The following is a 55,926-nucleotide window of genomic DNA, read 5'->3' on the forward strand; positions in this document are numbered from 1 at the left end:
CCAGTCGTAGACGACCGGATCCTGGTAGAGCATCTGGCTGATGATCGCCTGCACCATGGCGAGGCGCGGAAAGTCGGAGCTGAGGGTCCATGACGAGCGGATGCGGGTGTAGAGCTCGAACTGGTCGTTCCAGGCCGACGGGTCGTGCCCGACGTACCGGCTGAGGCTCCGGCGCGTGCTCTGGTAGTCGGTCTGGAGGATCCGCTCGTAGATCTGATCGACCGGCGTCATCGGGCGATTGAACCGGTTGTCGGAGAGGCCGATGGGGTTGTAGATGACCAGCCGCTCGACCGAATCGGGATACTGCGTGGTGAACCGCGTGGCGAGCATGCCGCCCATCGAATGGCCGACGGCCATGACCTTGTCGATCCCCTCGTGCTCGAGGATGAGCTGCGTGTTGCGCGCCTGCGTGTTGAAGTTGTAGGGCGCGATCGGCTTCGACGACTTGCCGTACCCGATCTGGTCCGGAACGAGGACGCGGAATCCGGCGTCGGTCAGCCCGTCGATGATGTCGCCGAAATAGAAGCCGCCGAAGTTGTTGCCGTGCATCAGCAGGACCACGTGGCCGTTGGCCGCGCTCGTCGGCGCGATGTCCATGTAGGAGATGCGCACGTCCTGGCTGTAGACACTGATGTTGAGATACTTGCTCGGGGCCGGATACGGGCATTCGTCGCAGGTGATGCTGCCCGGCTTGATGTCCGTCGGCGTCGGTACCGGCGGCAGAATGTCGCGACCCTGGGCGCCGGCGGCGGCCGCCACACCGAGAATCACGAGCACCGAGGCGAGTGTTCTGACATAAACGGGCATGAGTCCTTCTCCGTGGTCTAGAGGTGTCCGTAAATGTACCATCCGGGGGCACGGGGACGGAAGTCCGCGGAAGACAGATCCCGCGAAGCAGCCGCGCGCGACTCGTTCACGCTCCATAGCGTGCCGGGAATCGGCACCCTCGGGAGCTACGACGAGCGTTGCGCGACCATCAACCCTGCCATGGCCTCGCTGCCGCACGTTCGGGGTGGACTCCGGGCGTCGGGCGTGAAGCCCGGTTTGCTGGCCGAGAGTGGGATTGTTCTGTAGACAAGTTACTCAATACTTAGTAGACTGTCTATACAACATGGAAACCGCGGACACCCGCGTCGACTTGCTCTACGGGACGCTGGACCTGCTCATCCTGCGGACGCTCGTTTACGGCCCGTCCCACGGCCACGCGATCGCCAAGCACATCCTGCGGGTGTCGGAAGACTCCCTCCGCGTGGAAACCGGCTCGCTGTACCCCGCCTTGCACCGGCTGGAGGGACGAGGCTGGATCGCGGCCGAATGGAAGAAGTCCGACAAGGGTAAGCGGGCTAGGTACTACCGGCTCACTCCTTCCGGACGGCGACAGCTCCTGGTAGAGCAGTCACGGTGGGAGCAGTTGACCGTCGCCATGGCGCGCGTGCTGCGCCCCGCGGACTAGGAGTACACACCATGCTGCGGCACCTGTACGTCCGCCTGCGCTCTCTCTGCACCTGGCGCCGGCAAGAAGCGGAACTCGATGAGGAGATTCGGTTCCATCTCGCCGAGGAAACAGAGGAACGGATTGCGGGGGGAATGTCTCCCGCGGAGGCGCATGCGGCCGCGCGACGCGACTTCGGCAACGCGACGCTGATTCGCGAGCTGGCCCGTGAGACCTGGGGTTGGGGCCCCGCCGAGCGGCTGCTTCAGGACGTTCGCGGCGGGATCAGGATGATGCGCCGCAGCCCCACCTTTACCACCGTCGCGGTCGGCACACTGGCGCTGGCGATCGGCGTCAACGTCGTGATGTTCAGCGTGTTGAACACCGTGCTGTTCCGGCCGTTGCCGTTCCACGCTCCGGACCAGTTGGCCATGCTGTGGACGGAGACCCCGAGCCAAGCGCTTCGAGAGAACCGATCGGCTTTCTGGAACATCGAGGAGTGGCGGCGGCAGAGTCGGAGCTTCAGCGACATCGCGGTCTTCGACAGCGTGGCGTTGACGCTGACGCACGCCGGCGAGACGCAGCGGATTCAAGGGGCCAGGGTGTCGCCGAACCTGTTTCCATTGCTCGGCGTGCAGCCGCTGCACGGACGGAGCTTCTCGGCCGACGAGACGGCGGAACGGCGACGTCTCGTCGTCATCAGTCATCGCTTGTGGCAGGCCCGATTCGGTGGTTCGCTCGACACGCTCGGCGTGTCCGTCGAGCTCGACGGACACGCGTCCCGCGTCATCGGCGTGCTGCCTGAACGGTTCGGGTTCGCGAGCCTCGATGCCGATATCTTCGAGCCCCACACGCTGTTTCCGGACTGGGAGGACCGCCGTTTGGTCCGCGGGCAAGATACGTGGTTCGTGATCGGACGGCTGCGACCGAACGTCACCATCGAAGGAGCCCAGTCGGAGATGAGCACGATTGCCCGCCGCCTCGACGCCGAGCTGCCGGTCGGCGAGAGGAACCGCGGCATTCGTGTCGTTCCCCTGAGTCGTCACGTAGTCGGTTCGCGGTCTCGCTTGGCGCTGTGGATGCCGATGGCCGCCGCGGCATTCGTTCTGCTGATCGCCGCCGCCAACGTCGCCAACCTCTGGCTGGCTCGGAGTCTCGGCCGTGCTCGGGACGTGGCGCTGCGGGCCGCGCTCGGCGCGAGCCCGGCCCGAATCGTCCGGCAGCACCTGACCGAGAGCACGACGCTGGCCGTAGGGGCTGGTGCGTTTGGCATGTTGCTGGCGGTGGTCGGCCTCGATCTCGTTCGTTCGCTGGGCGCGGTCGAGCTGGCGCGCCTCGACGAGGTTCACCTGGATACGAGCGTGTTCGGCTGGTCGCTGGTTCTGTCCCTGCTGACGGGGACGGTGGTCGGGACAGTACCCGCGCTTCTCTGGCGCGGGTACCTGCGACCCCTTGGCGACACCAGCTTGCGAGGTGCCGTCGGCGGAACGGCCGCCCGAAACATCCGGCGATCGCTCCTGGTGGCCGAGGTGACGTTGGCGATCATGTTGCTGGTGGGTGCCGGTCTCCTGATTCGGAGCTGGTGGCAGGTCGAGGGCGTCGACCCGGGCTTCCGACCAGAACGGGTCCTGGCGATGCAGATCGGCGCACCTGCGCTGATGACCCCCACACAGCGACCGAGCTTCTATTACCGCGTGCTCCAGCGAATCGAATCGACGCCCGGCGTAGAGCGGGCTGGCTTCATCAGTGACGCCTTCATCAGCAGCAGCCCCGAACGGACCCTCACCACCGAACGCGACGGCGAGGCCGTGTCCACGCGTCTGCAGTTCCGCAGCGACGAGATCAGCGCCGGGTTGTTCCCGGCGCTCGGCACGCGTCTGCTCGACGGACGCTTGTTTACGCCTCGTGACGGCCCCGAGTCGCCGCGGGTCGTGATTGTCAACGACACCATGGCGCGCCAGCTATGGCCGGGCGATGATGCGGTTGGGAGGCGCTTCAAATGGGGGCCGGCGGATTCCGTCGGCCCTTGGCTGACCGTCGTCGGCGTGGTCGACGACATGCGCCGCCAAGGGCTGGAGACGGAGCCGATACCGCAGATCTTCCAGCCGGTCGCCCAGAACCCGTCCGGGGCCGGATTCCTCATCATTCGGGCCGATCACGATGATCCGCTGGAGATGGCGGCGGCGGTGCAGGCGGCCGCGCGGCAAGTCGATCCTCTTGCGCCGCTGTACGGCGTGTCAACCTTGGAATCTCGGCTACGCGCGTCCTACGCGCCACGCCGCCTCCAGACATCCATCGTGGTGGGGTTCGCCGCGGCCGCGCTACTGATGGCGGCAATCGGGATCTACGGACTGATTCAGTATGCCGTCTCTACCCGCACGAAGGAGATCGCCATCCGCATGGCCGTCGGCGCCGATACCGGCAACATCTTCCGAATGGTCGTCGGCGAGGGGTTGGTGCTGAGCGGCGCGGGGGTCGCGCTCGGACTCCTCGGCGGCGTCTGGGTGGGTCATGCCGTTCGTCGCCTTCTGTTCGGGGTCGGCACCTTGGATCCGTTGACCTTCGTCACCGGGTCGGCAGTGCTGATCACCGTGGCCCTGGCCGCGTGCACTGTTCCCGCTCGCCGCGCGATGCGGGTCGAGCCTCTCGTCGCCCTGCGGGCAGAGTGATTCCCAGGAGACCGGTGCCCGTGTTACAGGCCTGGAGTTCGGCCACACGGACGCGCGGATCCTGGTCGAATTACGGCCGCACGTCCGCCACTACGCCAACGACCTCCCACGTCTCGTCTGTGCGCTCACCGTCACCGGACGCGAATCCCGGGAATCCGGTCGCCGTCACGTCGACCCCTCTCCAGCCTCCGAGGCGCTACGCGGCGGTGTGCCGCGGGCGCACGCACTCGGCGATCCTTGGGCCAGCCGCGATCTCGGCCCGGCGCAAGTCGTAGGTCTGCTGCAAGTTCAGCCAGACCTGCGGCGTCGTCCCGAAGTAGCGTGCCAATCGGAGGGCCGTGTCGGCTGTCACGCCGCGCTGTCCGTTCAGGATCGCGGTGATCCGGTTCACTGGCACGTCGAGTGCCTTCGATAGGGCATTCGCCGACAGGTCGAGCGTCTGAAGTTCTTCACGCAGAATCTCGCCAGGATGCACGGGCCGCATGCCGTTCTTCGGAGACATCGCCTTCTCCAATCGCTAGTGGTAGTCCACAATCTCGACGTCGCATGGCCCGTCCAGTTCCCAGCGGAAACAGATGCGCCATTGCAGGTTGATCCGAATACTGTGTTGCCCCGCCCGATCGCCTCGGAGCGCCTCCAACCGATTGCTGGGCAGTCCCCCCAAGTCCTTAAGTGCCTCCGCGCTGTCCAGCAGTGTGAGTCGGCGCGTAGCCTGATCCACGAACCCCTCGAACCGACGAACGCGGTGACCCTCGAAGAACCGCTGCGTGTCCCGGTCCCTGAAGCTTCGAATCACGAACTCCCCTAACGATATACATAAAGGCTAGAGGATTCCTCTGTGTGGTCGTACAGCCCAGAGGCGTCGACGAGTCTGGCATGATGGCCTCCGACGCTAGCAACTGTTAGTGGGAATCATCCGTCGGACTCCGGTACGCGCCGGGCAATGACGCGCAAACGGGGATCACACCGTTGTGGCTCAGGCGCGAAGGCGCCTGACGCCTGCGGATAGCGCAGGAGGTCAAGAGCCGTCAGCGCGGCCGACGAGATCTTCATCGTCCCGGTGTCGGTCTTGCGATCCACAGCCCCTGCCGTCACCGCCCCCAGGTTCTTGCGGAAGTAGAAGACCATCAGGTTGCGGCCCGTGCGGATCTTCGGCGGGCGCTTAGCCGACATGACCTGGAACTCCATGACGGCCTGATGCGTTGCACCATCAAGCCAGGGATCACTCAGGTAGCGCTAACCGTATAGTCTATGTAAATAATTCACAATAAAGAACTTGCTACTAGTGGACCGGCCATCCTTCCCTCGTTGTTTCCCTCATTCTATCCGGGAACCTACGGGACGATTGAAGCCGCCCGCGGACCCGCGGACCGTACCGCTCTCGTCGTCGAAGCGATACACTCCGCCACTCCGCGACGGATCTACGGCACGACTCACCATCGTTTGCCGCGGCCGCGCGGGCCGGTCCTCGCACTCGAAGCGGGCAGCCCCTTCTATCCCAGGAGCAGTCCGAGAGTGGGCAGCACCATTACGATCATGAAGACGCCTACCAAACTCCATGTCAGCCATCGCTTCGGGTAGCGCACCCAGTAGAACAGCAGCCCCGACAACGCCAGCGCTTGGCCCGCCGTCTCGATGTGACCGACGCCAAGCTGAACGCTCAGCGGAAGCGTCGTGTAGATCAACCCTTCTATCGAGCCGGGCGCAGGTCCGAACGTCGAGAACGTGCCGATCACGACCAGCACGACCCACATCGTCAACCAGCCGTACTGGCGGCCGAAGTATTGATCGCGCAGTAGGTAGAACACAGCGCCGAACAGGAGCCCTCGAACCGGTTGAAACAAAGGCCCCGCCATGACCATCGGATCGTCCGGGGACCTCATGAGGCCATCGAGCGGCGGCTCGGCAAGAGCAGTTCCGTAGTCAAAGAGGGTGAAGGCCAGCACACCCGCGAAGAAATAAGTCACGGTGTGCACGACGGCAGCTCTCGCGAGGATCCCCGGCAGGGTCAATCGATGTGGGTCTGTCATTCTTGGCACCGCCCCTCAGCCGGCCGTCCGAGGCGCCCGGCGACGCGAGGAATCGTCAGAATCGTGAAGTGTAGCGGATCGGACCGGCGCAGATGGCTGCATGGGCCAGTCCGGAGATTGTTGAGCGTGGGCTGGTTGCCGCGAGATAGGCCGCCCAGTTGTCCATCGGCCACCGCCGCCGCTCGAACAGGTCCGACTGTCAATGGCAAGTGAAAACTGCACACTCCAGGAAGGGGGAGAGCCCGTGACCGTCCTCCGGCCAGTCTGCCGTCGCCGCCACGTGGCGGGCAGTGACCGCCGCACCGATCAGCGCTGCGTCGGGCCGTCCGCGTGTCCGTCGAGATACGCCGCCCAGTCGTTCATGAGCCGCCGGCGGCGGTCGAACAGGTCTGACCGGGCGTAGGCCGCCTCGACCTTGTTCTGGACCACGTGGGCCAAAGCCGCCTCGATGACCTCGCGCGGGTGGTCCGTCTCCTCGGCCGCCCAGTCTCGGAACGACGACCGAAAGCCGTGCGGCACGGCGGCGATCCCGTGGTGCTGGAGCATCTTCGGCAGCGTCGATGTGGATATCGACTTCCCGCTCCGCATCGGGAACACGAGCCGGTTGCCGTAGCCGAGCGTCCGCGCCGCCTCGAGGATCTCCAGTGCCCGGCCGCAGAGCGGGACCCGGTGCCCGCGCTTCGCCTTCATCCGCGTGGCCGGGACCGTCCACACCGCACCGGCCGTGTCGATCTCGTCCCACGTCGCCAGCCGGACCTCGCCGGACCGCGCCGCGGTCAAAACGAGGAACTCGAACGCCAGCCTGACGGCCGGCTGCGCCGAGCCGTTGCGCACCGTCTCAATCGCCGCGGCCACGTCCTTGTGCGGCAGCGCCTGCCGGTGCGTCACGATGTCGTTCTGCGGCCCCAGCACCGGCAGCACGCGGTCGCAGGGATTGTCGTTCCGCATGTCGAGCGCGATCGCCCACTCGATCACCGACCGGATGCGCTGGCGCACCGCCCTGGCCGTCTCCGCCTTGACGTGCCAGATCGGCGTGAGGATCTCCAGCACGTCGGCCGTGTCGACCTCGGAGACGGGCCGGCGGCCGATCCGCGGGAAGGCGTAGCGTTCCATGCTGGTCCACCAGTTCTGCGCGTGCCACCGGCCGCGCCACCCGCCGCGCTTCTGCTCCAACACGCGCTCGGCGGCCTCGGCGAAGGTCGGGATGCCGTCAGCGCGGCGTTTCTCGGAGAGCGGGTCGCCTCCGGAGCGGGCCAACTTGCGGTTGGCCAGCGCCAGCTCGCGCGCCTCGGCCAGAGAGACGAGTCCCGCGGCGCCGAGTCCGAGTTCGCGGCGGCGTCCTCGGATGACGATGCGCTGGACCCAGCTTCGGGTTCCGGTGGGCTGGACGAACAGGTACAAACCGTTGCCGTCCGCGTGCCGTCCCGGCGGTGCGGACCGGACGAAGGCGGCCGAGAGCGCCTTTTCGGGATGGCGTCCCCGGCGCTTGGTTGTCCCCTACGGTAGCGCGAACACGAACAGCGTGTTCCCCGAGCTGGGTCGCAATTCCGGCGTCAGGGCAGTGAAGTGCGACGACGTGCCGCCGCTGCCGGTGCTGACCGCTACGTACTGGCGTCCGTCGACGGCGAAGGTAATGGGGAAACCGGTGACCGACGAGCCGAGGTTGATTTCCCAGAGCACCTCGCCGGTCTCGTGGTGAAAGGCCCGGAACCGGCCGTTGACGTCGCCGCCGAAGACGAGTCCGCCGCCGGTCGCGACGAGCGACATGGTCGCCGCCCGCTGCTCGTGGAGCCAGACGGTCTCCCCCGTCTCCGCGGAAATCGCCCGGACGGTCCCCGCGTTGTCGGTACCGGGCGCCAACTGGTGGCGGTAGGCGATGGCATAGAGCTCTGAACGGCTCTCCGTGCGCGCTGCGGGAGTGTCATCGGGAAAGACCTGCGTCGCCATCATGCGCGCGCAGGTGTTGCGCAACGGCATGTACATGGTGTTTGTGAGGGGACTGTAGGCGCCCGCCTCCCAGTCCTTGCCGCCGTTCCAGGTGGGACAGGCGAAGACCTCCTGCCCCAGGGTCGTGAAGACCAGTTCCGCGTTCTCGGATACGTCGCCGGTGGCGCCGTCGATGTCCCCGACGACGTTCTGGGTAACCGTCGGGGTTGCCCACAGGAACTCCCCGGTCGCCCGGTCGAGGGTGTACACGATGCCGGTCTTGCCGGGAATGCCGGTGAGGACGCGACGCGTCTCCCCCGCCCGCAGCCGCGGGTTGATCCACTGCACGGCGCCCGGATCCGGCGCCACCGCGGTGTCGACGAGAATCCGCTCGAACGGGTGATCGAGATCCCAGTGATCGTTGAGGTGCTGGTAGTACCAGACGATCTCACCGGTGTCGCCGTCGAGGGCCAGCGTGGAATTGTGGTAGAGGTGCTGGTTCTCGGTCCCGCCGAGCATGAACTTCGGGGCGGGTGAGGTGACGGACGTGCCGACGTAGACGAGGTTCAGCTCGGGGTCGTAGCTCGGCACCATCCAGGCGCCGACGTGGACCCGTTCCTCGAACGGCACGCTGCCCCAGCTCTCGTCGCCCGGCTCTCCGGGCCCGGGGATCAGGCGGCGCCGCCACAGCTCCTCTCCCGTCACCGCGTCGTGGGCGACCACGACGCACGCGTCCGGGCCGCCGCGTGGGGAGCAACTGCGTCCCGAGACGACCTTGCCGTTGGCGATGATCGGTCCCGCGCCCTGCGTGGCCGGATTCACCCGGTAGTCCAGGACCTGCGTCTCCCACACCATCTCGCCGGTCACCGCGTCGAGCGCGTGGATGTGGTCGTCGACGGTCGTGTCGATGATCAGCCGGCCGTGAATGGCGATGTTGCGGTTGTTCCCGGCGAGCGCGCCGAGCAGGTACTCGCCCACGTCATCCGGAACCGTGCGGCGATGTTCCCAGATGAGATCCCCGGTGACCGCGTCGATCGCCTGGATGACGTCGTTCGGGTTCGGCATGTAGAGCACGCCGTTGTAGGCGAGCGGGGTGCCCGACTGGAAACCCTCGGTCAGCCCCCGCGACCAGACCATGCGCAGATCGCCCACGTTGTCGATGTTGATCTCGTCCAGCGGGCTGTAACCCCAACTGTCGAGCGTACGCCGCCAAGTCAGCCAGTCGCCGTCGGCCGGCTGCTGCAGCATGGCGTCGGTGACGGGCGGGAAGTCGTCGCCGGACTGCGCCGTGACAACCGCCGCAACGGACACGACCGCCAGCATCAGCGCCAGCGTCAGGACGGCGGCCGCGCCCGGCAGCCCGTGGTGAGGCCCCGCGTAGCGCCCAGAGCGGCGAGGCGTCCGCCTGACAAGGCGCGACAGGGGAAGCAGGGAATGCATGGTTCGACTCCTCGTCAGAGCGCCTTCAGCGCGCCCAGTTGCCGCTCCAGCCGTGACTCGCGGTCCCGGGCGAAGCGGGCGATGCCCTGGTAGATCGACTCCTGATCGAGGTGCGCCTCGGCGATGACGTCGGGTTCGGTGCCGCCGCTTCGCCAGCGGTCATCAAAATCGGCGTAGAGCGAGTACTCCTCGGTGAGGGCGCCCAGATTCGGGATCGGCGGCACGCGCTTGGTCATGGTGCTGACGACCATGCAGTCGTAGCGCGACGCGTCGGGCAGCAGCTTCTCCCGGTAGGCCGCCGGCTGGGCCGCGAACAGCTCGGTGCTGATGACGGACACGATGCGCACGTTCAGGCCCGACTCCTCGAGCCGCGGGACCACGCTGACGAGGTTCTTCGTCGAGCTCGAGCCCTGCACGAAGACGGTTCCCATCGGCGGGGCGTCCGGCGCGAACTCCCGGATCAGGTAGAGGCCCTTCGCCGCGGCCTTCACGTCGGTGTCGGCAAACGTCGCGCGATCCGACACGAGGAAGTCCGGCCGCGCCACGTGGATGACGATGATGCCGACCTCCTTGTGGGCCAGCGCCTGCTGAACCGCCGCGAAGTAGCCGGGAGCGACGTCGTTGTAGTCCCAGAAGTAGAGGTTGATGACCTGGCCGCGCGGCAGCAGGGTCCAGACCTGCGGCGCGAAGATGCCGAAGTGGGTGCGCGCGTCGGCCGCCGTCTCTGGGCCGGAATGGCCGGCCAGCACGTGCAGGACGCCGAGCTCGAAGGGGCTGTCCTGATTCATCTGCGAGAAGACCCGGGCCGGCGTGTACATCAGCGGCGTGAACGCGCCGTAGGTGCCCGAGATTCCCCAGACCCCGGCGTAGCCGTCCGGGTCGGTCGACGCGTTCTGGCTGACCAGCCCGATTACCGTCGACGCGTTGCCCGCCTCCTGGATGGCTGCCTTCAGCCGCGTGCCGAACGGATTGTCCACCGGGTCGTAGTGGCCGAGCAGGTTGGCCTTCTCGACGTTGATCGAGCTGGACAGGTCCGCCGCCATCGTCATGAAGCGCCCGTCCGTCACGTAGTTCAGCCACGCCCCGATCTCGCTGACCGCCCGCCGTGGCCCCTTCTTCTCGCCCGGCGGCAGGAACAGCGAAATGCGACGCTCCACCTCCGTGTCCGTGTGCGGGTTGCGCACCACCACGTCACTGGGTTCGACCGGCAGGTTCTCGACCCGCAGGCGCTCGTCGAGGAACGGGTTGGCGGCCCGGTCGATGCCCAGCGTCAGCGACCGGTCGACGGTTCCCGCGACGTCGAGCACGCGCTCCGCGATCCACGCGCGCAGTCCGGGCCGGCGCTCCATCACCGACATCACCGTGTCGACGTTCGTCTTGAACTGGATTAGGCGATCCGCCTCGGTCGCCGGGACTCCGTCGCGAATACCCTCGAAACGAACGCCGTAAGCCTGCTCGAACGACTCCGCCAGCCCGACGAAATAGTCGCTGTTCATCTTGAAGGCGTACGGGTGGGAGGGATACCCGACGATCTGGTCGCGGCCGCCGATCCGCCCATCGCTCGCGCCTGGCCACCAGCCCTTGACCGTCGGGCCGATCAGGATCATGGGCCGGCGATCGTCGTCCGGCCACTCCTCCATCGCCTTGAACGCGGCGACTACCTGATCGAAGTCATTCCCGTTCTCGATCGTGAAGACGTTCCAGCCCCACGACACCCACTGCCGGGCGAGGTCGTAGTCCGTGTAGCCCGGCTTCACCACGCCGCCGACAAGGCTGTCGTCGATGCCCGCATTGTTCTGAGACACGAGCACGCGCAGCCGCTTGCCGACCTGCTGGGCCAGGGCGATGTTCTTGAGCTCCTGCGCATGTCCCTCGGTCAGCGCGAACTCCCCTTCCAGCGCGACTACCTTCAGACCCGGCGGCGCCCCGACGTAGTCCCAGAACAGCGCCTTGCCGGCGGCCGTCGCAATGCCGATGCCGGACGGACCGCCGTTGACGTCGTTGGTCACGTCGATGGATTCGGCATGTCCCGACAGGGCGCGGATCCCGCGGCCCTTCGCATCGGCGAAGAAAGGGTGATCGGCCAGACCGTTCTCCTCCAGCAGCGTGGCCAGGGCGCCGGCTCCGCGGCGAAAACCCAGCGAGTCGATCGGCAACATCGCGGCCTGGGGATCGCAGGCGAAACGCGCATCGCCGGTCTCTTCGTGCTGTCGCCGCATCGCCTCGTACAGGACCATCCACAGCGCGTAGCACGTCGGTATGCAGTGACCGCCCGCGAGCATGAACTTGTCGGCGTAGGCGAACTTCGGCTCGCGGAGGTCGTAGCGGAGGCCTCCCAGCGCGGGGCCGGCCAGATGACAGGCCACGTTGTAAGGCGTGTAGGCCAGCGGTCCGCCGAAGTGGCCGGTCTGGGCGTAGTTGCCCATCAGGCACAGGCCCATCGACGTCATGAATGCGACGTCGTGGAACCGATCCCGGTCGTAGTCCGGCAACTCGACGGCGTGACTCTCGAGCCGGTCCGCCGCCGTGACCGTATGAAGCGTGACAGCCTGCGAAACGGGTGTGCTTGTGCTCATGGGCGCTCGCTGCAGCCGCAGGGATCGAGGTCGGCCGAGCCGGAATCGCATAGTACACGCCGCGGGGCGCGGTGTCAGCCGTTAACTTGGCGCGTTCAGACGAAGGGCAGGGACGTGACGACGGCCGGCGCGTCGCCCCGTTCCGTGACAACGGCAACCTCCGTGCCGGGAGCATCCGCGAGGATGCGCGGAAGATAGGCGAGCGCAATCGGCCGGCCCAGCGCCGGCGAGTGGACGGCGCTGGTAACGCGGCCCGTCTCCGCATCGCCGCCGTGGGAAACGGCGGCCCCCGGGCCGGGAACGGATCCGCCAGCGGGGCTGTCGGCCGCGGAGTCCAGCGTCAGGCCGGCCAGCTTGCGGGCAATGCGCCCCTGGCCCCGGTGAAGGACGCGAATGATCACCTCCTGGCCGACGTAGCAACCCTTGTCGAAGTCGATGGCCCGGTCCGTGATGCCCGCTTCCAGCGGAATCGTTCCGTCGTCCATGTCAACGGGGAACGCGGGACGGCCCGACTCTACGCGAACCGCTTCCCACGCCGCGGCATCGGCTTCGACGGCGCCGGCCTCCGCGAGCGCGTGGCGCAGCGCGTCCCCCGCGTCTCGCGCCATCCGCAGGCGGTAGCCCTCGATGCCGAGCTCGTCGATCCGCGCCACCGTCACGGCGTGCGACGCGATCCTGCCGGCGCGATGCCGATAAAGCGTCACGGCGCCCGCGCCGGTGGGCGCATCGGCCATGCGCGACAGCATGGAGGATGCGCCGGGACCGCAAAGATCGACGGCAACCGTGTCGGGCGTCAGGTCGGACAATTCGACATCCTCGGTGAAGATCAGATCGTCCCAACGTTCTAGCAGGCGGTCCTTCACGCTGTGGTGGAGATCGACGACGATCCGATCCGCTTCCGCCAGCAGATGCATATCGGCAAGCATGCGTCCCTGCGGCGTCAGGTAAGCGGCATAGCAGCCTCCTCCCGGCTCCAGCACGGCGACGTCGTTGGTCAGAAGACCCTGCAGAAACCGGCCGCGATCCGAGCCGTTGACGGCTATCCATCCGCGATCGGCTGGCGTGCGCAAGGCGGCGGCGGTGCGGAGCGCGGCGTATCCGTTCGGCTGCATGGGCAGATGATATGCTGCGACGGTGACCCGGCGAGCCGCTCCCGCCGTTCGATGGGCCATCGTTCTTGCCGCGGTCGCCGCGTGGTCGTCCATCGTCCTCCCGGCGGGGCAGGCGCCAGCGGCGCAGGCGCAGGCGCCGGCGAGGGCCGATCCAGCTACGGGCGAAGCGACGTTCAACATCTTCGTCAACGCGACGCCGGTCGGCTTCGAGCGCGTGCAATTGAGCCGGGCCGACGATGGCTGGATCATCCGCGCGAGCGGACAGGTAACGGGGCCGCTTCCGAGCGACATCCGCAGGTTCGAGCTGGCTTACGACGACGACTGGCGGCCGCTGAGCCTGGCGATTGACGGGGTTCGCACCGGCATCCCGTTCGGGCTCGAGACCACCATCGCCGGCGGCACCGCTACCGGCACCCTGACGCAGCGGGACTCGGTCGAACCGTTCGAGACGACGATCGATCCCGCTTCGATCGTCCTGCCGAACTACATCTACGCGCCCTACGAGGCGCTGGCGGTGAGGCTGAACGGAATCGAGCCGGGCACGGACCTGCCGGTCTTCGTTGCACCGGGCGGCGTCATCACGCTGCGCGTCAACCGGGTCGGCACGCAACGGATCGACACCGCCGAACGGACGCTGGTCGCGACCACGTATAGTCTGACTTTCGCCGACGCCGAACGGCCGCTCGGGGCCGAGGTCTGGGTGGACGAGGCGCGGCGCCTGCTTCGTCTGAGCATCCCGTCCGCGTCGCTCGACGTGATCCGCCAGGACCTGTCGGCGGCATCGTCCCGGGTAACCGGCGAGCCGCACCCCGGAGACGAACCGGTCCGCGTGCAGACGGACGGCTTCAGCCTTGCCACGACGGTGACGGCGCCGCCGGCAGATGCGCCGCCGCCTGAAGCCGATGGCCGTGCGGCGGTCGTACTGGTTCCCGGTCCGGCGTCGTCCGATCGCGACGGAACGCGCCATGGCGTCTCGATACTCCGTGAAATGGCCGGGGCACTGGCCGACCGCGGCCTCGTCGTCGCGCGCTACGACCGTCGCGGAACGGGGCAAAGCGGGGGACGCGCGGAGTCGGCCATGCTGGAGGACTACGCCGACGACGTGCGTGCGGTAGTCCGCCACCTCCAGGAGCGTGACGACGTCAATCGTGACCGCATAGCCGTCGTAGGCCATGGCGAGGGTGGCTGGATCGCCCTGCTGGCGACACGCCGCGAGGGTCGCGTGGCTGGACTCGTGCTGATTGCGGCTCCCGCCGTCAGCGGCGAGGAACTGGTGCTGGAACAGCAGCAGATGGCGCTCGACCAACTGAGCCTCTCCGACGCGGAAAGGCAGGAGAGAATCGACCTCCAGACCCGCATCCACCGCGCGGTGCTGGACGGAGACAGTTGGGAGGGCATCCCCCAGCCGCTGCGTGAGCCGGCGGATACGCCCTGGTTCCGGAGCTTCCTGGCGTTCGATCCGGAAGACAGCCTGCGCCGCATCCGTCAGCCGGTGCTGATCCTTCAGGGCACCCTGGATCAGGAGATGCCGTCCCGCCACGCGGATCGGCTCGAGAACATCGCGGAAAGCCGGACCCGCCGCGGCGCGACCGTGGACCGCGTCCAGCTCGAGGGCGTCAACCACCTGCTGACGCCCGCCGAGACGGGCAGCGTCGAAGAGTACGCCACCCTTGCCGACGCACAGATCTCTTCCTCCGTTGTGGAGGCGATCGTCGACTGGATTGCCCGGGCGCTGCCGCTGGACAACTAGCGCGCCCCTGCGGGCGCGCTAGCCCGGAAGCGGTTCTGCCGGCGTCACGCGTCCCGGACGACGGTGAATTCGGATCGACCGATCCGCAGTCGATCTCCCTCCTGCAGCGCGATTGTCTCGACCCGCCCGCCGTTGACGAACGTGCCGTTCGTGCTGTCGAGATCCTCGACCACCAACTCCGCCTCGGACGCCACCAGGCGGCAGTGGACACGCGACATCATTGGGTCGGACATGACGAAGTCGGACCTGCGCCCTCTTCCCACCGTCCGGATGGCTCCCGGCGGGAGACGGAGCATCCGTGGTTCGTCACCCTCCTCCCGCAGGATCCACATCGTCGGTCCCGACTCCGGCATGATCACGCTTCCGGTGCCGTCACTTGCGCGGCGGCCGCGACGGACGAAGCTCGACGCGGCTCGGCAGGCTGCGCGCGTCGTGCGCAAGCAGGTCCATCACCACCTGCGCGACATCCTCGGCGGTCAGTTTCCAGGGCGCCGCCGCATGCCGGTGATCGGACCCGGCGAACTCGGTGCCGACCGAACCGGGCGCCACTTCAGTCACACGGATGCTGTCGTGACGCAACTCCTGCATCAACGAATGGGTGAATGCGTCAAGGCCCGCCTTCGAGGCGCAGTAGGCGGCGCCGTTCGGGAAGGGATTGCACCCGGCAAGGCTGCTGATGTTGATGATCCAGCCGCCGCCTCGATCGCGCAGCTCCGGGATGGCGGCCCGGCAGCAATAGAAGACGCCGTGGAGGTTCGTCTCGATAATCTGCAGCCAGTCGTCGATGGACTGCTCTGCGACCGGTGCGAAATTCCCGACTCCGGCGTTGTTGATCAGGATGTCGAGTCCGCCGAAACGATCGACGGCGGCCCGGACGAGCCGCGCGGCATCGTCCGGCCGGCGAACGTCCGCCTCGATGGCTTCGAGTCGTCCGTAACCGTTCGACGCCGCGCCCGCCGCCAGTTCATCCGCCGCCTCACGCAGCGCACCAGGCGACCGACCGGAAATGACGACATCGGCGCCCGCCGTCAGCAGAGCCCCGGCCACTGCTCGGCCGATTCCTCGGGAACCGCCAGTCACTACCGCCGCCCGCCCGTCCAACTGCGGCGCCGCAACTGCCGCCTGTTCCCCGGCCATGTCCTGTGTGGACACTAGAATACCGCGAACCATGCCCGTCATCGCCATTCATGGCGCCGGCACGCTGGGCGGCACGCTCGCCCGGACGCTTTCACTGCGCGGTCTCGCCGGCAAGATCCGCCTCCTCGACAACAGCGGGGACGTGGCGGAGGGAAAAGCGCTCGACATCCGGCAGGCGGGACCGATCGAACGGTCCGACACGCGAATCGGCGGCGGCGCGCTGCCCGCCGACCTCGCCGAGGCCGACGTCGTCCTGCTCGCGGGACCAGTTGCCGGCGACGCGGAATGGAGCGGCGAGAAGGGACTCGACGCCCTCCAGCAGGTGGCAGAGATGAATCGGCGGGCGCTGATCGTCTGCGCCGGCGCCGGACATCGCGAACTGGTTGAACAGGGCGTAGCCACTCTCGGCATCGACCGGCGACGGGTGATCGGATCCGCGCCCGAAGCGTTGCGCGCCGCCATCCGGGCCATCGTCGCGCTCGAGGCGGGCTGCCCCGCGTCGGAAGTGTCCCTTACCGTGCTTGGGGCACCGCCGGACCGGGCCGTCGTGCCCTGGAGCCAGGCGACGGCCGGCGGGGTGTCGCTTGACGGAGCGCTCCCGCCGGCGGTCCTCGCCCGTCTCCGGACGCGGGTTGCCGCACTTTGGCCGCCCGGCCCGTACGCGCTCGCCGCGGCGGCGGCGCACGTCGTCGGTGCGGCGCTTGCCGGCAGCGGGCGCCGCCCCGCCTGCTTCGCCATGCCGGCTACGGAACGGCGCGGACCGGCCCGGGCGCTCGCCATGCCGGTGGAGTTGGCGGCGTCGGGCGTCGCCCGGCTGGTCGAGCCGCCACTCAGCCCGCGGGAACGCGAAGAGCTGCAGGCGGCGCGGGCCGACTGATCCCCGCCTCGCTGACGGCGCCGCCCGTTGCGCGATCGAAGACCTCCCCGAACGACTCGGCGACGGCGTCGGAAACCTGGTCGAGTTCCGGCTCGCCGCCGGTGAGCTGCGCGAGCGACGTTACGCCATGGCCGGCCAGGCCGCAGGCGCGGATCAGTTCGAAGTCCTGCAGGCGGGTGGTGACATTCAGGGCGAAGCCGTGCGACGTCACCCACCGCGAGAGACGAACGCCAATGGCCGCCAGCTTGTCGTTCCCTACCCAGACGCCGGTCAGTCCGCCGATGCGGCCCGCCTGGACGCCAAAGCGCTCCACGGCGCGGATGATCGCCTCTTCCAGATCGCGGACATAGCGATGGACGTCGCACCGGTCCGGCTTCAGCAGGAGGATGGGATACCCGATCAACTGCCCCGGACCGTGAAAGGTAATGTCGCCGCCTCGGCGCGTCTCGTGCAGCTCGATACCCCGCCGCGCGAGCTCGTCCGGCGGAACGAGCAGGTTGTCGCGGCGCGCGCCGACACCGAGCGTGACGACGGGCGGGTGCTCCAGCAACAGCAGTTGATCCGGGATCCGGTCATGCTGGCGATCGACTACGAGCTGCTCCTGCAACCGCACCGCGTCGGCGAACGGGACGACGCCGAGCCGGCGGACCGCCAGCGGCCGGGCCGTGGACAGTCGTGTCATGGCTCGACGGTTACAGTTGCGCGTCGTCGAACTGCTCTATGGCGTTCTTCACCACCGACATGAACCGGTCGGCGATCGCGCCGTCGATCAGCCGGTGGTCGAAACCAAGCGTCAGATAGCAACGATGGCGCGGCGTTATCGTGTCGTCATCGAGCACGACGGGCCGTCGCTCGACGGCGCCAATGCAGAGGATGGCCGCCTGGGGCTGATTGATGATTGGCATGCCGGCGATCGATCCGAAGACACCCGGGTTGGTGATCGTGAACGTGCCGCCCTGCACCTCGTCGGGCGAGAGCTTCTTTTCCCGGGCACGCGTCGCCAGATCGACGATCGCCTGACTCAGCTTGCCCAGGCTCTTCGCGCCGGCGTCGCGGATCACCGGCACGATCAGGCCCTCCCCGCCATCGAGGGCGACCGCAATCCCGAGCCCGATCTCCGAACGGTAACGCACCGAAACGCCATCCTCCGAGAGCGTCGCGTTCACAATCGGGACGGCCCCCAGCGCATCGACCACCGCCTTGGCGACAAACGACAGATAGGTCAACCGGATACCGCGCGCCGCGTAGGCCTCGGCGTGGGCGCCCAGCAACCCCGCGACATGCGTGAAGTCGACGTCGAAGATCGTGTGGACGTGCGCGGACGTCCGGCGGCTGGCGATCATGTGGCTTGCGATCTGCTGCCGCATGACCGACAGCGGCTCCACCCGCTCGCCTTTCGCGCCCGCACCCGCGCCCTCCGTGCCGCGGGCGGCCACATGCCCCAGGATGTCCTCGCGCGTGACGCGTCCACCTCCGCCGGTGCCGGGCACATCTGCCGGATCGACGCCGTGCTCACGCGCCAGGCGGCGAACCACCGGGGAAAGCCGCACATCGCTGCCGCCCGTCGCAGGGTGCGCCGGCAGCGTCGCGCCGGGGGGCGACGCCGATGACGACTCCTCGTCGGCGGCGACTCCCGCCGGCGCCTCGGAGGCAGCCTCCGCAGCTTCTTTGGGCGAGGGAGTGGGCGCGACGCCCGCAGTCACCCCGGCGCCCGGCGCCGCGATGACCGCGACGACACTATCGACGGCCACCGTCTCGCCCGCCTGCACGCGGAGCTCCGCCACCACGCCGCCAACGGGTGACGGAACCTCGGCGTCGACCTTGTCGGTCGAGACTTCGAAAAGTGGTTCGTCGCGATCGACAGACTCGCCGACCGCCTTGTTCCAACGAACGATAGTCCCCTCGGCAATCGACTCGCCGAGCTGAGGCATCAGGACGTTCGTAGCCATCGTCACCGCGTAGGCGGCGAAGCGGGATCGAACCGTTAGCGGTTCACGACGCCACCTGATTGGTCTTCAACGCTGCTCGGGAAGGCCGTGGGGACTCGGACGCGGGCGATCTAGAGCACCACGTCCTTGAGCGGCTTTGCGATCCGGGCCTTAACCACCGTCTTGGCCGCGATCGTGATCGATTCGCCGGTCGCCGGATTCCGGCCGGTGCGCTCGGGCCGGTTCTGGAGAACCAACTTGCAGACCCCTGGCAACACAAATTCGCCGCACCGCGTCAGCTCAGCCTCCGCCAGGCCGGCCAACTCATCGAAGAACGCGCCCGCGTCCTTCCGGGTGATACCCAATTTCTCCGCAAAGTGCGCGTGTAGCTTGGTCTTGCTCATGCGGCCGTCGGCCATCGGTGTCCCCCTCCCGGGTACGCGCGCTGGTAGAGGCTCGGCACGGCCGCGCACGCAACGGCACCGCGCCGAAAACAACGCGCCATGCTAGCGTGCGCCGTGTTCGGTGTCAAACGAATCGGTATACCGCATCCGCGCCCTTGCGGCATCGCGGGAGCCCCGCTTGCGGACTGCTAGAATCGGCCCATGGGGCAGGGGGCACGCGGACCGGAACTGGCCGTCTCGGCCGGAGCCGCCGAGCACCCGGCCATTGAGACGTTCCCCAACCCATCGCCGGAACGCGATTACGAGATCGCCATTCGCTGTCCCGAGTTCACATCAGTCTGTCCCAAGACCGGCTTGCCCGACTTCGGCGAGATCCGGATCACCTACGTCCCCGAAGACCGCTGTATAGAGCTGAAAGCGCTGAAGTTGTATATGGTGGCATTCCGGAACCAGGGGATCTTCTACGAGGCGGTTACCAACCGCATCCTTGACGACCTGGTCGCGGCGTGCCGGCCGCGCCGGATGACGGTGGTGGGCGACTTCTCGGTGCGCGGCGGAATCTCGACGCAGGTGACGGCGGACTATGTACAGCCATGAAGCCCATGCCGCGCGGGCGGCACGCCGCCGCGCTCGCCCTCGTCCCGATCGTTGCCGCCGTCGCCACCGGCCGGATCGCTGATGCTCAGGCGCGGCTGCCTGAGCTCATCGTCGAAGCACCCGAAAGCCTCCGCGCCGTAGGCGATCAGGTGCGGCGTCTCGAGACGGAGCGGCTCGGCGCCGTGATGCGCCTGGTCGGACTCTCCGTTCCCGGGGACCCGATTCGCGTGGCGGTAGTCCCGGAGGAGTCGCGCCTGGCGCGCGACCTGCCCGCGTGGGTCGCGGCGTTCGCCGATCCGGGGAACGACCTGATCGTCCTTTTTCCGGCGCGTATCGGTTCGTACCCTCACGACTCGCTGGAGATGGTTCTCCATCACGAGGCGGCGCATATCCTGACCGCGCGCGCGGCGGGCGGCGGACGCCTGCCGCGATGGTTCGACGAGGGGCTCGCCAGCGTAGCGGAACGGACGTGGGGGGTTGGCAACCGAACGCGCTTCCTGCGCGCCACGTTCTTCACCGGCCAGTTGACCGTCACCGAGATCGAGGGGCTGTTCGCGGGTGATGCGGCAAGCGTGGCGCGCGCCTACATCATTTCGCACGCGATCGTCCGCGACGTCATCCGGCGCCACGGCGCCTCGGTCGTGCCGCGGATCCTGTCGAGCGTCGCCGCGGGCGCGACGTTCGACAGCGCCTTCCTCGATGCGACCGGTACGACGGCTCGGCAAGCGGCGCGGATCTTCTGGCGCAGCGCCGGCGGCTGGGAAGAGTGGATCACGTTCGTGGCCAGTCCCTTCACCCTCTGGACCGCCATCACCACGCTGGCCCTGGCCGCGATCTGGCGCCACCGGCTGCGCCGGGCCGAGCGCCGCCGCGAATGGGAAATGGAAGAGGCCATCGAGCGGGAGCTCGATGCCTGGGACCGCGACGATCCGCCAGTCAGAAGGCTCAGAAGCGGACCCGACGCATGATGGCGCGCGGCAGCCAGCGGACCACCAGCATTATCCAGCGCCAGACGGCGGGAGCGTAGACGACCGGCACGCCGCGGTCGATTGCGCGAACCACGCGGCGTGCGACCGGATCGGGATTGCCCGCGAAAGGCGGCGGCTTCAGGCCGGCGGTCATCCCGGTCCGGACGAAGCCTGGCTTGACGCAGATGACGCGCAGTCCGTCGCGTGCGTAGCGGTGGTCGAGGCCTTCGAGGTACGCGGTCAGCCCCGCCTTCGTAGCGCCGTAGGTGACGACCGGCGTGCGGCCCCGGTCGCCGGCAACCGACGAGAAGACGCACAGCGAGCCGCCGCCGTCCGCCAGCAGGCGCCGGCGGGCCGCTTCGCAGAAGCCCACGGTGTTCGCGAAATTGACCGTTGCGAGCAGGCGCGCCGCGTCCGGTTCCGACGCGGCGAGATCGTCCTCGGTCGAGAAGTGGCCGGCGGTCACCACCACCGCGTCGATCCGGCCGAGCGCCCCCGCGGCGGCATCGAGCGCGGAAGCGAAGCTGTCGGGCCGCTCCAGATCGCAGTACGCCACCGGCAACGGCTCGGGCAGCCCGGCCCGGACCTGCAGATCGCGAGCGGACGCCTCGAGGACCGCGCGGTCACGTCCCAACAGGCAGACCGCGTCGCCCCGTTCCGCGAGCCGCCTGGCTACGGCGCGACCCATTCCGCGCGTCGCGCCGAGCAGAACGACGTTCATGCCGGGTCTCCCAGCAGCCGGACCGACTGTGCGCTCCGGAGGCGGACTTCCGGATCCCAACGCCGCCGCACGGTCAGCCAGCGGTCAAGCCGCGGTTCCATCGCACGGAAGTGCTCCGGCCGCGTGAACGCGTCCTTGGCAAGGTAGATTCGCCCTCCCAGATCGACCACGAGCTCGTTCAGCGCGTCGACCAGATCCTGAATGCCGTCGCCGACCGGCAGGTCGAGCGCGAGGGACATTCCGCGCAGCGGGAACGACAGCAGTCCACTTCCCTCGTCTCCGCAGTTCTTGATTACGCAGAGAAAGACCGGTGCGCGGCGCCGGGCAATGCAATCGAGCACCTGATGGACGCCCTCGACACCCCGCGAGTCGGGAATCACGCACTGGTACTGGGTCAGGCCGCGGGCGCCGTAGAGGCGGTTCCAGTTGCCGATCCGGTCGAGGGGATAGAAGAAGCTGTAAGGCGACTCGACGGCCCGGCGTAGCCCACTGCCATGCCGGCGGTAGCGCAACGCGTTGAACAGACCGATCGACGCCCGGTTGAGCAGCCACTCCGGCGCCTCGAACGGAACGTCGATCGCGGACGGCGCCGCCGGAGTCCCTTGCGGCGCCCGGTCGGCCCCGGCCCAGCGGCCCCGGTAGACGATTCCCCGTCCAAGCTGCGCGCCGCGCGCCAGCAGATCGGCCCACGCGACGGTGAAGGGCCAGTCCGCGCTCGAGTTTTCCAGCGTCTCCAGCAGCGCCTGGATGCCGGATGCCCGAACGCTCTCGCGCTCGATCCACGGAGAAGGGACGCGCGTGAGGCGCAGCGTCAACTCGAGGATGTGCCCCGTCAGGCCCATCCCGCCGACGGTGGCGTGGAACAGTTCCGCCTCTTCCCCACGTGAGCAGTCGACGATCCGGCCGCCGGCGGTCCGCAGGCGGAGCGCGTCGACGAATGCTCCGACGCAACCGTCCACGTGATGGTTCTTTCCGTGGACGTCCGCCGCAACCATGCCTCCCAGCGTGACGTAGCGCGTGCCAGGGGTGACCGGCACGAACCAGCCGCGCGGCAGGAACAACTCGACGAGCGACGCCAGACTCACGCCGGCTTCCGCCCGGAGCCGGCCCGTGGTCTCGTCGAAGTCGATGAGGCGGTCGCCCAGTACCGTGCACGCGACTTCCGGCGCCGAGGGCGGGGGCAGCGACGCATCGCCGTACGACCGGCCAAGGCCTCGGAAGAGGATGGCTCGCTCGCTGAGCCGCACCAGGTCATCCGACCAGACCTCGCGGCCGGCGACGCCGACGCGCCCCCAGCCGCACACGGTGGATTCCGGACCCCTCACGGCTGGTCACCGCTCACGGCACGGTCACCGCTCCGACGCTGTAGAGCGCCGCCACGACCCAGCCGGCTCCGCAGGCAAGCAGCGACCGGGACGACAGCAGGACGTCCACCGGGGCCGCGCCCGCTCCGTGCACGTGCACGATCCGCAGGTACTCGAGCACGCCGAAGACGACGAACGGCAGAGTCAGGAACTCACGCCCCGGCGCCAGCACCGGCGCGTCCATGCAATAGAGCGCGTAACCCATGATGGTCAGCCCGGCCGCGATCGTCAGTCCCTGTTCCAGGAACACCCGGCTGTAGCCGGCAAGACTCGGCCGGTGGGTGTCGTCGACGCCGCGCAACAGATCGCCCCGCCGCTTGGCGAGGGCCAGGAATAGCGCGAGCGACGACGAGCAGAGAAGCAGCCAGCTCGATGGCGTCACACCGACCAGCGCGCAGCCAAGGAGCACGCGCAGAACGAAGCCTGATGAGAGGAGAGTGACGTCGACGAGCGGCAGGTGCTTGCCGTACAGGGTGTAGACGAGCTGCAGGCCGGCGTAGCCCAGGAGTACGACGCCGGCTCCGGCCGGCGCGCCGGCGATGGCGAGTCCCCCGCCAGCGGCGGCCAGGGCGAGACCCAGGAGGCCGGCGGCAACCGGCGAGACCGCGCCGGCGGCGATCGGACGACGCTGCTTGTCGGGATGCAGGCGGTCGCGGCCGGCGTCCCACAGGTCGTTGAACACGTAGGCAGCCGAGCTGACCAGACTCATTGCCGCCAGCCCGACCACGACCACCAACGGTTCGAACGTCCCGCTCGCCCCGAGCGCGAACGGCAGCGGCATCAGAACGAAGACGTTCTTCAGCCAGTCGCGGGGCCGGATCAGGCGGACGATTGCGGTCATCGATGCGCAGTGAACCTCACGCCACCGGCGGATTGCCCGCTGCTGGTCACCACGGGTCGAGGCCGAGCAGACGCGCCGGATTGCGCCGGATCATCAAGTCGATTGCCTCGCTCGAGACGCCGGCCTCGCGCATGGCGCTGATATAGGCGCGCAGGCCGTCGGGGTGCGGCGGGTTGCCCGCCTGGCCGAGGTCCGATGACATCACGAACGCCGACGCACCCAGTTCGTTGATCGCGGCGACGTAGTCCGCCACCGAGAGATCGCCCGAGTAGACGGCGAGCCAGTCGATCTCCATGATCGCGCCGGCGTCCGCCATCTCGCGCATCTGATCCATCGTGGCATCCTGCCCGAAGACGTGCGTCATCAGGATCCGCTCCACGCCGCGGTCCTGCGCTTCCGGGATCAGGCGGAGCACCTCCTCGGGCGACGAGTGCCCCATGGCCAGCGTCAGGTCATGTTCGGCGATCAGGTCGAACACGTCGAGCACGGCCGGCACCGGGTCGCCGTTCTCCAGAATGGACACGAACGGCGTCCCGCCGCCCGCGTCGGTGACGTAGAACTCCGCGTCGAACGTCGGCAGCCAGACCACCTTCCCGCGGCCGCCGGAGAACGTCGCCATCTGCCGGACCGCCTCAGGGTTGATCCCGCCGACCGCACGGTTCAGCACCACGCCGCCGAAGATCTCGATGCCGTCGACTTCCGCCATCGCGATCGCGGCTCGGTCCGCCGTCATCGTGAAGTGGTTCTTCAGCAGGATGGCGCGCATGCCGGCCGCCTGCGCGAGGCGCGCCGCCTCAAGGTCATTGACCGAGCGGGGACGGGAGTCGGGACCGGCATGGGCGTGGAGGTCCACGACGCCGGAGAGAGACACCTCCGCCTGCCCCGCCGCCGCCATGCCAGCAGCCGCCACAACTCCGGCGGCGGCCATCGCTCCTGCCAACACGGTAGTCAGGCGCCGCCGGGAGCGCCCGGCGCGCGCGGCGCGCGCGCTGCGTGTCGTCCCCATCATCGGTCGTTCCTCCGGGCCATGCACTATCATAGGCGCACGGGCGCGGGGGACGGCAGCGCGGCGTCCCCCGTTCCGCCCCGCGAACATGCCGGCCACGCCCGTTCGGGTCAAACCCCGTTCGCGCCCTTGGATCTGGGCGGTCTATCTCTGCCTCTTCGCGGGATCGATCCCTTGGTATCTGCCGGCGGACGAACCCTTGCGCCTGTGGTTCGGCCTGCCCCACTGGGTGGTGATCTCGCTCGCCGCCTACCTCGGCGTCGCGCTCTTCACGGTGTGGGTGGTACGCAACTGCTGGCCCGAACCGGACTCTGATGTTCCCGCCGATGCGGCAATCGCACCGGACCGCTCCACGGCTAAGGAGCCGGATCGATGAGCCTCGCGGTCGGCGCGGGCATCGCCGTCGCCCTCTATCTGGCCGTGCTGATTGCCGTCGGCTGGATTACGCGCCGGCACGGGAAGCAGTCGCGGCTGGGCGATTTCTATCTCGCCGGACGCAATCTTGGCGGCTTCGTCCTGCTGCTGACCCTGTACGCGACGCAGTACAGCGGCAACACGCTGCTCGGCTATCCCGGCGAGGCGGTCCGGATGGGCTACGCCTGGGTGATGAGCGTCGGCTTCATGATGGCGATCATCGTCGCCTACCTGCTGTTCGCGCCACGCCTGCAGGTGATCGCGCGACGCCATCACTTCGTGACCCCGGGGGACTGGATCGCGCACCGGTTCAATTCGCCGGCGCTCACGTTGCTCGCGAATGTGCTGCTAATCCTCGCCATCTCCAACTACCTGCTCGCGCAGCTCATCGCGATGGGCCACGTCACCGAGGGACTCTCCGGCGGCGCGGTCCCGTATTGGGCCGGCGTCGTTCTGCTGACCCTCGTCGTGATCATCTACGAGACGGTCGGCGGCATGCGCGCCGTCGCGTGGACCGACTGCGTGCAGGGCATCATGCTGCTGGTCGGCCTGGTCGGCCTGTTGATCGCGGTCGTGCCGACCCCGGGGCATCTCGCGGGGCTGACGGAAGCGGTGGCCGCGGCGGCCCCCGAGAAGGCAGCGGTCCCCGGATGGGAGCTCTCGCGTTACTGGTTCTCGACGATCCTGCTGATCGGGTTGTCCGGCGCGGTCTATCCGCACGCGATTCAACGGATCTACGCGGCTCGCGACGCCGCCACGCTGAAGCGGGCGTTCAGCGTCATGGTCTTCCTGCCCCTGGTGACCACCGGCGTCATGTTCATGGTGGGGATCCTGGCGATCGCCGAACTCGGGAACGTCGGTGACGCGGATCAGGTAATGCCGACGCTCCTGAACGCCTGGGCGGGAAAGTCGCTGCTCCTGTACATACTCTGCGTCGTCGTCATCACCGCCGTCGTCGCGGCCGTCATGTCGACCGCGGACTCGGTGCTGCTGAGCCTGTCGTCCATTCTGGCGAAGGACATCCTCGGGACGACGCTGCTGCGCGGAGCGCCGGAGGCGCAGCTCACACGGATCGGCAAGCGGCTCTCCTGGGCAGTGGTTGCCGTGCTGGTCACCATTGCCCTTGCGCCCCGCATCACGCTCTGGGGGCTTACCGAAATCAAGATGGAGATCCTGGCGCAGGTCGCCCCGCTCTTCATTCTGGGAGTCGGCTGGCGGCGCCTGACCACGTCCGCCGCCCTTGCCGGCCTGCTGGCCGGCTGCGCTACCTACGCCGGCCTGCTGCTGACCGGCCGGCCCGAGCCATGGAACATCCACGCCGGCATCATTGCGCTTGGGGTGAACGTCGCCACGTGCGCCGGCGTAACGTTGGTGCAAGGACAACCCGCCTGGTCGCCGGTGGCCGTGGGTCCCACCCGGACGCAGTGATGTGAGCCCGCGGGTCGCCCTCGGCGTGGTCGCCATCACCGGTGCGCTGCTTCAGGCCCTGCTCTGGTCGCGCCAGTGGGTCTATGGCGACCAGTACGCGCTGCTGCTGCCCGCGCTCGACCTTCTCGAGACGGGTGAATGGCCCGCGTTCGCCAAGACCATGAGCGGCAACGGACGGATCCCGGGGGCCCTGCTTCCACTCCTGATCGCCGGGCCGCTCGAGGTCTGGCCGGACTACCGGGCGCCCGCGCTCCTCTCCGGCCTGACGCACGTCGCAGCCGCCGTGCTGCTGGCCGTCTGTGTTGGCCGCGCCCTCGGCGCGCGGTTCGCGGCGGCGTACCTCGCAATCTACTGGCTCTCGCCGTGGCGCCTCTATCACGCCGGTTTCCTGTGGGAGCCGGCGTACGTCTTCCTGCCGGCCGCGCTGCACCTGTTCTGCGCGTACCGGCTGCGCGAGCGCCCGCACGTCGGCTGGAGCATGCTCCTCGGCCTGTTGCTCGCCGCCACGGCGCAACTGCACGCGTCATTCCTCGTCCTCGTGGTCCTGACCGCCATGCTGGTCGCCAGGAAACTGGTCCGGATCGACTGGCGCGGCGCTGCTCTCGGTGTCGGCGCGGGCTGCCTGACCCTGGTTCCGACCCTGCAGGCGTTTGTTGCCGGCACGCTGCCGCCGCTCGCGCCGACCCCGACCGTGGAGTACCCGCGGCTGCTATTGGGTGTACTCAATGGCCTGCGGGGAGCCGGCCGCTTCCTGCGCCTCGCTTCCCTGGACATCGGACGGCGGCTGCGGGAAGTGGTCTGGTTCGACGCACCGGCCGGGGAGGCGGGCGCAACGCTCGGGACGACGCTCGGATCGGGGCTCGTAACGCTGGTCTGGGCGGCGGGCCTCGTGACCCTTCCGCTCGTGCTGTATGCGGGGTGGCGCTGGTTCGCGCGCGATCCGTCTTTCGACCCCTCGGACAACCCGCGGCGGGCGGTGGCGGCCGACTGGTTCCGCGCCTACGCCCTGTGGTGCCTGGCGGCCCTGTGCGGGGCGGCGGCACTCTCGCCCGTGGTGCTCCAGGGCTGGCACGTCGTGATCGCGTTCCACGCAGCCTGCCTGCCGGTCGCGGCCTGGCTGAGTGACTCGTTCCGGCGGCGCGACCTTCCCTGGCGCGCCGCCGCGGTGACGTTCGTTGCGGTCGAAGTGACAGCGGTGCTGCTGCTCGCCTTCGGCCATGAAATGTACCGACCCCGGGCGGGCGAGGAGATCCGGCAGCAAGACTTTCCCGACGCGGTACGGCCGCTCATGCCCGACCCGCGGGAAGGGCACGCGCGCCGTGTCCGGCGCGTTGGAAGTTCCGCGGACGCGGAGCTTCTGCGGCGGAAACTCCTAGGAGCGGAAGATACGGAGCAGGCGAGTCAGCGGATCGTAGAGCCGATCGACGACGCGCTCCTTCAGGGGGATGATCGCGTTGTCGGTGATCGTGATCTCCTCCGGGCAGACCTTCGTGCAGCACTTGGTGATGTTGCAGTAGCCGACGCCGAAGGCGTTCGCCAGATCGTCGGCCCGATCCTCGGTGTCAAGCGGATTCATCTCGAGCGCCGCGGTGTGGACGAAGAACCTCGGGCCGATGAACTCATGGTGCAGCCGGTGGTCGCGCAGGACGTGGCAGACGTCCTGGCAGAGGAAGCACTCGATGCACTTCCGGAACTCCTGCACGCGCTCGGCGTCGGACTGCGCCATCCGCCAGGTGCCGTCGTCGGCGTCGGGCGGGCGCGGCCGGAACGGCTTGATCCGTTTCTTGACGTCGTAGTTCCACGAAACGTCGGTAACCAGATCGCGGACCGCCGGGAACGCCTTCATCGGCTCGATCGTCACCGGCTCGTCCAGATTGAGGCTGCTGAGGCGCGTCATGCACATCAGCTTCGGATTGCCGTTCACCTCGGCTGAGCAACTCCCGCACTTGCCTGCCTTGCAGTTCCACCGGACCGCCAGATCGTTGGCGGACTCCGCCTGCACCTGGTGGACCGCATCGAGCACCACCATTCCCTCGGACACTTCGGTGGTGTAGTCCTCGTACGCACCGCCGTCCGGGCCACCTCGCCAGATCCTGAACGTTGCGCTTGCCATCTCGCCCCCGTCAGCTCTTCTGGTTCTCGTCAATGATCCGCTGCAGGTTGTCGGGGAGCGGCGGAAGCGACTCGCGCCGCACGTCCATGGCGCCGTCCTCGCCCCGCCGGATGACCAGGGAGGTCTTGCCCCAGGCCTCGTCCTTCTCGAGGTAGTCCTCGCGGAAATGAGCGCCCCGGCTCTCCTGCCGTTCGATGGCGGAGCGGGTCACGGCTTCCGAAACCACCATCAGGTTGCGGAGGTCGAGCGCGGTGTGCCAGCCGGCGTTGTACTCCCGGTTCCCCGGCGCCTCGACGCGCTTCACGCGCTCCTGCAACCGCAGCAGGCTGTCGAGCGCGGCGCGGAGCTCGGCGTCGTTCCTGACGATTCCCACCTGGCTTTGCATCAGATCCTGCAACTCGTACTGCAGTTGGTACGGCGCCTCGCCGCTCCCCTGCCGCTCCAGCGGCTCCAGCGCCATCTGCGCCGCCCGCTCCGCCTCCGCGTCGTCCACTCGCCCCTGCCCTTGCTCCTTCGCAAGGGCCGCAGCGTATTCGCCGGCGCGCTTCCCGAAGACCAGCAGGTCGGAGAGCGAGTTGCCCCCCAACCGGTTGGCGCCGTTCAGGCCCGCCGCCACTTCGCCGGCGGCGAACAGTCCCGGCACCGCAGACATCTGCGAATCGGCGTCGACGCGCACGCCGCCCATGACGTAGTGCGTCGTCGGCCCCACTTCCATCGGCGTTTCGGTGATGTCGATGCCGGCAAGCTGCTTGAACTGGTGGTACATGCTCGGCAGCTTCTTGCGGATGTGCTCGGCGCCGTTCGGCAGCTTTTCCTTGATCCAGGCGATGTCGAGAAAGACGCCGCCGTGCGGGCTGCCGCGTCCTTCCTTGATCTCGCGGACGATGCAGCGCGCCACATGGTCGCGCGTCAGCAGCTCGGGCGGCCGGCGCGCCTCCTTGTCGCCCTGCGTGTAGCGCCAGCCTTCCTCCTCATCGTGGGCCGTCTGGTGCTTGTAGAGATCGGGGATGTCGTCGAACATGAAGCGGCGACCCTCGCTGTTACGCAGCACGCCCCCTTCGCCGCGAACGCCTTCGGTCACCAGAATGCCCTTGACCGACGGCGGCCAGACCATCCCGGTCGGATGGAACTGGACGAACTCCATGTCCATCAGCTCGGCGCCGGCACGGTAGGCAAGCGCCTGCCCGTCGCCGGTGTACTCCCAACTGTTGGACGTCACCTTGAACGCCCGCCCGATGCCGCCCGACGCCAGCACGATCGCCTTCGCCCTGAAGAGCAGGAAGCGGCCCCGCTCGCGGTCGTAGGCGAACGCGGCGGCGACGCGGTCGCCATCCTTCAGCAGCTCGACGACCGTGCACTCCATGTGCACGTCGATCCCCTGGTGGACGCCGTGGTCCTGCAGGGTCCGGATCATCTCCAGCCCGGTCCGGTCGCCGACGTGCGCGAGGCGAGGGTAACGATGGCCTCCGAAGTTCCGCTGCAGGATCCGCCCGTCCGTGGTCCGGTCGAAGACCGCGCCCCACGCTTCGAGCTCGCGCACCCGGTCGGGCGCCTCCCGGGCGTGGATCTCCGCCATCCGCCAGTTGTTCAGATACTGCCCGCCCCGCATCGTGTCGGCGAAGTGGGTCTCCCACGAGTCGCGGTCGTCCACGTTCGCCAGCGCCGCCGCCATCCCCCCTTCGGCCATCACGGTGTGCGCCTTGCCGAGGAGCGACTTGCAGACCAGACCAACCGACACGCCGGCGGCGGACGCTTCGATCGCCGCGCGGAGGCCAGCGCCGCCGGCGCCGATTACGAGGACGTCATGTTCGAATGTCTGGTAATCCATCGGGCGGGTCGCAGAATCAGATCAAACGCAGGTCGGTCCAGATCCCCATCGAGCAGAGTCGCACGTAGATGTCGGAGAAGCCGACCCAGACGAGGCTCATCCAGGCAAAAAGCATGTGGCGGCGGTTGAAGCAACCGACGCAGTCGTACGTCATCTTCTGCACCGGACTGGCCGAGATGCAGTCGTGCCGCCCGCCGACGAGGTGGCGCAGCGAGTGGCAGCCGAACGTATAGCTGCCAAGAAGGATCACGTTGAGAGCCAGCACGAGGGTGCCGACTCCTAGGCCGAACGTCGTGCCGCCCGCGCCGTCGTCGAACCAGAGCGCGTTCCAGACGTCGTAGCTCAGGAAGACGAGAAAGGCGAGAGCCAGGTAAAGGAAATAGCGGTGGACGTTCTGCAGGATCAGCGGGAACGAGTTCTCGCCCCGGAACGCGTTGCGCGGCTCACCGACCGCGCACGAAGGCGGGTCGGCCCAGAACGCCTTGTAGTACGCGCCACGATAGTAGTAGCAGGTGAGCCGGAAGCCGGCCGGCGCCCAGAGGATGAGGAGAGCTGGCGAGAAAGGCAGCCACATCGGCCACCAGCCGGGCCGCGGCCCGAACAGGCTATGCGGCGAATCGCCGAAGATCTCGGGCGAGTACATCGGCGAGAGGTAGCCTTCGTAGGTGTAGTACGCGCCCTGTAACGCGGCCCACGTGGAGTAGACGAGGAACGCGGCAAGTCCCACGAAGACGGCCGCGGGCTGCAGCCACCATGCGTCGCGCCGCGAGGTTTCCCCGAACCCCCGCACCGGTATCGCAATCTGTACCCGATCCATCTGCTGCTCCACTCGTCCCCGGGAAGGCGGGCCTGAACGCGGCCCAGTGCCACCGGAACCGTGCATAGAATATCACCTGAGGTGACGGTATAGACTTTGGGCGTCGCAACGGAGGGAACCAGCATGTCACTCAGAATCAACGACATCGCACCCGATTTCACAGCGGATACGACACAGGGACCGATCAGCTTCCACGAGTGGATCGGCGATGGCTGGGCGGTCCTGTTCTCCCACCCGAAGGACTTCACGCCGGTCTGCACGACGGAGCTGGGAACCATGGCGGGGCTGGTCGACGAATTCGCCCGGCGGAACTGCAAGGTGCTCGGCATCAGCGTCGACGGGGTGAGCGATCACGCGAAGTGGTCGCAGGACATCGAGTCGTTGAGCGGCAACGCGATCAACTATCCGCTGGTGGGCGACCCGACGCTTGCCGTCGTCAAGCAGTACGACATGCTGCCGGCCGATGCGGGCGACACGTCGGTCGGACGGACACCGGCCGACAACGCCACGGCCCGGTCCGTCTTCGTGATCGGTCCCGACAAGCGGATCAAGGCAACGCTCACCTACCCGATGAGCACCGGGCGGAACTTCGACGAGATCCTTCGCCTGGTCGATTCGTGCCAGCTTACGGCCCAGAAGAAAGTGGCGACCCCCGCCAACTGGAAGCAGGGGAACGATGTCATCATCCTGCCGGCGGTGAGCGACGACGACGCGAAGGCCGCATACCCTGACGGATGGCAGCGGCCGCTGCCGTACATGCGGGTCGTGCCGCAACCGAAGTAGCCGTCGGCGCGCCTTTGCGGGCGCGTTGGAAGTTTCGCTGGCGCCAGACTTCTACGGAGCAAGCTCCTTGGCAGCCCGGTCAGTGGATGACCGTGTCGTCGCCCATATCCTCCAATAACTCGAGGTGGATGGTCTCCAGGGAGCGGACGGCCTGGATCGCCAGATCCATCGCCTCCAGGCCGGTACACTCGGTCCTCTCCGCCCGGAGGCGCCTGCGAGTCGCGCGCAGGGTGCGCAGCACCTGCGCCCGATCGAAGCGTTGACCCGCGCAGTGGTCACAGAATGCCATTAGTCAGCCTCCATGTGCGGATAGCGGTAGTTGGTCGGCGGCACGAAGTTCTCCTTCGTCGTCCGTGTGCTCACCCACCGGATCAGGTTGAGGGCGCTGCCCGCCTTGTCGTTGGTCCCTGAGGCGCGCGCGCCGCCAAAGGGCTGCTGCCCCACCACCGCGCCTGTCGGCTTGTCGTTGATGTAGAAGTTGCCCGCAGCGTTCACGAGCGTTCGCTGCGCCCGATCAATCGCGTGGCGGTCGGTCGCGAAGATGGCTCCGGTCAGCGCGTAGGGCGAGGTCCGGTCGCACAGCTCGAGCGTCTCCGCGTACTTGTCGTCGTCGTAGACGTAGACCGTCAGGACGGGACCGAACAGTTCCACCTCCATCGTCCGGTACCGGGGATCGTGTGCCCGGATCACCGTCGGGGCGACGAAATAGCCGGTCGAATCGTCGCACGTGCCGCCGCAGACGACGTCCGCGTCGGCCGCGGCGCGAGCCTCGTCGATCGCCGTCTTCTGCGTCCTGTACGACGCGGCGTCGATCACCGAACCCATGAAGTTGGTGAGATCGGCGACGTCGCCGTACCGGATCCCGTCGATCTCGTGGCACCAGTCATCCGCGTGACGGTCCCAGATGGACTTCGGGATGTAGGCCCGGCTGGCCGCGCTGCACTTCTGCCCGCTGTACTCGTAGGCGCCCCGGATGAGACCGGTCGCGAGGGCCGCCGGGTCCGCCGACGGGTGCGCGAAGATGAAGTCCTTGCCGCCCGTCTCGCCGACGATCCGGGGATAGCTCCGGTAGCCGGCGATATTTGCTCCAACCGCGCGCCACATCCCCTGGAACACCTCCGTGCTGCCGGTGAAGTGAACGCCGCCGAGCGACGGGTGATTCATCGCCGGATCGCCGATCGCGCCACCGCTCCCCGGCACGAAGTTGATTACCCCGTCGGGCAGCCCCGCCTCGCGGAGCAACTCCATCAGGTGCCATGCGGACAGGACCGCGGTCGAGGCGGGCTTCCAGATGACCGTGTTGCCCATCATCGCCGGGGCCGTCGGCAGGTTGCCGGCAATGGACGTGAAGTTGAATGGCGTAACCGCCAGGACGAAACCTTCAAGCGGTCGATATTCGACGTAGTCCCACATCGCCGGCCCGTTCCCCGGCTGCTCGCCGAAGATCTGCGGCATGTAGGAGACGTTGTAGCGCCAGAAATCGATCAACTCGCACGCGGCATCGATTTCCGCCTGCAAGATCGTCTTGCTCTGGTTGAGCATCGTGGCGGCGTTCACGATCGAGCGGTACTTGCCGGCGAGCAGCTCGGCGGCCCGCAGGAAGACCGCGGCGCGCGCTTCCCACGGCAACGCGGCCCACCCGGGACGCGCCGCCTCGGCCGCCGCCACCGCCTGGGCTACCGTATCCGCGTTCCCCCGGTGGAACCTCGCCAGCACATGTTGATGGTTGTGCGGCATCACGGCCTGGGCGATGTCACCGGTGCGGACCTGCTGGCCGCCGATGACGAGCGGGATCTCGATCTGGTCGCCGGCGCACACCTGAAGCTGCGCTTTCAACTCCTCGCGCTCTGGCGAGCCGGGAGCGTAGGCGCGAACCGGCTCGTTGAGCGGGGCCGGCGCATTGGTACGGGCGTTTATCATCGCGTAACGACTCCTTCCTCTTTCTCTTCGAACTCCAGGCCGTGGTGGAAACTCACGCCGCGCCCGATCGGTGCGGCGCGCGACTTCGCCACCAACTCCTAAGGGTACAGCACGCGGGCGAGTCCGGTTCAGCAGTCGCCGAAGCGGGACGGCGCGGTAACGTCGAGCGCGGGGTCGTGCTTCCGATCCACCAGGAGATCGCCCACGAGCGAGGCGGTGAGCGGAGCCAGCAGTATTCCGTTCCGGAAATGGCCGCAGGCGTAGACGAGGCCGGGCACGGAAACGGAACGGCCGATGACCGGCAGCGCGTCCGGCGTTGCCGGACGCAACCCGACACGCGCGCCCAGGAACGAGGCCTGCTCCACCTGGGGTGCAACCCGCGCGGTGGCGTCGATGAGGGAACGGACCCCCGCGACGGTCGCCCGCTCGTCGAACCCCACTTCCTCGATCGTCGCGCCGACCAGCACCGAGCCATCGCTCCAGGGAACCAGGTAGCAGTCGGGCGCCCAGACGACGCGGCGGAGCGGCGGCGTCGGCCATCCCACATGGAGAAGCTGCCCCCGCACGGGCCGGATCGGGAGCTGCGTCGCGCCGTCCACCTCGACCCGGCCGGACCAACTGCCAGCGGCGACGATTGCGGTCTCGCAGTTCATCGCGTTGCCCGAGGTTTCGATCCGCACGCGGTTACCGTTCGCCCTGACGTGCGTCGCCTCCGCGGAGGTACGGAAGACGACGCCATGCGCGGTAGCGGCGCGGCGCAACGCGGCGGTCAGGTCCGAGGCGCCGACGAAGCCGTGGGACTGGACCAACAGGCCTGCCGACACCGACGGGGCAAGATGCGGCTCCGCCTCGCGGACGGCCTGGCCGTCGAGTCTCTCGGACGGAATCCCGCGCTGTTGACAGGTGGCGTGTATGGAGTCGAGCCGAGCCGAGCCCGCGGAGTTCGACGCCACCTCGAGGGTACCGCTCCGGACGTACTGCACCGCGGCGCCGGAGTCTTCGACGACCCGCGCCACGAACTGATCGTAGAGATCGAGGCTGCGCGCGGCGAGGTCGAGCAGCACTCCCCGGTCGTGCGCTTCGATGAACGGAGCGAGCACGCCGGCCGAGGCCTGGGTCGCACCCTGACCGACCCGCCGGCGGTCGATGACCCGCACGCGGACACCGCGCCGGGCCAGTTCGTAGGCAATGGCACAGCCGACGATGCCGGCCCCGATGACGACGACGTCGGACCGTTGGTTCAAGGTGGCGTTCTACTGCGGCTTCAGGCCGGGAATCCGACCGATCAGTCTACACAGGGGAGGGCGTCATTCAAAGAGCCGGGTGATGAAAATAAGGAGCCCCGGGATGCCGTACGCCACCACGAACACGGCGAGAACGGTCAGCTTGCGCGACCGGAGCGCGAGCCTGGTAACGCCGCGCGACGCGTCAAGCGGCACCCGCCGGATTGCGCGGATCGGATAGATCAGGAGCATCCCGCTCAGGTTGAACAGCAGATGCACCAGCGCGATCTGCAGCCCCACCTCCGCATTCGGTCCGGAAACGGCGAGCGCGGCGATCAGCCCCGTTACCGTCGTCCCCACGTTGGCGCCGATCGTGACGGGAAACGCCTGCTCGAGGGCAATCAGGCCCGCCCCGCCGAGCGGCACGAGCAGCGAGGTGGTGATGGAGCTCGACTGGACCATGACGGTCACTAGGGCGCCCGCGAACATGGCCACGACGGCGCTCGCCTGCAGGGCGCCGTTGACCATCCGCTCCACCCGCGAGTGAACGGCCGACCGCAGCACTTTGACCAGCAGGAAGAGCGCGCCGAAGATGCAGCCCGCACTCAGCCCGATCAGCACCACCGCCTGCGCCCCCTGAACCGGCATGAGCGCCGCGATCCAGGCGAGCGGCGCAAAGCCCAGATCGATCGCCGTGCTGAGCGGGCTCTCGTACTCCACGCCCCCGATCCGGTCGCCGAGCAGGTTCGCCATGGCGACGGCGGTGGTTCGGAGGTAGCCGGTCATCAGCTCGAGCGGCAGCAGGATGATCACCGTCAGGACGTTGAAGATGTCGTGGCAGATGGCGACCGGAAAGGCGCGCCCGAACTCGTCCTTCCGGCCGATGTGGGCCAGCGACACCAGCGTCGCGGTGACCGTCGTCCCGATGTTCGCTCCCATCACCATCGGGATGGCGTTGCCCAGGGGCAGTGGATTCTCGGGAGCGGCCACGAGGCCGACCACCATCGCGGTGGTGACCGACGAGCTCTGGACCAGCGTGGTGGCGAGAAGACCGACTATCAGGCCGACGAAGGGGTTGGACGTGGCGGCGAAGAAGCTCTCGATTCTGTCCTGGCCCAACAGCTCGAAGCCTTCACCGAGGCCGTTGACGCCGACCAGGAAGACGAACAGGAGGCCGATCGCGCTCAGCAGCCGGGGAGCGACAGCGGGCTGACGATCAGGGGCCGGCGAGGTAGCGGGCACGGCGACTTGAAGCTTCCAGGAGTCTGCGCCGTAGAAGTTTCGCGCCAGCGGAACTTCCAACGCGCCCGCAAGGGCGCGCTAGCTCTCTTGCAGCGCCCAGGCGGCCCCCCAACCGACGCGGGCGCGCGCATTCTACATCACGTGGTCGTGCCGCAGGTTACAGGCGTGTATCGGACGCCTTTCAAATCGAACGGGATCGGGACATAATCAGATCCAGGGCACGAAAGGGCCTTGCGCTTGCCGCCCTGCTGGCGGGGCGAGGAGTGCCAGGATGGACATAAGACCTGCGGCTTTCGTTGCCGCCGCCGCCGTGGTTGCCGGTGCGGCGGGTTTTGGCGCCTACCTCGCCGTCCGGGACAACGCGGGGTCGGGCGCCGACGCCGCGCCGGACGCGCAAGTGGCGATGGCGACCACCACCGGCGTCGTGATGCCGGTCGACGCCACCGAGCAGGTGGTTGAACCGCCCCCGGTGGAACCGGCCCCGCCCGAACCGGGGCCGGGGGCTGCCGCGGCGGACGCACCACTCGCGCCGCGTGTCGCGGAACGCCGGGCCGCACCGCCGCCTGCCCCATCGGCCCCCCCGGCGCCGGCGCCCGAACCGGAACCGGAGCCCGAGCCCGAGCCTGAACCGGCACCCGAGCTCAGCCCGGCCCCGGAGCCCGAAGTTGCCCCGACCGGCGAGAACGGCACGCGCGCTCCGGAATCCGAGCCGGCAACCGATGTCGAGGTCAGCGCTCCCTCGGATGAGGCGACGCCGGATGTGGCGACGCCGGCCGAGGCTCGCGATTCCGTGGACGATCTCCCCAGGATCGACGGTTGGCGCCGTGTCGAGCGCCCCGTCGAGACGACTGCTTCGAAGGGGTCCGACGCCCCCGAGACGGCCGCCATCGATCCGGAACCGGTGGCGGTCGACGCGGACGGCTGGCCCGTAGCGCGCACGGCGGAGACGGCTGCCGGCTCCGCCGCCGGGGCGGCAGCCGGCTTCGACCCTTCCGGCGCGCCGACATTTCCCGGATGGGACGTGTCGGAGGAAACGGTGCTCGAGGCCGACTCGGTGATTGGCCTCCAGATCGACACGCACGTCTCGAGTGACAGCGCCGAAATGGAGGACGACGTACAGGCGCGGGTCACCCGCGACGTCATCGAGCAGGATCGCGTCGTGATTCCGGCCGGTACCATCGTCATGGGCTCGGTCGTTCTGGTCGAGCAGGCGGGACAGTTCCGTGGGACCGCACGTCTCGGCGTGCGCTTCCACACTATCGTCTTCGGCGACGGCGTGGAGACGCCGATCATGACCGAGACGGTCTACCGCGAAGGCGAATCGCAAGGAAAGCAGAACGCCGCAAAGGTCGGCGGCGGCGCCGTTGCCGGCGCGATTCTGGGCGCCATCTTCGGTGGCGGGCGCGGGGCGGCGATCGGCGGGGCGGCGGGCGCATCGGCCGGGACGGCCGCCGCGGCGGCCGGCGACAGCGAGCCGGCGACTCTGGTTGCGGGCTCACTGGTCACGGTACGGCTGTCACGACCCGCCACCATCACGGTCGATCCGTAACTCGGGCGTTCAGCGGATGCAACGCTCGACTGCTACCCTGCGCGGCGTGTCGCAGCCGGACGACATCGCAGAAGCAGTCCTGAACCGCGACGAAGTGCTCCGCTACCTGCAGGGAGGCGGTGGACGCTCGCCCGACGAAGCACAGGCCGCGATTCAGGGCTACCTCGACGAACTCCGCACCACGCAACGCTACCGGATGTATCGCGCACTGCAGCATCCGGTCTACCCGATCCTCCGCAAGATCGAACGGATCGGGGAGCGGGTCGATGTCGTCCGGACCGCGACGCGCCAGGGCCGCGTCATCTACGCGTCGAACCACAAGAGCCACATCGACTATCTGGTCCAGCCCCTCGTTCTGGACGACAACGGCATCCGCCCGCCCGTCATCGCGGCCGGCATCAACCTGTTCGGCGGTGCGCTGGGCCTCATCCACAAGCATGTGACCGGCGCCATTCCTATCCGCCGGGAGACGAAGGATCCCGCGTATCTGGTCACCCTGAAGGCCTACGTCGCCGAGTCGTTGCGCCGGACCGACCTGTTCCTCTATCTCGAGGGCGGCCGCAGCTACAGCGGCGCCCTGAAGCCGTTCAAGACGGGACTGCTCCATGCGGTGGCGTCAGCGAAGCGGAGCGACACGGTGGTCGTCCCCACCGCGATCGGCTACGACCTCGTCCTGGAGGACTTCATCCTGTCGCGCCAGCAGGTGAAGCGCACGCAGCGGCCGTTCAGCCAGGAGGTGGCCGAGATGATCCGCTACGCGGTCGGATACCGCTCGCGCAGCATCGTTACCTTCGGTGATCCGATTACGTTCGACGGATGCGACCCGGATGACCGGCGCGACATGGTGCGGCTGCAGAGGCGGATCCGTGAGGCGGTCGGCCGTTGCTACAAGGTGTTCCCGTCGGCGCTGATCGCCACCGCCCTGCGGCCGCCGATGGAGCGCGCCGAGCTGGAGGATCGGATCGACCAGTTGATCGATGTCCTGCGATCCGCCGGCGCCAACCTGGACGTCATGACCGGCCGCGAAGCGCTGGACTTCGCGACCGAGCCACTCGCAACGCGCGGGATCATCGTGGTCGACGGGGATCGCTACCGCGTGCGGCAGCGAATGGTGCTTCGCTATTACGCGCGCACCATAGAGCACCTCTTCGCCCCGCGCCGGGAATCCGTCCTGACTCACTGAGGCTCGGTGCAGGCGGCGCTGTTGACCCTTGCTCGTTGACCGGCTCTCCCGCTGGCTCTTCCTGACGGCCGCCGACAGCCGCCTGCTGAAGGCCGCCGCGACACGCTACGGCATGCGCGGCCCCGGCTCCCCGGCCGGGCGCTTCATCGGTGGACGCGATATCCCGGAAGCCATTGAATCGGCCCGCGCCCTCGAGCAGCGCGGCATGACCCACACGTTCAACTACCTGGGTGAACATGTCCGGACGACGGACGCGGCGGCGGAGGCGACGATGGCGTACGAACGGGTGATCGATGAGGTGCGCGCCGCGGGGATGGAGTGCAACCTCTCGATCAAGCTGACCCAGCTCGGCCTCGAGCTAGACCCTGGCCTGTGCGAAGCGAACCTGGAGCAGATTCTCGATAGAGCAGGTGCTTCCGGCTGTTTCGTCCGGGTCGACATGGAGCACTCGGCGCTATTGGAGGAGACGCTCCGAATCACCGTGGCGGCGCACGCCCGGCACCCGGATGTCGGCACCGTCCTGCAGTCGATGCTGCGCCGGACGCCGGACGATCTTGCCCGCCTCAACGAAGCGGGGGTACCGGTCCGGCTCGTGAAAGGCGCCTACCGGGAAGAGCCGGACATCGCGTTCCCCGAGAAGCGGGACGTCGACCGGGCATTCATCCGCCTCGCCGAGACGATGCTCGAAGACGGCGCCGAGCCCGCCTTCGGGACGCACGATCCGCGAATGATCAGGGCGGTGAACACCGCGGCGGCGGCGCGCGGCATATCGGCCGAGCGCTACGAGTTCCAGATGCTCTACGGCGTCCGCCGCGACCTGCAGGCGGCGCTCGGCGCCAGGGGCTACGGTATCCGCATCTACCTGCCCTTCGGCGCCGACTGGTTCCCCTACTTCATGCGGCGCCTGGCGGAACGTCCCGCCAACGTGCTCTTCGTCGTCCGCAGCCTCCTGCACGAGCAGCTCGGCGCCCACCGGCCCTAGCAGCCCGCATACGGGCTCCTGGCCAGATCCAGGGGCTGCCGCCGGCTACTCGCGCTCCGGATCGTCGCGCCACTGAACGTAGGAGTACCAACACAGTAGCGCCACCCAGGCGAGGAACAGTCCGAGGACGCCCGGCCACGGGAGGGGCACGCCCAACAGTCCGGGAACGATCAGCGCGGCGGCAACCGCAAGGGACGACTGCCCGGTGAAGCGATGGGAACGGACCCAGGACCGATCGCTCTTCAGCGTCCAGGGAGTTCGCAGACCGATCAGGGGATTCGGCTCCATCCGCTGCAGCGGCCAGCAGGCTGCCCCGATGATCAGGCATAGCACCCCGGCGCCGAGAGCCCAACTTCCTCGCTCATTGCCGGGCAATGGAACACTCCAATAGCCCAGGTACGTTCCGACGACGCCGAGAAACGTCAGGCCGAGCACCGCCGCGACTCCCAGCGCGGCGAGGTCGGCGATGGCGCCGTGGCGCCTCCAGACGAGCTTGAACACGACCCATTGCACCGAAGCGATGGCCGGCAGTAGCCAGATCGACGACCGGGAGCCGTACGAGGTGATCTCTCCCTCCGCGTTCCAGTGGATCGGCACCTGTTCGGGGAGATCCGGCCAGATCCAGTACGCCGTGCCCCACATCGCCGCGAGGCAGAGAATGCCCCAGACGTCCGTGCGCCAGCGCCAGAATGGCGTGTCCAGAGATTCGCCCAGGGCCATTGTTAATACTTCAGGTTATTTATCTTATTAAGAATGTCTAATTTCTAATGGCATATTAACTCTAGTGACCACTTCTATTAATACTATTCCACAGGCGTCCCGGCGCAGGTGTCATACGCCGTGGATGGCGATCAGACGCTCAAGACCCTCGAAGTCCGCCGGGTTGCGCGTATAGAGCGGCAAGTCGTTCGCCAGGGCGATGGCGGCAATGAGCAGGTCCGCCAGACGCCGGCGCGTGGCGCGCCCGCGTCCCCTCACCGAGGCGTATACCCGGCCGTACGACCGCGCCGCCGCTGCGTCGAAGGGTAGGGAATCCCATTGCGAAGCGGCCCAAGTCAGACGATCCTGCCGTCGGCTCCGCTCCTCGACGTCGCTCGTCGCGTGAGGACCGGCGGCCAGTTCTGCAAGCGTGATGGTGGAAATCGCCGTCTCGTCGGGCAACCGGCCATCGTCGATGAGGTCCAGATCGATCACGACGGACGTATCCAGCAGGCCACGGGCGAGACCGGGAGCTGCCGCCGCGGACGACTCGCTAACCATCCGAGACATCCACGTAGGAGTCCGCCACCGTGTCGAGGTCGGCGCGGAACCGCGCGAAATCGATCCTCGGGGCCGTGCGTGCGGCGGCGGCAATCGCGGACCGCGGGACGAATTGGCGCCGGAGAATCGGCCCCAGTTCAGCGACGGGTGTGCCATTCCGGGTCACGACGATCCGCTCACCCCCCTGGACGTCTCGCAGGATGGCCGCCGAGTCGTTCCTAAGCTGACGCTGCGAAATCGTACGCATGGGAATATCGTAGCATAACGTAGCGGTTTGTAGCACATTGGTGGCAGTCAATCTTCGTGGAAATACGTCCTGTGCAGGATGCCCGTAAATATGGCAATATGTATAACCATATGAAGACTACCGTTGAGTTGCCGGACGACCTGCTGGTAGCCGCGAAGATCCGAGCTGTAGAGGCGCGTTCGACCCTGCGGGAGTTGATCGAGCAGGGGCTCCGCCGGGTGCTTGATGAGCGGCCGCATCCACAGGGAAAACAGCATTCTCGGATCGACTGGGTGACGGTCGACGGCGGGCTTCCCCCGGGAGTCGATCTGCAGGACCGTGCCGCGATGCACGACTGGATTCGGCGCGACCGATGATTGCCCTCGACACGAACCTCCTCGTCTACGCGCACCGTGCCGCCACACCGCAGCACCATGCGGCCCGTAGCGCCATCACCCGCGCCAGCCAATGGTCGACCGGGTGGGGATTCAGCCTGTCCGTCATCCTCGAGTTCTGGAGCGTAGTGACTCATCCGGCGTCCGCCGGCGGACCCTCCACACCCGAGCAGGCCACAGATTTCATCGCCAATCTGCGAGCGGCGGGCGCCGAAGTCTGGATGCCGGGGGGGCGGTTTGCGGAGCGCGTGGCCAGGCTTGCGACCGAGCTGTCTGTCGTCGGGCCGCGCGTTTTCGACCTGCAGATCGCCCTGATGGCCTTCGAAGGCGGCGCGAGCGAACTCTGGACCGCCGACCGCAGCTTCACTTCCGTGCCGGGGCTACCAGTCGTGCTCCCGCTAGCAGCCCGTGGCGAAACCCCGCGCCGGCGTCGAGATCGTCGCGGAACTACTCCACCCAGTCCGCGATGAAGACATTGGTGTCGCCTTCCTCGGCGGCGTCGCGGTTGGACGCGAAGATGAGCTTCGAGCCGTCGGGAGAGAACATCGGGAAGCCGTCGAACACGTCGGTGAACGTGATCTGCTTCAGGCCGGTGCCATCGAGGTTGACCATGAACAGGTCGAAGTTGCGGCCGTCCGGGTTGTGCATGTTCGACGAGAAGATGATCCGCTCGCCGTCGGGATGCCAAAACGGGGCGAAGCTGGCCCCGCCGAAGTCGGTCACCTGCCGGACGTTGGCGCCGTCGGCGTCCATGACGAACACCTCGACCGCCGTCGGCCGCCAGAGGCCTTCGTCCAGCAGCCGCTTGTAATCATCGTACCCCTCGCCGTCCGGGATCTCGCGGCCGCGGAAGATGATCTTCGAACCGTCGGGCGAGAAGAACGCACCGCCGTCCGGCCCTTGGCGGTGGGTCAGGCGGCGCACGCCGGAGCCGTCCGGGTTCATCGAGTAGATCTCCATGTCGCCGTCGCGCACGCTCGTAAAGACAATCGTGCCATCGGGTCCGACCGTCGGCTCGGCGTCGTAGCCAGGCGTGTCGGTCAGCCGCTCCAGGCCGCTGCCGTCCGGGTTCGCGCGGAAGATGTCGTAGCTGTCATAGATCGCCCAGACGTAACCCATCGCGAAGCTGGGCGGGGGCGGACACTCGGCTCCGCCGAGGTGGGTCGACGCGTAGACGATCGATTCACCGTCCGGATAGAAATAGCCGCAGGTGGTGCGCCCCTCCCCCGTGCTCACCATCTGCTGGTTGGATCCGTCCAGGTTCATCCGGAAGATCTGATCGCACGGGACGCCCTCGCGGGTCGACTGGAAGATGATCTGGGATCCGTCGAACGAGAAGTAGGCCTCGGCGTTCTCGCCGCCGAACGTGAGCTGGCGGAGGTTCGCGAGGTGGACTTCGGTGTCGCCGGGGGCAGCAGCATCGGCGCCGCTCATCTCCTCCGGGGCCGGCGTCCCGTCGCCCGGCGTTTCGCCGGCAGGCGCCTCGCCGGCAGGCTCCCCGGCGGGTGCGCCGCACGCGCCGGTCATCAGCAGGACCAGGGCGAACGTCGCGACAAGGAGGCCGCGATTCTCGAATCTCGAAGGCATGGCTTCGCTCCCTCTGTTGAACGCGTTTCCGCGCGAGCCCAGGCCCCCGGAGCAAGCGCTACTGACGGCCTACCAGTTCCAGCAGGCCCAGCGTGAGCCATGGTACATAAGTGATTACGAGCACGCCAATGCCGAGGATGATCAGCAGCGGCACTGACGCGCGGTAGACGGAAAGCAGCGGCCGGTCGAACCGGTACGAGGCCAGGAAGAGGTTCAGCCCAACCGGCGGCGTCAGGTACCCCAGCTCCAGGTTGGCGATGAAGATGATGCCGAGATGGACGGGATCGATCCCGTACGCCGCGCCGATCTCCGAGATGAGGGGCACCACGACGACGATCGCCGAGAAGATGTCCATCACGCAGCCGACAAGCAGCAGGAAGACGTTGAGGGCGAGCAGGAACAGCAGCGGCGACTCGATCCGCGCCTGCGTCCATTCCAGCAGGCGGAAAGGAATATCGACGTCCACCATGTAGGCGGTGAAGCCCTTGGCGACGGCCAGGATGATCAGGACGCCGCCGATCAGGACGACGCACTCCCGGAACGCCGCGCCGAGGCCGGGGCCGAGCCGGAAGTCGCGGTGGATCAAGCCGGTCACGACCGCCGCGTAGAGCGCCGTCAGGGCGGACGTTTCGACCAGCGTCGCGCGGCCGCTCAGCAGCGCGCCGAGCACGACGAACGGCAGCAGGAGCTCCCACTTCGCCTCCCAGAGCGCGGAAACCGCCTCGCCCGCCGCGAACCGGTGCCGCCCGGCGCCGGTCAGCATCCCTTCGCGCATGCCCCAAGCGGCTACCAGCCCGATCAGCAGCAGGCCGGGAAGGATGCCGCCGATGAAGAGGTTCTCCGGCGCCGTCTGCGCGACGATGGCGTACAGGATGAGGGGCATCGCCGGCGGCAGCAGCAACCCGAGCGATCCGGACGCGGTGAGCAGACCGACCGAGAAGCGGTCCCGATAACCATCGTTCAGCAGCGCCGGCAGCAGCAGGCCCCCGAGGGCCAGGATGGTCACGCCGGAGCCGCCCGTGAAGATCGTGAAGAACGCGCAGACCACCGCGCAGACCACCGCCGTGCCGCCGGGCATCCAGCCGACGAGGGCGCGGAAAACCCGCAGCAGCCGTTCGGACGACTGCCCCTGGGCGAGGATGAACCCGGTCAGCGTGAAGAGCGGGATCGACGGCAGGTGCGGCTCGGTTGCCAGGTCGTAGGCGTAGAGCGGCACCGCCGCCGGGTCGAACGCATCGACCATGTAGAGAAAGACCGCCGCACCGGCGAGCACGGTGAAGATCGGGGCGCCGGCGAGCGCCGCGACCACCACCAGGACCACCCAGGGCCATCCCGCCCCGCCCGCGACGACGCACGACGCCTCGTCCACGTTCGCACAGGCCGCGCCCGTCGTGCTGAGCCAGATGCCGGCCACAATGCCCAACGCCGCCGCGATGCGCCCGGCCCAGCTACCCGCTCCCCACGCCAGACGGACGGCAATAAGCCCGAACGCGAACGGCAGCACCAGTTGAAACACCCACGACGGAATGCCGAGGGCGATGTCGCCCCCTACTTCCATCTCGATCGCGACGACGTCGATCGCCGACCAGGCGAGCAGGGCCGACACGCCGGCGCCCACCGTGGCCGCGAACGCCTGCGAGACCCGTCGCGCCCGGCCCTCCGGAATGAACGTCGCCGTCGCGAGCGCGATCAGCTTGTTACGCCGGGCCGCGAGCCCCGCCCCAAGGAAGCCGACCCAGAGCGTCAGATGCTCGACGAACGGAATCGACCCCGGGATGCCTCCCGCAACGAGGGGACGGATGACGATCTCGGCAAGGGGCAGCAGAACCATCACCCCCAGGGCGCAGGCGGCAAGCAGTTCCTCGCCGGTGTGGAGAAAACCGAGCAGGCGAGGTACGGGCCGGGCGTCGGTCGCGCTCGAGGCAGTCATCTATCGATCCGTGCGGCGCCGCGGGCACGCAGGTTGCCCGCGGGACCATTTACTGGTTGCGATACTCGGAGCGGGCCCGAACCGCCTCGTCGTAGACGTCGGCGGGGACGCGCGTGCCGCGCCAGCTCGCGGTGAGGTCTTCGGATACCGCGCGAAAGGCCGACGCTTCCGCGCTGCTCACCGAGTGGACGGTCAAGCCGCGCTTCTGCATTTCCGCGACGGCATCCCGGTCCTGGCGCAGCACCTCGGTGAAGAGGAAGTCGGCCATCTTCTCCGCGCTCCCGCGGATGGCGGCGCGATCCGCTTCGTCAATCCGGTCCCACGCACGCTGGGTTATAACGGTGGCGCCATACACGGGCCCAAGCGGTATGTCGAGCATGTTCGACGTCTGCCGGTACCACTGAAAGACGAGCGCGCCGTACGGCGGGCTCGGATAGGCGTCGATCAAACCCGTGTTGAGCCCCATCAGCACGTCGGTCAGAGCGAGGGGCACCGGGTTGAAGCCGTTCTCCTTGTACCACTGCACCATTCCGTCGTCGCCCGCCGCCGTGAACAGTTTCGCCCGGCGCAGGCCGCCGATGTCGGTCACCGGATCGGCGGAAAAGACGTGGACCCAGCCGCCATGGCCCCAGCCGATCAGCACGAGACCGTTTTCCGCGAGGGCGTCACGCATTCGCGGCGTGAGCGCGTCCAGCACATGCTGGGCCTCGCCGTCGTCCGCGAAGAAGAACGGGATGCCGAACACGTTGAAGGCTTCGTCGATCTCGGTCAGGGCAGGCAACGTGAGCGCCGCCACCTGCGGGTTGTTCAGCCGCATCCGCCGGATGATCGTCGATTCGTCGCCAGTGGTGCCCCGCACCTGGAGCCGGACGCGGCCGTCGGTCGATTGCTGCCACTCCGACGCCATCTGCTTCAGGGCGCGGTCCCACAGCGAGTTGGCGGGAAGGATGGTGCCGAGACGCAGGTTGGCGCGCTGCGCGTCGAGCAACGCCGGCGCCGCGATCAGCAGCAGGGCGACAACCGCCGCCCGGAAAACCGTAATCGACGTCGTCCCGCCCGCGGCGAGCCGGCTCGCCCGGGGCGTGAACTTCTCTCTCATGGTCGAATCTCCTGCGCCTCTTCGTCGTCGAGCGGCGCGAAGAAGAGGTCGTCGATATGGTCCAGCAGCACGCGCGCCCGCCGCTGTGCGATGGTGTTCAGCAACCGGTTCTCGGGCGCCTCGTTCACGTCTATGGCGATCGCCGTCTCCAGCAATTCCTGAAACTCCTCGCGGTTCTCTTCCGCGATGGCAACACCGGTCGCCAGCGACAGGTAAGCGCCCGCATCCTTGCCCTCCGACAACTCCACCGCTCGGGCGAAGTGTTCGCGCGCCCGCTCGTAGGACCCCCCCATCGCCTCGCCGACCGACTCGAGCGTGATGAACGCCACGTGCAGCGAGCCCCGCTCGTAGTCCTCGTCCAGCTCCAGCGCCCGGTCCAGCAGGGCGCGAGCGGCCGGCAGGTCGGCCACCAGCGCCGGCTGATCGAGCCCGAGCGAGATGGCGAGAATCCACGCGCCGCCCAGATAGTACAGGCTCTCCACGTCGGCGGCCTCGAAGACCGTGACCGCCCCCTCCGGATTGGCGAGCAGCCGATCGGTGATGCCGGGATGATCGACTTCGATGTTTCGCAGGCCGTAGTCGCGCGCACGGAGATACATCCGGCGCGCCCGTTCGTTGAGCTCGCCCGCGAGGGCGTAGTCGTCCCACTCCGCGATGGCGGCGTCGGCCTGCAGGAACGCGTTGGCGTAGAGAAGAAAGCCCGTGTTGGCGAACAGCAGGACGTCCTGTCGCTCCGGGTCCGCATCCATGATCGACTCGATCGTCTTGAGAAGGAATGGGAGCGAGTCCCGCACCAGCTCAGGATCCTCCTCGGAGAGGTAGACGGCGGGATTGACCAACGTCGGCAGCACCGCGTTGACCGCCATCGTGCGGAGGGAGCAACCGGAAAGCGAAGCGATCAGGAGCAGAACCGCGGCGAAACGCGCCGCGCCGTGAAGAAGGCTACCCATCCAGCCGTGATGTGTGCATGCGCGATTCTTGCCGGCAGGCTTGATCATATCAGCGATACCCCGTGGCATCATCTTGAGGATGGGTGGGTTCGTCACGATCCCGGGCGGGTGGTTCGTCATGGGAAACGACGCGGGACAGGCCGACGAGCGGCCGCCGCACCGGGTCTGGGTCGATGCGTTCGAGATGGCGGTCGATCCGGTGACGCGACGGGAGTACGCGCGCTTCCTGGAAGCGACCGGTAGGGGCTGGCCGCGGGAGTGGGATGCCCTCGCCTTCACGCGCGACGACCTGCCGGTAGTGGGCGTGAGCTGGAACGACGCGGTCGTGTACTGCCTCTGGCGGTCGTCGGCCGGCACCAGCGGGAAGCACCCAGCACCTGTGCGGCTGCCGACCGAGGCGGAGTGGGAACGCGCCGCCCGCGCCGGACGGGAAGGGTGCGACTTCCCGTGGGGTGAGAACGGCGCCATTCCCGACTGGATCCCGAACGCGGGGCGCGGGCCGCTGGAGGGCCCCTGGCCGGTGGCCCTCGGTCCACCCAACGGCTACGGCGTGCGGGGCATTACCGCGAACATCCACGAGTGGTGCGCCGACTGGCATGCGCGCGACTGGTACGCGCGGTCGCCGACGCGCAATCCGTCCGGACCGCAAGGCGGCGTGCGACGTGCGTCGCGTGGCGGATCGTGGCGCCACGCCGTAACGATCAGCCGGGTTGCGGCCCGCAGCAAGCTCGACCCGTCGTTCCGGTACACCGACTACGGCTTCCGCGTCGTGCGTGATCTTCCGGCAAGAGGCGGACAGTGAATGCCGCACCGCCACGGGGTGGCGCGCAGCCTGAGCACCGCGACACGTGGCAACTCGCGCTCGAGGTCGCCCGCGCGGCGCGCGCAGAGGGTGGGCGCGCGCTGATCGTCGGCGGCCACGTCCGCGACCGCCTTCTCGGCGCCGAGAGCATCGAGCCGGACAACCTCGACCTCGAGGTGTACGGCCTCACGGCGGATCGCCTCGGCGCGCTGCTCGGTCGCTTCGGCCGCGTCGATACGGTCGGCGCGAGCTTCACCGTTTACAAGCTGGGCCGGCTCGACGTCTCGCTCCCACGGACGGAATCCAAGACCGGGAGAGGGCACCGGGGTTTCACGGTCACCGGCGATCCAACGCTGCCGATGGAGCAGGCGGCGCGTCGGCGCGACTTCACGGTGAACGCGATCGCCTGGGATCCGCTCGACGACGAATACCTCGACCCCTGCCATGGGCGCGACGATCTCGAACGGCGCTGCCTTCGAATGGTCGATCCGGAGACATTCGGCGACGACAGCCTGCGGGTTCTGCGCGCGATGCAGTTCGCGGCGCGGCTCGAGTTCCGCGTCGACGAGGCGACAAGGGCGCGTTGCCGGGAGATCCCGCTAGACGATCTACCGGCCGAACGGATCTGGGGCGAGATGGAGAAGCTGCTGCTCCTCGCCCGGCGGCCATCCATCGGCTTCCGCCTGGCGCGCGAGATCGGCGTCGTCGAACATCTCTTCCCGGAGCTGCATGCGCTGATCGACTGCCCGCAGGAGCCCGAATGGCACCCGGAGGGGGACGTCTGGGTCCACACCCTGCTGGTGATCGATCAGGCGCGGCAGCGAATCGACGACCTGCCCAGGCCGCAACAGCTCGCGATCATGCTGGGCGCGGTCTGCCACGACTTCGGGAAGCCGGCCACCACCGCGTTCATCGACGGGCGGATCCGCTCGCGCGACCACGAGGCGGAAGGCGTGCCGCCCGCCATTGCGTTTCTGGACCGGCTGAACGTCCACTCCTTCGACGGCTACGACGTCCGCCACCAGGTGCTGGGACTCGTCGCGCACCACCTGAAGCCTGGCATGTGGCGGACGGCAAGAGACGGCGTCGGCGACGGCGCCTTCCGCCGGCTCGCGCGCAAGGTGGATCTGGAGCTGCTCGCACGCCTCGCCAAGGCGGACTGTCTGGGACGGACCGGCGAATTCGACTGCTCCGCGATGGACTGGTTCCTCGAGCGGGCCCGCGCCCTCGGCGTGGAGCATGGCCCGCCGGCGCCCATCCTGCTGGGGCGCCACCTGCTGGAGCTGGGCGTACCGCCCGGTCCGGAGCTGGGCCGGCTCCTGAAGCAGGTCTACGAGCGGCAGCTCGAGGGCGAGATCACGACGCTCGCACAGGCAACGACGGCGGCGCGCGAACTGATCAGGGATCCGCACTGAGGAGGCGCGCGAGCGCGTCCGGCGCGATGTTGCCCCCGCTCAGCACGGCCACGGTCGCGCCGCCCTCCCCGTCCGCTTCCCCACCGGCGCCGGCGCCAGCGCCGGACAGGATCGCGGCCATGGTGGCGGCGCCGCTCGGCTCCACCACCAGGTGCGCCCGGGCGGCAAGCCAGCGGACCGCGTCGAGAATCGCGTCGTCTTCCACCGTCACGATGCGGTCGATCAGCGCCGCGGCGTGCGCATACGTAAGATCACCCGGACGAATCGGGATCAGGCCGTCGGCCACGCTGGCAACCCGGTCGAGCGTCACCGGCCCGCCCGCTTCGACCGACCGGAGCATCGCCGCCGCACCGACCGGCTCGACCCCGATGACGCGCGCATCCGGACGGAGCGCCTTTACCGCCGCGGCGACCCCGGAGGCGAGGCCGCCCCCGCCGATCGGCACGTACACCGTCGCGACGCCGGGCAGGTCTTCGACGATTTCCAACCCGACCGTGCCCTGGCCCGCGATGATCTCCGGGTGATCGAACGGCGGGATGATCGTCAGGTTCCGCTCCCGCGCCACCACCTCGGCGCGACGCCGGCGTTCGACCGAAGTAGTTCCTTCGAACATCACCTCGGCGCCGAACGCTTTCGTTCCTTCCACCTTTACCGCGGGCGCCGTCGTCGGCATCACCACCACCGCCGGCAGACCGAGCATCCGCGCCGAACAGGCGACCGCCTGGGCGTGGTTGCCGGACGAATACGTGATGACCCCCGACACGATCCCGCCCGCCTCGGCGAGCTGCGAAATCAGGTTGAATCCGCCGCGTATCTTGAAGGCCCCGGTCCGCTGGAGGTTCTCGCACTTGAGGTGCAGCGGGCGGCCCGCGGCCGGCGAGACATCGAGGATGGGCGTGCGCCGCGCGACGGCCGCGATGCGGTCCGCCGCCGCCCGGATTGCATCGACTGTGACGAGGTTGCTCATATACTGATGCGCCGATGCTGCCGGCGCGTTCCTTTCTGGTCCTGCTGCCCGTCCTGCTGTTTGCCGCTCCGGCGTCGGCGCAGCCGCCGGAGGAGCCGATCGACTGGTACGTCGTCGACGTGCGCGGCTCGCTGGTTCCGTTCCCCCGCAACGTCGAGCTCGCCGATGCGCGCGGCCTCCGTCCGCCCGACACGCCGGGCACCGGACGCGGATTCGATATCGCGGCGCACGTCTACCCCCTGCGCGTCTGGATCGTCACCTTCGGCATCGGAGCCAGCTATCACGTCTCCGCGGCCAGCCAGGCGCCGGGAGAATTCTCGCCGATGCCGGACGGCCCGCCGGTCCGCAAGGAATTCTCGGCGCTTTCGCCGCAGCTCTCCTTCAACTTCGGCACCCGCGACGGCTGGAGCTACCTGAGCGGCGGCATCGGCCGCTCCCGCCTGTCGCTCTACACGGAGGGCTCCGGGGCACCGGAACAGCCCACCGCCAACACCCTCAACTACGGAGGCGGCGTCCGCTGGTTCACAAGCGATCATCTGGCCTTCACGATCGACGCCCGCTTCTACGCCATCAGCCCGATCGCCGAGATGGGTGACCGGCCGCGTTCGCCGCGCATGACCCAGATGACCCTCAACGTCGGCGTCTCGTTCCGCTGACGTCCCGCCCGCCACGCGTGCGATCATAGTGCCCGGATGCGACGGGCGACGCTCCTCGACTTCTTCGACGACCGGATCCGCTCCGGCCGGCCATTCCTCGTCTACGACGGCGGCTACCGCGCGCATACCTGGACATACGACGACATCCGGCGTGCCGCGGGGCGCTTCGCCCGAAGGCTAGAACGCGCGGGTGTCACGCCGGGAGCGAACATCCTCCTCTGGGGAGAGAACCGGGCCGAGTGGGTAGTCGCTTTCTGGGGCTGCCTGCTGTCGCGCGCCGTCGCCGTGCCCATCGACGTTCGCGCATCGCCCGACCTCCTGGAGCGGGTCGCCCGGATCGTCTCGGCGAGGATTGTCGTCGCCGGCCGCGACCTGCCGGTCCCGCCGCTCGACGGCGCTGAACGCTGGGACCTTGACGGCCTGCTCGATGCGGACTCGCCCGGTGGGGATGGCGACGGAGGCGGTGACGACGCGGCCGTCGCGCTTCCCCGCGGCGTCAGCGGCAGCGACCTCGCCGAGATCATCTTCACTTCGGGCGCGACGGCCGAGCCGAAGGGCGTACGCATCACGCACGCGAACGTGTTGGCGAATATCGTCCCCGTCGAACGCGAGATCCTGAAGTACCGCCGCTACGGCCGGCCGTTCTTCCCGCTCCGCTTCCTCAACCTGCTGCCCCTCAGCCACATGTTCGGTCAGGCGATGGCGACATTCATCCCGCCGACGCTCGAAGGGGTCACGGTCTTCATGCGCGGCTACAATCCGGCCGACATCGTCCGGCAAGTCCGCACGCGCCGAGTGTCCGTCCTGGTCTCGGTTCCGAAGATCCTGGAGGTGCTGCGCGACCACGTCATCCACGAGATGCCGGAAACGGCGGCGCCGCTCGACCGGCCGGAATCCGTGGGCCGGCGCTGGTGGCGTTATCGGCGGGTCCACCGGATGTTCGGCTTCAAGTTCTGGGCGTTCGTCGTCGGCGCGGCGCCGCTCGACCCGGAGGTGGAAGCGTTCTGGTCACGCCTCGGCTTTCTCGTCATCCAGGGTTACGGCCTGACCGAAACGGCGCCGATCGTCACGCTGAATCATCCGTTCCACGCGCGGCGCGGGTCGGTCGGAACGCCAATCGGCGGCGTCGACGTGAAGATTGCCGGCGACGGGGAGATCCTGGTGCGCGGCGCCAACGTCACCGCGGGCTACTACAACGCGCCCGAAGCGACAGCCGAGGCCTTCCGCGACGGCTGGTTCCACACCGGTGACATCGGCGCGTTCGACGACGAGGGACGCCTGACCGTGCGCGGCCGGAAAAAGGAAATGATCGTAACCCCCGATGGCCTGAACGTCTTTCCGGACGACGTGGAGCGCGCGCTGCGCGCGCAGGCGAACGTCCGTGACGCCGGCGTGGTCGGCGGCGGACCGCCGGGGGGCGAGCACGTCCACGCCGTGCTAGTGCTCGAGCCAAACGCCGGCGCCGATGCCGTCGTCCGCGAGGCGAACGCACTGCTCGAGGATCATCAGCGTATCCGTTCGTTCTCGGTGTGGCCGAACGCGGCGCTGCCGCGGACCGAGGGGACCCAGAAGCTGAAGCGCGCCGCGCTCAAGCGCTGGGTGGAAAAGGACGCCGGACGCTCTGGCGGCACGGACGCGGAGTCAGGACCACCGGCGGCGGGCCATACGGTCGAGGAGGTCGTCGCGCACTTCGCGCATGGCCGGACCGTGACCGGCGCGACGACGCTCGAGGAACTCGGGCTCAGCTCCATCGAGCGGATCGAACTGATGCTGGCCCTCGAACGGCGCTTCGCCACGACGGTGGACGAGACCGCGTTCGCGGCCCTGTCGACCGTCGACGACCTGCGCACGCTCGTGGAAAGCGATCCGGCCGCCGGGATCGGCGGGCGCGGCGCCGAGGCGGCTTCGGATGCTGGATTGACGGGAACCGGACCCGTTGCTCCGGCAGAGGAGCCACCGTCCTCGCGGAGCGACGGCGCGCTCATCTTCCCCACCTGGAGCCAGCTCGCACCGGTGCGTCTGTTCCGCCGTCTCGCGCAGTCGTTCTTTCTGCTCCCGCTCGGCCGCTGCTTCGCCTGGACGCGAGTCGAGGGGCTGGATCATCTCGGCCGGACGGAGGATCCGGTCCTATACGCCGCCAACCACCAGAGCCTGATGGACGGTCCGGTCATCCTGGCCGCCTTGCCCGCCGCGCGGCGCCGGGTTGCCACAGCTGCCGCCCGCGAGTGGTTCGCGCCACACTTTCACCCCGAGCGCTTCCCGCCGGGCGAGCGGTTTCGAACCAGCCTCGCGTATTTCCTCGGGGTGCTCTGCTTCAACATCGCGCCGCTACCGCAACGGACGGCGGGCGCTCGCGAGGCGATGCGTCACCTCGGCACGTTGCTCGGCCGCGGATCGTCGGTGCTCATCTTCCCGGAAGGACGCCGCAACGTGACGGGCCACATCGATCCGTTCCAACCCGGCGTCGGGATGCTTGCTTCCCGCCTGCAGGTGCCGGTAGTGCCGGTCCGGATTGACGGCATCGACCGCGTCCTGCCGATCGGCGCCCGTTGGGCGCGGCCCGGCCGTGTACGTATCGCCTTCGGCGAGCCGCTCCGTTTCGACGGGAACGACTACGCCGCCATCGCCCGCCGGATCGAACAAGCGGTCAGGGACCTCTAGCTCTCGGTGCGCCGGCCTCCAGGCCGGCAAGAGCGCAATAGCCGATGCCGGCCTGGCGGCCGGCGCACCGGTGGCGCAATCCCTGGCAGCCCATGGCGCAACCTCTCGGCAAGCGGGCTCCTGTATAATCCGGCCCGCAAGTACCCCGTGGCGAAAGACGACCTGATCGACGTACAGGGCACCATCGTCGCCGTGCATAGCGGCGGCCTGTACCGGGTGCAGTGCGACTCCGGCCACGAAGTGCTGGCCCAGCTCAGCGGCAGGATGCGCCGCTTCCGAATCAAGGTGGTTCCCGGTGACCGTGTCACGGTGGGGGTCTCGCCCTACGACCCGAACCGCGGCATCATCACGTTCCGCGCCCGCTAGCAGCCGTCGCCGACGGCAGACACGCGTCGCCCCGAGACCGGCGACGCGCCTGATACACTGGGATCATGTTCGATGATCCGGCCCGCCGGGAGCAGGCCGAATCGCCTGCCCCGCCTGAGGAATCGGACCCGGCGCTCACCCGCTTCCGCGCCTGCCGATGGCACGAGGAACTGACCGATGGCACGGAGTACTGCGCGCACAGCGAAGTGAAGCCGTACGCCGGGCAGCGCGGTTTCAACCCGACGGCGTGGTGTCCGGAGTGCGACTTCTACAAGACCCGCCGGAAGCGCAAGAAGAACGACCCCTACGACTTCGACGGCTACAGCTACTAGCAGCCCGTGGTGAAACCCCCGCTACATTCGAGCGGTGTGACGCGAGTTTCACCACGGACTGCTGGAGCTTGGCGCCGGCGCACGTAGGGGCACGCTAGCGGCTGGCCGTCTATTCGCTGAACTCGCGGGCCAGATCGACCCACTCCCCGTCCGGGGCAAGTCCCTGGTAGATGCGCCAGTGCGGCTTCGCGTCGGCTGAACGGCCGGTCTTCTCCAGCGTGACCGCCAGGTAGAAGTGGGCGTCGGCATAGCTGTCGTTCGCGCGCAGGGCATCGGTATAGCAGGCGACGGCGTCGTCGTAGCGTCCGAGATCGTGATGGATATTGCCCAGATTGAACGCCGCCTCGAAACAGTCGGAGTCCAGATTCAAAGCCCTCTCGTAGAGCGCCTGGGCCTCCACCAGTTCGTCACGCGCATAGTGGATGTTCGCCAGGTTGACCAGCGCGGGAACCAGCGACGGATCAAGCAGCAGCGCCTTCTGGTACGCCAGGCGCGCCCGCTCCTGCCCGTCGCCCGGCTGCTCGTCGAGTTCAGAGCCCTCCAGAAAGAAGCGGGCCGCCAGCGCCGCCCGCTCCGACTGATGCTTGCCGGACGCCGCCGACGGGCGCGCGGCCAATGTGTCGCGGCGCGGCAGCGCGATGACCTTCGCCGGCTGGGCCTCACCATGCACGGTGTCGAAGTCGAGCGAGAGCTGACCGTCGTGCTCGGCCAGCAGCAGCCGGACGGCGCGGCGGAACGAGCCGCCAGCCGCTATTTCTTCATGGACCCGCTTGACGACGCCCAGATCCCGGAAGGCGTAGTACGTGTCCGTGTCGGTGCGGACGGCGGGCCGGATGAGCCCCCACTTCTCAAGGTGGCCAATCCACCGCTCCCGCAAATCGGGGTAGCGCTCTCGAATCTGCCGCCGGCTGTGGAAGCGGCGCTGCAACTCGTCTTCCGACGGCGTCGCCGGTTTCTGCAACGTCCGCGACATGTAAGCTCCGACCGGTTCGCGCACGCGCTACGAGCACGCGTGCTGCC

52 protein-coding genes and 1 pseudogene are annotated in these 55,926 nt (G+C 68.2%); 19 read left to right on the top strand and 34 right to left on the bottom strand.

What is annotated here, in order from left to right:
* The coding region (locus F4Y45_02840) for an alpha/beta hydrolase (GenBank protein ID MXY23446.1) at positions 1-924 on the bottom strand (924 nt) is incomplete at its 3' end.
* A gap of 187 nt (positions 925-1,111) precedes the next feature.
* On the opposite strand from F4Y45_02840, the gene F4Y45_02845 reads away from it, so the two are divergent.
* Entirely contained in the window at positions 1,112-1,453 is a 342-nt protein-coding gene (locus tag F4Y45_02845) for a PadR family transcriptional regulator (GenBank protein ID MXY23447.1), read from the top strand.
* Between the two features lie 11 nt (positions 1,454-1,464).
* Positions 1,465-4,101: an ABC transporter permease gene (locus F4Y45_02850; GenBank protein MXY23448.1), complete on the top strand. Its 2,637-nt coding sequence runs from the start codon at positions 1,465-1,467 to the stop codon at positions 4,099-4,101.
* A 196-nt stretch (positions 4,102-4,297) separates the two neighbouring features.
* On the opposite strand, the gene F4Y45_02855 is transcribed toward F4Y45_02850, so the two are convergent.
* From F4Y45_02855 to F4Y45_02890, 8 genes and pseudogenes are all read right to left on the bottom strand, one after another.
* Positions 4,298-4,603 (bottom strand): HigA family addiction module antidote protein, encoded by a 306-nt coding sequence (locus F4Y45_02855; GenBank protein ID MXY23449.1) that lies wholly within the window; start codon positions 4,601-4,603, stop codon positions 4,298-4,300.
* A 15-nt stretch (positions 4,604-4,618) separates the two neighbouring features.
* Entirely contained in the window at positions 4,619-4,897 is a 279-nt protein-coding gene (locus F4Y45_02860) for a hypothetical protein (GenBank protein ID MXY23450.1), read from the bottom strand.
* Between the two features lie 116 nt (positions 4,898-5,013).
* Entirely contained in the window at positions 5,014-5,289 is a 276-nt protein-coding gene (locus tag F4Y45_02865; GenBank protein ID MXY23451.1) for a hypothetical protein, read from the bottom strand.
* Positions 5,290-5,594: 305 nt separating this feature from the next.
* Positions 5,595-6,131 (bottom strand): hypothetical protein, encoded by a 537-nt coding sequence (locus F4Y45_02870; GenBank protein MXY23452.1) that lies wholly within the window; start codon positions 6,129-6,131, stop codon positions 5,595-5,597.
* A gap of 306 nt (positions 6,132-6,437) precedes the next feature.
* Positions 6,438-7,598: pseudogene (locus F4Y45_02875) on the bottom strand (DUF4102 domain-containing protein).
* A 30-nt stretch (positions 7,599-7,628) separates the two neighbouring features.
* On the bottom strand, positions 7,629-9,497 hold the full coding sequence (locus F4Y45_02880) for a PQQ-binding-like beta-propeller repeat protein (protein ID MXY23453.1): 1,869 nt from the start codon (positions 9,495-9,497) through the stop codon (positions 7,629-7,631).
* Positions 9,498-9,511: 14 nt separating this feature from the next.
* Positions 9,512-12,124 carry a hypothetical protein gene (locus F4Y45_02885; protein ID MXY23454.1) on the bottom strand — a complete coding sequence of 871 codons (2,613 nt, stop codon included), beginning with the start codon at positions 12,122-12,124 and terminating at the stop codon, positions 9,512-9,514.
* Between the two features lie 44 nt (positions 12,125-12,168).
* Entirely contained in the window at positions 12,169-13,476 is a 1,308-nt protein-coding gene (locus tag F4Y45_02890; protein MXY23455.1) for a folate-binding protein YgfZ, read from the bottom strand.
* On the opposite strand from F4Y45_02890, the gene F4Y45_02895 reads away from it, so the two are divergent.
* Positions 13,208-14,935, top strand: a complete 1,728-nt coding sequence (locus F4Y45_02895; GenBank protein MXY23456.1) for an alpha/beta fold hydrolase — start codon at positions 13,208-13,210, stop codon at positions 14,933-14,935. The two genes, F4Y45_02890 and F4Y45_02895, sit on opposite strands and share 269 nt — an antisense overlap.
* Positions 14,936-14,979: 44 nt before the next feature.
* Here F4Y45_02895 and F4Y45_02900 read toward each other — a convergent pair whose 3' ends face one another.
* Positions 14,980-15,288: an FHA domain-containing protein gene (locus tag F4Y45_02900; protein ID MXY23457.1), complete on the bottom strand. Its 309-nt coding sequence runs from the start codon at positions 15,286-15,288 to the stop codon at positions 14,980-14,982.
* Between the two features lie 19 nt (positions 15,289-15,307).
* Positions 15,308-16,072 carry an SDR family oxidoreductase gene (locus F4Y45_02905; GenBank protein ID MXY23458.1) on the bottom strand — a complete coding sequence of 255 codons (765 nt, stop codon included), beginning with the start codon at positions 16,070-16,072 and terminating at the stop codon, positions 15,308-15,310.
* Between F4Y45_02905 and F4Y45_02910 the strand changes: the two genes are divergently transcribed.
* Positions 15,942-16,949 carry a hypothetical protein gene (locus tag F4Y45_02910; protein MXY23459.1) on the top strand — a complete coding sequence of 336 codons (1,008 nt, stop codon included), beginning with the start codon at positions 15,942-15,944 and terminating at the stop codon, positions 16,947-16,949. The two genes, F4Y45_02905 and F4Y45_02910, sit on opposite strands and share 131 nt — an antisense overlap.
* Here the strand turns inward: F4Y45_02910 and lipB are convergent.
* From lipB to F4Y45_02925, 3 genes are all read right to left on the bottom strand, one after another.
* Positions 16,903-17,631, bottom strand: a complete 729-nt coding sequence (gene lipB, locus F4Y45_02915; protein MXY23460.1) for a lipoyl(octanoyl) transferase LipB — start codon at positions 17,629-17,631, stop codon at positions 16,903-16,905. The genes F4Y45_02910 and lipB overlap by 47 nt on opposite strands.
* A 10-nt stretch (positions 17,632-17,641) precedes the next feature.
* Positions 17,642-18,898, bottom strand: a complete 1,257-nt coding sequence (locus F4Y45_02920; protein ID MXY23461.1) for a 2-oxo acid dehydrogenase subunit E2 — start codon at positions 18,896-18,898, stop codon at positions 17,642-17,644.
* 110 nt (positions 18,899-19,008) lie between these two features.
* Positions 19,009-19,296 carry an HU family DNA-binding protein gene (locus F4Y45_02925; GenBank protein MXY23462.1) on the bottom strand — a complete coding sequence of 96 codons (288 nt, stop codon included), beginning with the start codon at positions 19,294-19,296 and terminating at the stop codon, positions 19,009-19,011.
* Between the two features lie 186 nt (positions 19,297-19,482).
* On the opposite strand from F4Y45_02925, the gene queF reads away from it, so the two are divergent.
* The gene (gene queF / locus F4Y45_02930; GenBank protein ID MXY23463.1) at positions 19,483-19,878 is read left to right on the top strand and encodes an NADPH-dependent 7-cyano-7-deazaguanine reductase QueF; all 396 of its coding nucleotides are present in this window, start codon (positions 19,483-19,485) and stop codon (positions 19,876-19,878) included.
* Positions 19,875-20,846 carry a hypothetical protein gene (locus tag F4Y45_02935; protein MXY23464.1) on the top strand — a complete coding sequence of 324 codons (972 nt, stop codon included), beginning with the start codon at positions 19,875-19,877 and terminating at the stop codon, positions 20,844-20,846. The genes queF and F4Y45_02935 overlap by 4 nt, the downstream gene beginning before the upstream one ends.
* Here the strand turns inward: F4Y45_02935 and F4Y45_02940 are convergent.
* From F4Y45_02940 to F4Y45_02955, 4 genes are read right to left on the bottom strand one after another with little or no spacing between them, the layout of a single operon-like run.
* Complete coding sequence (locus F4Y45_02940; GenBank protein MXY23465.1) at positions 20,824-21,567, bottom strand: SDR family NAD(P)-dependent oxidoreductase; 744 nt, start codon at positions 21,565-21,567, stop codon at positions 20,824-20,826. The genes F4Y45_02935 and F4Y45_02940 overlap by 23 nt on opposite strands.
* On the bottom strand, positions 21,564-22,892 hold the full coding sequence (locus F4Y45_02945; protein ID MXY23466.1) for an FAD-binding oxidoreductase: 1,329 nt from the start codon (positions 22,890-22,892) through the stop codon (positions 21,564-21,566). Before F4Y45_02945 ends, F4Y45_02940 begins: the two co-directional genes overlap by 4 nt.
* Before the next feature lie 13 nt (positions 22,893-22,905).
* Positions 22,906-23,772, bottom strand: coding sequence for a UbiA prenyltransferase family protein (locus F4Y45_02950; protein MXY23467.1), 867 nt, complete (start codon positions 23,770-23,772; stop codon positions 22,906-22,908).
* A 46-nt stretch (positions 23,773-23,818) separates the two neighbouring features.
* Positions 23,819-24,892, bottom strand: a complete 1,074-nt coding sequence (locus tag F4Y45_02955; GenBank protein ID MXY23468.1) for a hypothetical protein — start codon at positions 24,890-24,892, stop codon at positions 23,819-23,821.
* A 258-nt stretch (positions 24,893-25,150) separates the two neighbouring features.
* On the opposite strand from F4Y45_02955, the gene F4Y45_02960 reads away from it, so the two are divergent.
* The gene (locus F4Y45_02960) at positions 25,151-26,620 is read left to right on the top strand and encodes a sodium:solute symporter family protein (GenBank protein ID MXY23469.1); all 1,470 of its coding nucleotides are present in this window, start codon (positions 25,151-25,153) and stop codon (positions 26,618-26,620) included.
* Positions 26,621-27,992: 1,372 nt separating this feature from the next.
* Here the strand turns inward: F4Y45_02960 and F4Y45_02965 are convergent.
* The 3 genes from F4Y45_02965 to F4Y45_02975 are packed head-to-tail and all read right to left on the bottom strand — an operon-like array spanning position 27,993 to position 31,378.
* Entirely contained in the window at positions 27,993-28,733 is a 741-nt protein-coding gene (locus F4Y45_02965; GenBank protein MXY23470.1) for a succinate dehydrogenase/fumarate reductase iron-sulfur subunit, read from the bottom strand.
* A gap of 10 nt (positions 28,734-28,743) precedes the next feature.
* A complete protein-coding gene (locus tag F4Y45_02970; GenBank protein MXY23471.1) occupies positions 28,744-30,561 on the bottom strand; it encodes a fumarate reductase/succinate dehydrogenase flavoprotein subunit in 1,818 nt (605 codons plus the stop codon).
* A 16-nt stretch (positions 30,562-30,577) separates the two neighbouring features.
* Positions 30,578-31,378 carry a succinate dehydrogenase gene (locus tag F4Y45_02975; GenBank protein ID MXY23472.1) on the bottom strand — a complete coding sequence of 267 codons (801 nt, stop codon included), beginning with the start codon at positions 31,376-31,378 and terminating at the stop codon, positions 30,578-30,580.
* A gap of 123 nt (positions 31,379-31,501) precedes the next feature.
* Between F4Y45_02975 and F4Y45_02980 the strand changes: the two genes are divergently transcribed.
* Positions 31,502-32,161, top strand: a complete 660-nt coding sequence (locus tag F4Y45_02980; protein ID MXY23473.1) for a peroxiredoxin — start codon at positions 31,502-31,504, stop codon at positions 32,159-32,161.
* Between the two features lie 79 nt (positions 32,162-32,240).
* On the opposite strand, the gene F4Y45_02985 is transcribed toward F4Y45_02980, so the two are convergent.
* The 4 genes from F4Y45_02985 to F4Y45_03000 form a co-directional block, all read right to left on the bottom strand.
* The gene (locus tag F4Y45_02985) at positions 32,241-32,450 is read right to left on the bottom strand and encodes a hypothetical protein (protein MXY23474.1); all 210 of its coding nucleotides are present in this window, start codon (positions 32,448-32,450) and stop codon (positions 32,241-32,243) included.
* Positions 32,450-34,081: an L-glutamate gamma-semialdehyde dehydrogenase gene (gene pruA / locus F4Y45_02990; protein MXY23475.1), complete on the bottom strand. Its 1,632-nt coding sequence runs from the start codon at positions 34,079-34,081 to the stop codon at positions 32,450-32,452. Before pruA ends, F4Y45_02985 begins: the two co-directional genes overlap by 1 nt.
* Before the next feature lie 128 nt (positions 34,082-34,209).
* The gene (gene thiO / locus F4Y45_02995) at positions 34,210-35,325 is read right to left on the bottom strand and encodes a glycine oxidase ThiO (GenBank protein ID MXY23476.1); all 1,116 of its coding nucleotides are present in this window, start codon (positions 35,323-35,325) and stop codon (positions 34,210-34,212) included.
* 63 nt (positions 35,326-35,388) lie between these two features.
* Positions 35,389-36,606: a hypothetical protein gene (locus F4Y45_03000; GenBank protein MXY23477.1), complete on the bottom strand. Its 1,218-nt coding sequence runs from the start codon at positions 36,604-36,606 to the stop codon at positions 35,389-35,391.
* Positions 36,607-36,817: 211 nt separating this feature from the next.
* Between F4Y45_03000 and F4Y45_03005 the strand changes: the two genes are divergently transcribed.
* Genes F4Y45_03005 through F4Y45_03015 form a run of 3 tightly spaced genes read left to right on the top strand, consistent with a single transcriptional unit; the run spans position 36,818 to position 40,260 of the window.
* On the top strand, positions 36,818-38,095 hold the full coding sequence (locus F4Y45_03005; protein MXY23478.1) for a hypothetical protein: 1,278 nt from the start codon (positions 36,818-36,820) through the stop codon (positions 38,093-38,095).
* 16 nt (positions 38,096-38,111) lie between these two features.
* Complete coding sequence (locus F4Y45_03010) at positions 38,112-39,278, top strand: hypothetical protein (protein MXY23479.1); 1,167 nt, start codon at positions 38,112-38,114, stop codon at positions 39,276-39,278.
* 28 nt (positions 39,279-39,306) lie between these two features.
* Positions 39,307-40,260 (top strand): proline dehydrogenase, encoded by a 954-nt coding sequence (locus F4Y45_03015; GenBank protein MXY23480.1) that lies wholly within the window; start codon positions 39,307-39,309, stop codon positions 40,258-40,260.
* A 45-nt stretch (positions 40,261-40,305) separates the two neighbouring features.
* On the opposite strand, the gene F4Y45_03020 is transcribed toward F4Y45_03015, so the two are convergent.
* From F4Y45_03020 to F4Y45_03030, 3 genes are all read right to left on the bottom strand, one after another.
* The gene (locus F4Y45_03020) at positions 40,306-40,980 is read right to left on the bottom strand and encodes a DUF1648 domain-containing protein (GenBank protein ID MXY23481.1); all 675 of its coding nucleotides are present in this window, start codon (positions 40,978-40,980) and stop codon (positions 40,306-40,308) included.
* 111 nt (positions 40,981-41,091) lie between these two features.
* Positions 41,092-41,520 carry a type II toxin-antitoxin system VapC family toxin gene (locus F4Y45_03025; protein MXY23482.1) on the bottom strand — a complete coding sequence of 143 codons (429 nt, stop codon included), beginning with the start codon at positions 41,518-41,520 and terminating at the stop codon, positions 41,092-41,094.
* A complete protein-coding gene (locus tag F4Y45_03030; protein ID MXY23483.1) occupies positions 41,513-41,767 on the bottom strand; it encodes a type II toxin-antitoxin system Phd/YefM family antitoxin in 255 nt (84 codons plus the stop codon). The genes F4Y45_03025 and F4Y45_03030 overlap by 8 nt, the downstream gene beginning before the upstream one ends.
* 110 nt (positions 41,768-41,877) lie before the next feature.
* Between F4Y45_03030 and F4Y45_03035 the strand changes: the two genes are divergently transcribed.
* Together F4Y45_03035 and F4Y45_03040 are read left to right on the top strand one after the other, a co-directional pair.
* Entirely contained in the window at positions 41,878-42,123 is a 246-nt protein-coding gene (locus F4Y45_03035; GenBank protein MXY23484.1) for a DUF2191 domain-containing protein, read from the top strand.
* Positions 42,120-42,611 (top strand): PIN domain-containing protein, encoded by a 492-nt coding sequence (locus tag F4Y45_03040; protein MXY23485.1) that lies wholly within the window; start codon positions 42,120-42,122, stop codon positions 42,609-42,611. The genes F4Y45_03035 and F4Y45_03040 overlap by 4 nt, the downstream gene beginning before the upstream one ends.
* Here the strand turns inward: F4Y45_03040 and F4Y45_03045 are convergent.
* The 4 genes from F4Y45_03045 to F4Y45_03060 form a co-directional block, all read right to left on the bottom strand.
* Positions 42,589-43,575 (bottom strand): hypothetical protein, encoded by a 987-nt coding sequence (locus tag F4Y45_03045; protein ID MXY23486.1) that lies wholly within the window; start codon positions 43,573-43,575, stop codon positions 42,589-42,591. The two genes, F4Y45_03040 and F4Y45_03045, sit on opposite strands and share 23 nt — an antisense overlap.
* 211 nt (positions 43,576-43,786) lie before the next feature.
* Positions 43,787-45,658: a TRAP transporter large permease subunit gene (locus F4Y45_03050; GenBank protein ID MXY23487.1), complete on the bottom strand. Its 1,872-nt coding sequence runs from the start codon at positions 45,656-45,658 to the stop codon at positions 43,787-43,789.
* Positions 45,659-45,707: 49 nt separating this feature from the next.
* On the bottom strand, positions 45,708-46,757 hold the full coding sequence (locus tag F4Y45_03055; GenBank protein MXY23488.1) for a hypothetical protein: 1,050 nt from the start codon (positions 46,755-46,757) through the stop codon (positions 45,708-45,710).
* Entirely contained in the window at positions 46,754-47,827 is a 1,074-nt protein-coding gene (locus F4Y45_03060; GenBank protein MXY23489.1) for a hypothetical protein, read from the bottom strand. The genes F4Y45_03055 and F4Y45_03060 overlap by 4 nt, the downstream gene beginning before the upstream one ends.
* Between F4Y45_03060 and F4Y45_03065 the strand changes: the two genes are divergently transcribed.
* The gene (locus F4Y45_03065; protein ID MXY23490.1) at positions 47,787-48,509 is read left to right on the top strand and encodes a formylglycine-generating enzyme family protein; all 723 of its coding nucleotides are present in this window, start codon (positions 47,787-47,789) and stop codon (positions 48,507-48,509) included. The two genes, F4Y45_03060 and F4Y45_03065, sit on opposite strands and share 41 nt — an antisense overlap.
* Positions 48,506-49,924 (top strand): polynucleotide adenylyltransferase, encoded by a 1,419-nt coding sequence (locus F4Y45_03070; protein ID MXY23491.1) that lies wholly within the window; start codon positions 48,506-48,508, stop codon positions 49,922-49,924. Before F4Y45_03065 ends, F4Y45_03070 begins: the two co-directional genes overlap by 4 nt.
* Here F4Y45_03070 and F4Y45_03075 read toward each other — a convergent pair.
* The gene (locus F4Y45_03075; GenBank protein ID MXY23492.1) at positions 49,908-50,891 is read right to left on the bottom strand and encodes a pyridoxal-phosphate dependent enzyme; all 984 of its coding nucleotides are present in this window, start codon (positions 50,889-50,891) and stop codon (positions 49,908-49,910) included. The genes F4Y45_03070 and F4Y45_03075 overlap by 17 nt on opposite strands.
* A 14-nt stretch (positions 50,892-50,905) precedes the next feature.
* Between F4Y45_03075 and F4Y45_03080 the strand changes: the two genes are divergently transcribed.
* The 4 genes from F4Y45_03080 (at position 50,906) to F4Y45_03095 (ending at position 54,906) form a co-directional block, all read left to right on the top strand.
* Complete coding sequence (locus F4Y45_03080; GenBank protein MXY23493.1) at positions 50,906-51,547, top strand: porin family protein; 642 nt, start codon at positions 50,906-50,908, stop codon at positions 51,545-51,547.
* Positions 51,548-51,583: 36 nt separating this feature from the next.
* A complete protein-coding gene (locus F4Y45_03085; GenBank protein MXY23494.1) occupies positions 51,584-54,208 on the top strand; it encodes an AMP-binding protein in 2,625 nt (874 codons plus the stop codon).
* Positions 54,209-54,355: 147 nt separating this feature from the next.
* On the top strand, positions 54,356-54,574 hold the full coding sequence (infA, locus tag F4Y45_03090; GenBank protein MXY23495.1) for a translation initiation factor IF-1: 219 nt from the start codon (positions 54,356-54,358) through the stop codon (positions 54,572-54,574).
* A 65-nt stretch (positions 54,575-54,639) separates the two neighbouring features.
* Positions 54,640-54,906 (top strand): hypothetical protein, encoded by a 267-nt coding sequence (locus F4Y45_03095; GenBank protein ID MXY23496.1) that lies wholly within the window; start codon positions 54,640-54,642, stop codon positions 54,904-54,906.
* Between the two features lie 109 nt (positions 54,907-55,015).
* Here the strand turns inward: F4Y45_03095 and F4Y45_03100 are convergent, their stop codons facing one another.
* Positions 55,016-55,879, bottom strand: a complete 864-nt coding sequence (locus F4Y45_03100) for a tetratricopeptide repeat protein (protein MXY23497.1) — start codon at positions 55,877-55,879, stop codon at positions 55,016-55,018.
* Positions 55,880-55,926: the final 47 nt, after the last annotated feature.

It is taken from the genome of Acidobacteriota bacterium, assembly GCA_009838525.1.
Lineage (GTDB): Bacteria > Acidobacteriota > Vicinamibacteria > Vicinamibacterales > UBA8438 > VXRJ01.

What these genes read in the sequence shown, in the direction of transcription:
- F4Y45_02845 (MXY23447.1), top strand. Translation starts at nt 1,112, where the DNA reads ATGGAAACCGCGGACACCCGCGTCGACTTGCTCTACGGGACGCTGGAC.
- F4Y45_02850 (MXY23448.1), top strand. Translation starts at nt 1,465, where the DNA reads ATGCTGCGGCACCTGTACGTCCGCCTGCGCTCTCTCTGCACCTGGCGC.
- F4Y45_02855 (MXY23449.1), bottom strand. Translation starts at nt 4,603, where the DNA reads ATGTCTCCGAAGAACGGCATGCGGCCCGTGCATCCTGGCGAGATTCTG.
- F4Y45_02865 (MXY23451.1), bottom strand. Translation starts at nt 5,289, where the DNA reads ATGGAGTTCCAGGTCATGTCGGCTAAGCGCCCGCCGAAGATCCGCACG.
- F4Y45_02870 (MXY23452.1), bottom strand. Translation starts at nt 6,131, where the DNA reads ATGACAGACCCACATCGATTGACCCTGCCGGGGATCCTCGCGAGAGCT.
- F4Y45_02880 (MXY23453.1), bottom strand. Translation starts at nt 9,497, where the DNA reads ATGCATTCCCTGCTTCCCCTGTCGCGCCTTGTCAGGCGGACGCCTCGC.
- F4Y45_02885 (MXY23454.1), bottom strand. Translation starts at nt 12,124, where the DNA reads ATGCGATTCCGGCTCGGCCGACCTCGATCCCTGCGGCTGCAGCGAGCG.
- F4Y45_02890 (MXY23455.1), bottom strand. Translation starts at nt 13,476, where the DNA reads ATGTCGCTCGGAAGCGGCCCCGTTACCTGTCCGCTCGCGCGGATGATC.
- F4Y45_02900 (MXY23457.1), bottom strand. Translation starts at nt 15,288, where the DNA reads ATGCCGGAGTCGGGACCGACGATGTGGATCCTGCGGGAGGAGGGTGAC.
- F4Y45_02910 (MXY23459.1), top strand. Translation starts at nt 15,942, where the DNA reads ATGACGACATCGGCGCCCGCCGTCAGCAGAGCCCCGGCCACTGCTCGG.
- F4Y45_02905 (MXY23458.1), bottom strand. Translation starts at nt 16,072, where the DNA reads ATGGCCGGGGAACAGGCGGCAGTTGCGGCGCCGCAGTTGGACGGGCGG.
- lipB (MXY23460.1), bottom strand. Translation starts at nt 17,631, where the DNA reads ATGACACGACTGTCCACGGCCCGGCCGCTGGCGGTCCGCCGGCTCGGC.
- F4Y45_02920 (MXY23461.1), bottom strand. Translation starts at nt 18,898, where the DNA reads ATGGCTACGAACGTCCTGATGCCTCAGCTCGGCGAGTCGATTGCCGAG.
- F4Y45_02925 (MXY23462.1), bottom strand. Translation starts at nt 19,296, where the DNA reads ATGGCCGACGGCCGCATGAGCAAGACCAAGCTACACGCGCACTTTGCG.
- queF (MXY23463.1), top strand. Translation starts at nt 19,483, where the DNA reads ATGGGGCAGGGGGCACGCGGACCGGAACTGGCCGTCTCGGCCGGAGCC.
- F4Y45_02935 (MXY23464.1), top strand. Translation starts at nt 19,875, where the DNA reads ATGAAGCCCATGCCGCGCGGGCGGCACGCCGCCGCGCTCGCCCTCGTC.
- F4Y45_02940 (MXY23465.1), bottom strand. Translation starts at nt 21,567, where the DNA reads ATGAACGTCGTTCTGCTCGGCGCGACGCGCGGAATGGGTCGCGCCGTA.
- F4Y45_02950 (MXY23467.1), bottom strand. Translation starts at nt 23,772, where the DNA reads ATGACCGCAATCGTCCGCCTGATCCGGCCCCGCGACTGGCTGAAGAAC.
- F4Y45_02960 (MXY23469.1), top strand. Translation starts at nt 25,151, where the DNA reads ATGAGCCTCGCGGTCGGCGCGGGCATCGCCGTCGCCCTCTATCTGGCC.
- F4Y45_02965 (MXY23470.1), bottom strand. Translation starts at nt 28,733, where the DNA reads ATGGCAAGCGCAACGTTCAGGATCTGGCGAGGTGGCCCGGACGGCGGT.
- F4Y45_02970 (MXY23471.1), bottom strand. Translation starts at nt 30,561, where the DNA reads ATGGATTACCAGACATTCGAACATGACGTCCTCGTAATCGGCGCCGGC.
- F4Y45_02975 (MXY23472.1), bottom strand. Translation starts at nt 31,378, where the DNA reads ATGGATCGGGTACAGATTGCGATACCGGTGCGGGGGTTCGGGGAAACC.
- F4Y45_02980 (MXY23473.1), top strand. Translation starts at nt 31,502, where the DNA reads ATGTCACTCAGAATCAACGACATCGCACCCGATTTCACAGCGGATACG.
- F4Y45_02985 (MXY23474.1), bottom strand. Translation starts at nt 32,450, where the DNA reads ATGGCATTCTGTGACCACTGCGCGGGTCAACGCTTCGATCGGGCGCAG.
- pruA (MXY23475.1), bottom strand. Translation starts at nt 34,081, where the DNA reads ATGATAAACGCCCGTACCAATGCGCCGGCCCCGCTCAACGAGCCGGTT.
- F4Y45_03005 (MXY23478.1), top strand. Translation starts at nt 36,818, where the DNA reads ATGGACATAAGACCTGCGGCTTTCGTTGCCGCCGCCGCCGTGGTTGCC.
- F4Y45_03010 (MXY23479.1), top strand. Translation starts at nt 38,112, where the DNA reads ATGCAACGCTCGACTGCTACCCTGCGCGGCGTGTCGCAGCCGGACGAC.
- F4Y45_03020 (MXY23481.1), bottom strand. Translation starts at nt 40,980, where the DNA reads ATGGCCCTGGGCGAATCTCTGGACACGCCATTCTGGCGCTGGCGCACG.
- F4Y45_03025 (MXY23482.1), bottom strand. Translation starts at nt 41,520, where the DNA reads ATGGTTAGCGAGTCGTCCGCGGCGGCAGCTCCCGGTCTCGCCCGTGGC.
- F4Y45_03030 (MXY23483.1), bottom strand. Translation starts at nt 41,767, where the DNA reads ATGCGTACGATTTCGCAGCGTCAGCTTAGGAACGACTCGGCGGCCATC.
- F4Y45_03035 (MXY23484.1), top strand. Translation starts at nt 41,878, where the DNA reads ATGAAGACTACCGTTGAGTTGCCGGACGACCTGCTGGTAGCCGCGAAG.
- F4Y45_03040 (MXY23485.1), top strand. Translation starts at nt 42,120, where the DNA reads ATGATTGCCCTCGACACGAACCTCCTCGTCTACGCGCACCGTGCCGCC.
- F4Y45_03045 (MXY23486.1), bottom strand. Translation starts at nt 43,575, where the DNA reads ATGAGCGGCGCCGATGCTGCTGCCCCCGGCGACACCGAAGTCCACCTC.
- F4Y45_03050 (MXY23487.1), bottom strand. Translation starts at nt 45,658, where the DNA reads ATGACTGCCTCGAGCGCGACCGACGCCCGGCCCGTACCTCGCCTGCTC.
- F4Y45_03055 (MXY23488.1), bottom strand. Translation starts at nt 46,757, where the DNA reads ATGAGAGAGAAGTTCACGCCCCGGGCGAGCCGGCTCGCCGCGGGCGGG.
- F4Y45_03065 (MXY23490.1), top strand. Translation starts at nt 47,787, where the DNA reads ATGGGTGGGTTCGTCACGATCCCGGGCGGGTGGTTCGTCATGGGAAAC.
- F4Y45_03060 (MXY23489.1), bottom strand. Translation starts at nt 47,827, where the DNA reads ATGACGAACCACCCGCCCGGGATCGTGACGAACCCACCCATCCTCAAG.
- F4Y45_03075 (MXY23492.1), bottom strand. Translation starts at nt 50,891, where the DNA reads ATGAGCAACCTCGTCACAGTCGATGCAATCCGGGCGGCGGCGGACCGC.
- F4Y45_03080 (MXY23493.1), top strand. Translation starts at nt 50,906, where the DNA reads ATGCTGCCGGCGCGTTCCTTTCTGGTCCTGCTGCCCGTCCTGCTGTTT.
- F4Y45_03085 (MXY23494.1), top strand. Translation starts at nt 51,584, where the DNA reads ATGCGACGGGCGACGCTCCTCGACTTCTTCGACGACCGGATCCGCTCC.
- F4Y45_03095 (MXY23496.1), top strand. Translation starts at nt 54,640, where the DNA reads ATGTTCGATGATCCGGCCCGCCGGGAGCAGGCCGAATCGCCTGCCCCG.
- F4Y45_03100 (MXY23497.1), bottom strand. Translation starts at nt 55,879, where the DNA reads ATGTCGCGGACGTTGCAGAAACCGGCGACGCCGTCGGAAGACGAGTTG.